Raw genomic sequence first — 56,835 nt, forward strand, 5'->3', positions numbered from 1 at the left:
CCCGGTGCGCTACGCGCACCGGGCCACCGGCTTTTACGGGCTCGCGGACCTAGCAGCCGAGCAGGCGGCTGCCGAGGTAGCTCTGGATCTGGTCCAGGGAGACGCGCTCCTGCTTCATCGTGTCGCGCTCGCGCACGGTCACCGCGTTGTCGTCCAGGGTGTCGAAGTCGACGGTCACGCAGAACGGCGTGCCGATCTCGTCCTGGCGGCGGTAGCGGCGGCCGATGGCGCCCGCGTCGTCGAACTCGATGTTCCAGAACTTGCGCAGGTCGGCGGCGAGGCCCTTGGCCTTCGGCGACAGCTGGGCGTTGCGGGACAGCGGCAGGACGGCGACCTTGACCGGGGCCAGGCGCGGGTCGAGGCGCATCACGGTGCGCTTCTCCATGACGCCCTTGGCGTTGGGGGCCTCGTCCTCGTTGTACGCGTCGAGCATGAAGGCGAGCATGGCGCGGTTGACACCGGCCGCCGGCTCGATGACGTACGGGGTGTAGCGCTCCTTCGACTCCTGGTCGAAGAACACGAGGTCCTGGCCGGAGGCGGCGGAGTGCGCCTTGAGGTCATAGTCGGTCCGGTTGGCCACGCCCTCCAGCTCGGAGAACTCGTTGCCGCCGAAGTTGAAGCGGTACTCGATGTCGGCGGTGCGCTTCGAGTAGTGGGACAGCTTCTCCTTCGGGTGCTCGAACCAGCGGATGTTCTCCTCGCGGATGCCGAGGCCGCGGTACCAGTTCCAGCGCTCGGCCATCCAGTACTCCTGCCACTGCTCGTCCTCGCCCGGCTTGACGAAGAACTCCATCTCCATCTGCTCGAACTCGCGCGTGCGGAAGATGAAGTTGCCCGGAGTGATCTCGTTCCGGAAGGACTTGCCCATCTGCGCGATGCCGAACGGCGGCTTCTTGCGCGAAACGGTCTGCACCTGGGCGTAGTTGGTGAAGATGCCCTGGGCGGTCTCGGGACGCAGGTACGCCTTGGAGTCCTGGGTCGGGCCGAGGTGCGTCTCCAGCATGCCGGAGAACTGCTTGGGCTCGGTGAACTGGCCCTTCACGCCGCAGTGGGGGCAGTTGACATCGGCGAGGCCGTTGACGGGCGGGCGGCCGTGCTTGGCCTCGTACGCCTCTTCAAGGTGGTCCGCGCGGTGGCGCTTGTGACAGGCGGTGCACTCGGTCAGCGGGTCCGAGAAGGTCGCGACGTGACCGGAGGCCACCCAGACCTCCGGGGCCAGGATCACGGACGAGTCGAGGCCGACGATGTCCTCACGCCCGGTGACCATCGCCTTCCACCACTGGCGCTTGATGTTCTCCTTGAGCTCGACACCCAGCGGGCCGTAATCCCAGGCGGCCTTGGAGCCGCCGTAGATCTCACTGCAAGGGAAAACGAAGCCACGGCGCTTGCTCAGGCTGACGATGGTGTCGATCTTGTCGGCGGCCACGGTGCTCTCTTCATTAACGAGGACGAACGGCGAAGCCTTTAGGTTACCGGCGCCCGCACCCTCCCCTTCAAATCGGTTCCCCTCCACGGCCCGGGGGCCGCCCTCCCACCCAGCTTGTTGACAACGGTTTCCATTTTTGATGAAAATGGATGTCATGAACGTACGACGCCTCATACCCACAGCCGCCCTCGCCGCAGCCGTCGCCCTCGGCGCCACGGCTCTCACCGCCTGCTCCGGCGCCAACGCCGCCGGCGACAGCGGCGACGGCAAGCTCGACGTGACGGCGTCGTTCTACCCGATGCAGTTCCTGGCCGAGAAGATCGGCAAGGACCACGTGAAGGTCTCCACCCTGACCAAGCCGGGTGTCGAGCCGCACGACCTGGAGATCACCCCCAAGCAGACCGGGCAGCTCGCCGAGTCCGACGTGATCCTCTACCTCAAGAGCCTGCAGCCCGCCGTCGACAAGGCCGTCGAGCAGTCCGGCGCGAAGAACGTCGTCGACGCCGCCACCCTCACCACGCTGGAGACCCACGGCGCCTCCGGCCACGACGGCCACGACCACGCCGCCGAGGGCGGGGGCGCGGACGGGGGCCACGACCACGGTGACGGCGAGGCCGGCGCGGACCCGCACGTCTGGCTCGACCCCGCCAAGTACGCGGAGATCGCCCAGGGCGTCGGCGCGGCCCTGGAGAAGGCCGACCCCGGCCACGCGGCGGACTACAAGAAGAACACCGCGGACCTGGTCACCGAACTGGGCGCATTGGACACGGAGTTCAAGGAGGGCCTGAAGAACACGGCCACCCGGACCTTCATCACCACCCACTCCGCCTTCGGCTACCTCGCCGAACGCTACGGCCTCGACCAGGAGGGCATCTCCGGCGTCGACCCCGAGTCCGAGCCGAGCCCGGCCCGCATGAAGGACCTCCAGGCCGTGGCGGCCAAGGACAAGGTCAGCACGGTGTTCTTCGAGACCCTGGCCAGCGACAAGACGGCCAAGACCCTCGCGAAGGACACGGGGCTGAAGACCGACGTACTCGACCCGCTCGAGGGAATCACCGACAGCTCCCAGGGCGCTGACTACCTCGAGGTCATGCGGTCGAACCTGAAGAACCTCCAGAAGGCGCTCGGAGCCAAGTAATGACAGCAGCAACGGAGGCGCGAGCCATGCAGTCCACGCCGGGGCAGGCAGCGGACCAGCCCGTCATATCCCTGCGCGGGGCCACGGCCTCGCTCGGCTCGCGCCCCGTGCTGCGCGGCGTCGACCTCACCGTCCACCGCGGCGAGGTCGTCGCCCTGCTCGGCGCCAACGGCTCCGGCAAGTCCACGGCCGTCCGCGCCGTGGTCGGCCAGGTCCCGCTGGCCGGCGGGGAGCTGTCCCTCTTCGGCACGGACTTCAAGCGCTTCCGCGCGTGGTCGCGCATCGGGTACGTCCCGCAGCGCACCACCGCCGCCGGCGGCGTCCCCGCCACCGTCCGGGAGGTCGTCTCCGCCGGACGCCTCGCCCGCTCCCGCTTCGGCCTCCTGCGCAGGGCCGACAAGGACGCCGTCAGCCGTGCCCTGTCCCTCGTCGACATGGACGCGTACGCCGACGCCTCGGTCAACGCCCTCTCCGGCGGCCAGCACCAGCGCGTCCTCATCGCCCGGGCCCTCGCCGTCGAACCCGAACTCCTGATCATGGACGAGCCGATGGCGGGCGTGGACCTCGCCAACCAGGCGGTCCTCGCGAACGCCCTGCGCACCCAGGTCGCCGCCGGTGTGACCGTGCTCCTCGTCCTGCACGAGCTGGGCCCGCTGGAGCCGCTGATCGACCGGGCCGTCGTCCTGCGCGACGGCTGCGTCGTCCACGACGGCCCGCCCCCGGAGGCCGTGGGCCAGCACGCCCTGCCCGGCCACGACCACGTACACCCCCACGCGGCGCACGACGCCGAGCCCCTGCGGACGGGACTCCTGAGCTGATGGACCTCTTCGACTACCCCTTCATGGTGCGGGCGCTGATCGCGGCCGCGCTGGTCGGCATCACCGCGCCCGCGATCGGCACGTACCTCGTCCAGCGCCGTCAGGCCGTCATGGGCGACGGCCTGGGCCACGTGGCCATGACCGGCGTCGCGCTCGGCTTCGTCCTGAACACCAGCCCGGTCTGGATGGCGACCCTGGTGGCCGTCGTCGGCGCCATCGGCATGGAGCTGATCCGCTCCCGCGGCAAGACCAGCGGTGACGTGGCGCTCGCCATGCTGTTCTACGGCGGCCTCGCCGGCGGAGTCATGATCATCAGCGTGGGCGGGGGCTCCACGGCCAAACTGCTCAGCGCGATGTTCGGCTCGATCACCACGGTCGCGACCGAGGACGTCACCGCCGTGGCGATCCTCTCGGCGTTCGTCCTCGCCGTCACCATCGGTCTGCGCCGGCAGCTGTTCGCCGTCTGCCAGGACGAGGAGTTCGCGCGGGTCACCGGCCTGCCGGTGCGCCTGCTGAACCTGCTGATCATCGTGACCGCCGCGGTCACCGTGACCGTCGCGATGCGCATCGTCGGCCTGCTGCTGGTCAGCGCCATGATGGTGATCCCGGTGGCGGCCGCCCAGCGGGTCACCCGCGGGTTCACCGCGACGCTCTCGCTGGCCATGGCGATCGGCCTGGTGGTCTCCCTGACCGGCACGGTCACCACGTACTACGTCGAGGCGCCCTCGGGCGCGGCCATCGTGCTGCTCGCCATCGGCGTCTTCATGGCGATGACCGCCCTGTCGACGCCGCTGGCCAGGCGGCGGGCCAGGGCCGCGCGCGCGGCCGAAGAGGTGTGCACCCGGGACGACGTAAAGGTCTAGGAGGGCCGACCGCCTGGCACAATGGGCCCGAGCCGAACGCCCGAGGCCGATACGAGGAGGAACCGGTGGCGACTGCGCCTGGCGAGATGAACACCGCGCCAGTACGAGGACGGTCCACCCGGCAGCGGGCCGCCGTGGCGGCGGCGCTGGACGGAGTGGACGAGTTCCGCAGCGCCCAGGAACTCCACGACATGCTCAAGCACCGTGGCGACTCCGTGGGCCTGACCACCGTCTACCGCACCCTCCAGTCCCTCGCGGACGCCGGCGAGGTCGACGTCCTGCGCACCAGCGACGGCGAGTCGGTCTACCGGCGCTGCTCCACCGGGGACCACCACCACCACCTGGTCTGCCGCACGTGCGGCAAGGCGGTCGAGGTGGAGGGTCCGGCCGTGGAGAAGTGGGCGGAGTCGATCGCGGCCGAGCACGGCTACGTGAACGTCGCCCACACGGTGGAGATCTTCGGCACCTGCGCGGACTGCGCGGCCGCTCCCGCCTAGAGCCGGCGCAGGTTCCGGTCCAGGACCGCCCGGATCCGGTCGATGTCCTCGGGGACCGCGGCCGCCCGCTTCGGGAGCCAGCCCAGGGTTCCGTTGGCGAAGACGAAGACGAACAGGTTCCGGGTCTCCGTCCAGCCCCGGTGCCTGTCCCATCCGTACGCGGCCACCGTGCCGTCCGGCCGGTGGTTGGACATGCCCCGTTCGGTGACCACGCAGCGGTACTCCGGATGCTCCGCCGCCCAGCGGTACATCCGGCGTGCGAGCCGGTACAGGTCCAGACCGAGACAGAGGGCGCCCAGCGCCGACCCCACCCCGGCCGCGAAGGCCAGGCCGGCCGGGCTCGTCTCCCGCCCGTGCTGGACCACGATCAGTACGAGCGCCACCAGGGGAACCAGTACCAGCCACAGCAGCGCCTGCCCGCGTCCGGCCGGCGCCCGGACCGCGCGCCAGCGCAGCACCTCCCGCACGTCGCGGCGGGCCGGGCCGTAGTGCAGCTCCACCGCCCATTCAGTCATGTCCATGACGGTGGAGCCTAGACGGTCCAGCGGGCGCTTCAGCCCGCGGAGCCCTCCGCCTGGTTCGGGAGCGCGCCGCCGAAGCGGCGGTCGCGCTGGGCGTACTCCAGGCACGCCGCCCAGAGGTTGCGGCGGTCGAAGTCGGGCCACAGCACGTCCTGGAAGACCATCTCGGCGTACGCGCTCTGCCAGAGCAGGTAGTTGGAGGTGCGCTGCTCGCCGCTCGGCCGCAGGAACAGGTCCACGTCCGGCATGTCCGGGTAGTACATGTACTTCGCGAAGGTCTTCTCGTTCACCTTCGACGGGTCGAGCCGTCCCGCCGCCACGTCGCGGGCAATCGCCTGCGCCGCGTCCGCGATCTCCGCGCGGCCGCCGTAGTTGACGCAGAAGTACAGGGTCATCGCGTCGTTGTCGACGGTCTGCTCCTGGGCGACCTGGAGCTCCTGGACGACCGACTTCCACATCTTCGGCATGCGGCCGACCCAGCGGATCCGGATGCCCAGCTCGTTCATCTCGTCGCGGCGGCGGCGGATGACGTCACGGTTGAAGTTCATCAGGAAGCGGACCTCGTCGGGCGAGCGCTTCCAGTTCTCCGTCGAGAAGGCGTACAGGGAGAGGTTCTTGACGCCCATCTCCAGGCAGCCCTTGAGCACGTCGAGCACGACGCCCTCACCGACCTTGTGGCCCTCGGTGCGCGGCAGACCGCGCTCCTTGGCCCAGCGGCCGTTGCCGTCCATGACGACCGCGACGTGGTTCGGGACCAGCTCGCCGGGGATCTTCGGCGGACGCGCACCGGACGGGTGCGGCTCGGGAACCTTGTACTCGCGGCGAGAGCGTCCCAGAATCCCGCGTCGTGCCATGTGCCCAGCTCCTATTTCTCGACGTATCGAAGGGAGCGTAGCCCGCGCTCCAGATGCCAGTGCAAATAGGCCGAGACCAGCCCGCTGCCCTCCCGCACATGACGTGGCTCGCACGCGTCAGCGTGCTTCCAGTCGCCCGTCAGCAGCGCGCTGAGCAGGGCGATGGCCTCCGACGAGGGTACGACGCTGCCGGGCACGCGGCAGTCGCCGCATATCACCCCGCCCGCGGCGACGGAGAAGTGCCGGTTGGGGCCGTGGATGCCGCACTTGGCGCAGTCCTCGAAGCTGGGCGCGTAGCCGTTGACGGCGAGGGAGCGCAGCAGGAAGGCGTCGAGGATCAGGTGCGGCTCGTGCTCGCCGCGGGAGAGGGTGCGCAGGGCTCCGACGAGGAGCAGGTACTGCTGTACGGAGGGCTCGCCCTCGTTCTCCGTGAACCGCTCGGCGGTTTCCAGCATGGCGGTGCCGGAGGTGTAGCGGGCGTAGTCGGTGACGATGCCGTTGCCGTACGGGGCGATGATCTCGCTTTGGGTGCAGAGCGGCAGGCTGCGGCCGATCAGCTCGCCGCCGCGGGCGAAGAACTGCACGTCGGCGTGGGAGAAAGGTTCCAGCCGGGACCCGAACTTGGACTTCGTACGCCGGACTCCGCGGGCGACGGCCCGGACCCGGCCGTGGCCCCGGGTGAGCAGCGTGATGATGCGGTCCGCCTCACCCAGCTTCTGGGTGCGCAGCACGATGCCGTCGTCGCGGAACAGACTCATGCGCCCATTGTCCCCCGCGGTCCCCCCGCACGGGAACGCGCGCACGGACGGGGCCGGACGACGCCGGCCCCCCGCCGCGGACCGGAGTCCGGGCAGGGGGCCGGCACCCCTGGGGAGGGGTCAGGTGGCGGGGGTGCCCGCGTCCCCCGGTGGGGCGGCCCCGGCGTCCGCCTTCTCGGTCCCGGCACCTGCCGGGCCGGCCGGGGCCGGGACCGGGGCCGCCGCCTGGGCGGGCAGCTCTACCCGGGGGACGGACCGCGCGTCGCCCTTGGCCAGGCCGTTGAAGATCAGGTTGAGAACGATGGCGGCGGTGGCTCCGAGGGTGACGCCGCTGTTGAGGAGCGAGGACAGGTCCGCGTCCATGTGCCGGGTGAAGAACACCGGGACGGTCGCGGGGAGCAGGGCGAAGGCGAGGGAGACGCCGACGATCAGCGCGTTCTTCTCCTCCTTGAGGTCCACCTTGCCCAGGGTCTGGATGCCGGCCAGCGCGACCATGCCGAACATGACGGTCGCGGCCCCGCCGAGGACCCCGTGGGGCACGGCGGCGACGATCGCGGCGGCCTTGGGGAGCAGCCCCAGGACGATCATGAAGACACCGGCGGCGACGACCACGAACCGGCTCTTGACCTTCGTCATCCGCACCAGGCCGACGTTCTCGGCGAAGGCCACGTACGGGAAGGAGTTGAGGACGCCGCCGAGCGCGGTCGCGGCGCCGTCGGCGCGCAAGGCCCGGGCCACGGTCTCACTGTCGATGTCCTTCTCGACGATCTCGCCGACGGCGTACGTGTCACCGGTCGTCTCGACCATGGTGATCAGCATGACGATGAGCATCAGCACGATCGGGAACCACTCGAACTTCGGGACGCCGAAGTGGAAGGGGGTCGTGACGCCGATCCAGCCGGAGTCGCCGACGGCGCCGAACTTCGCGTCCCCGAGGAGGAACGCGACCGCGGTGCCGCCGACCAGGCCGAGGAGGATGGAGATGCTGGAGAGGAACGGCTTGCCGATCTTCATCAGGACGAGGATGAAGAGCATCGTGCCGCCCGCGTAGGCGAAGTGCTTCGGGTCGCCGAAGTCGGGGCTGCCGACACCGCCCGCCGCGTCACCCAGGCCCACCGGGATCAGGACGATGCCCAGTACGGTGATCACCGTGCCGGTGACGACCGGCGGGAAGAGCCGCATGACCGAACGGAACGCCTTGGCGGGCAGCCAGGCGAAGGCGAAGGTCGCGATGCCGGCGGTGATGACCGCGCCGTAGATGACCAGGAGCGCGGCGGTGCCGCCTCCCGCCCCGAGGCCGATCGCGATCATCGGGGAGACGGCGGTGAAGGTGACGCCCTGGATCAGGGGCAGCCGCGCACCGACCCGGCCTATGCCCCAGGCCTGGATGATCGAGGCGATGCCGCAGGTGAACAGGTCCGCGTTGATCAGGTAGACGAGCTGCTCGGGGCTCAGCTTCAGCGCGTTGCCGACGATGATCGGGACGATCACCGCGCCAGCGTAGAACGCGAGTACGTGCTGGAAGCCGTACAGCGCGAGCTTGGGGAGGGGGAGCACCTCGTCGACCGGGTGCGTGCTCTGCTGTCCGTTGGCGGAAAGCCGGGCGGCGACACGTGCCATCTCTGCCTTGCCCTTCAAGAGGTGAGGTGAGGGGGAGGAGTTCTGGTGATCCCTGGCCGGAGTGGGTCGCTAACCCGTTGATCCGTCAGGGCTGTCAGGTGAGTTCACGTGCATCGAAGCCCCGCGGTGTTACCGGTGGCGTCTCGTCGTGTGACCGGAATTGAACGCCTGTGGGGGTCCTCACACCTATCGTCGACTTCTACAGACTGTTGACTCTCCGGGGCGCCCGATTCATAGGTTCCCCCGATGGCCAAGGGCCGGGGCGCAGGAGTAAGGGCGGGTGTCCGGGCGGCAGCCGGCCCCGCTGCGCGACTGCGAAGTGACCTGCGCCACACCATGCCGCTACGCGCGTCCACCGCGTTCCGCACAGCAAACCCGCGGCACGCTCCCTCGGGCCCCGGGGGCACCGCCGCCGGGCCCGGAGTGATCTCCTCCACGGGTCGTACGGACAGCGGGCCGGGCCGGTGCGGTGCCGCGAGGCCGGATCGTTACGTCAGAAGAGGCCGTTTCGACCCGCTGTGGGGCCCGCAGAGCGGCCGGAACCGAAAAGATCAAGCCGGGGCGGCCGCCTCGCACCCAGCCCGGGCCCGGCTCTCAGACCCCGCGCCCGGACCCCGCGCCCGGACCCCGCCGGGTGCCCCCGGCGCGGGCCGTCAGGGCGCCCGTACCGCCGACAGCAGCCGGGCCACCTCGTCCGCGTCGATCCGCAGCGCCGCGCCCACCGTGGCGAGCACCTCGCGCTCGGCCGGGATGTACGGGCCGTCCGCGAGCGCGATCCGCGCGCCCTGCAACAGGATCGATTCGCGGCCCGGGCCGGCGAGGTGCGGAGCCAGGGGTTCCAGCGCCTCGTGGAGCTCTATCGACAGCGCGGCCCCGCAGCACTCGGGCACGTCGTACAGTCCGAGCCGGCCCTCGTCGCTGCACAGGGCCTCCACGAGGGACTCCAGCTGCTCTTCCCCGCAGTCCTGGAACCCCGCGGCCCGTACGGCGCACACGGCGGCCTCCAGCACGCTGCGGGAGCCCGTCCCGCCCGCGGCCAGCACGGCCAGCGCCACGGTGTGCACCGCGTCGCGCAGCAGGGCCGTGAAGCGGGTGGTGGTCAGGTGGTCCAGTACGTCGGTGTCGAAGCGCTCGCGGCAGGCGTGGCACTCGACCACGGGCCCGGCGAGCCCGCGGGGCAGCAGCGGCACGCCGAGGACGGCGAAGCGGCGGCGCCCGGTTCGCTTGCGGTAATTGCGGTCCCCACCGCAGGCGGGGCAGAAGAACTCCCCGTCACCCACGGTGCTCCAGGCGGTACGGGTGCCCCAGACCCTCAGCTTCCGGCCGTCCCCACCCCGAACTGGCAGCACGTCGCACCTCCGTAACCTTCCGGCAACATCGCCGGGTGGGCGTGATGCTAGCCACATCGGTGAGGATGCGTCAGTCGTGTGACAAGACAACATGGCGCGGGACGGGGACTTGGCCGGTCTGCGCCCCCGCGCACGCCCCCGTATCCCGGCCGCTCCGGGCCCCTGGAAAGGCGGAAACCCCGCCCCTCCCCCGTGGGGAGGCGGCGGGGTCGTGTCGCGGGAGTGTCAGCGGCCCGCGCGGTTGACGGCGGAGATGACCGCCTTCAGGGAGGCGCGGGTGGTGTTGGCGTCGATGCCGATGCCCCACAGGACGCGGCCGTCGATCGCGCACTCGATGTACGAGGCGGCCACGGCGGAGGCGCCCTCGCTCATGGTGTGCTCGGTGTAGTCCAGCAGGCGGGCGTCGATGCCGATGCCGGCCAGCGCGTCGAAGAAGGCCGAGATCGGTCCGTTGCCGGTGCCGTCCAGCACGGTGTCGACGCCGTCGACGACCGCCTCGACGGTCAGCGTGTCCGTGCCGTCCTTGTCGGTGGTGGTCTGGCCGGAGCGCAGCTGGACGCGCCCCCACGGGTTTCCGGGGTTGGGCAGGTACTCGTCCTGGAAGACGGACCAGATCGCCTTCGGCGTGACCTCGCCGCCCTCGGAGTCGGTCTTGGCCTGGATGATCCGGGAGAACTCGATCTGCATGCGGCGCGGCAGGTCCAGCTTGTGGTCGTTCTTCAGGACGTAGGCGATGCCGCCCTTGCCGGACTGCGAGTTGACGCGGATGACGGCCTCGTAGGAGCGGCCGACGTCCTTCGGGTCGATGGGCAGGTACGGGACCGCCCACTCGATGTCATCCATGGTCTTGCCCGCGGCGGCCGCGTCGGCCTCCATCGCGTCGAAGCCCTTCTTGATGGCGTCCTGGTGGGAGCCGGAGAAGGCGGTGTAGACCAGGTCGCCCGCGTAGGGATGGCGCGGGTGGACCTCCATCTGGTTGCAGTACTCGCTGGTGCGGCGGATCTCGTCGATCTGCGAGAAGTCGATCTGCGGGTCGATGCCCTGGGAGAACAGGTTCATGCCCAGGGTGATCAGGTCGACGTTGCCGGTGCGCTCGCCCTGTCCGAACAGGCAGCCCTCGATGCGGTCGGCGCCGGCCATCAGCGCCAGTTCGGCGGCGGCGACGGCGGTGCCGCGGTCGTTGTGCGGGTGCACGGAGATGCAGATGTGCTCGCGGCGGGTCAGGTTGCGGGCCATCCACTCGAAGCGGTCGGCGTGCGTGGACGGCGTGGAGCGCTCGACCGTGGCGGGCAGGTTCAGGATGATCTCGCGGCCCTCGCCCGGCTGCCAGACGTCACAGACGGCCTCGCAGACCTCCAGGGCGAAGTCCAGCTCGGTGTCGGTGAAGATCTCCGGGCTGTACTGGTAGCCGAAGGTCGTCTCCGGGCCCAGCAGCTTCTCGGCGTACTCCATGACCAGGCGGGTGCCGTCGACGGCGATCTGCTTGATCTGCTCCTTGGAGCCGCGGAAGACGACCCGGCGGAAGGTCGGGGCGGTCGCGTTGTACAGGTGCACGGTGGCACGGTGGGCGCCGACCAGGGACTCCACGGTCCGCTCGATCAGGTCCTCGCGGGCCTGGGTCAGTACGGAGATGGTGACGTCGTCCGGGATCGCGCCCTCTTCGATGATGGAGCGCACGAAGGCGAAGTCCGTCTCGCCGGAGGAGGGGAAGCCGACCTCGATCTCCTTGTAGCCCATGCGCACCAGCAGGTCGAACATCTCGCGCTTGCGGGCGGGGGTCATCGGGTCGATCAGCGACTGGTTGCCGTCGCGCAGGTCGGTCGACAGCCAGCGGGGGGCCCGGGTGACGCGGACGTTCGGCCAGGTGCGGTCCGGGATCTCGACCTGGTCGTAGAAGCCGTACTTGTGGATCGGCATCCCGGAGGGCCGCTGGGTGTGGGTCGCGTTCGTGATGGGCGTGGGGCGACCGACAAAAGGCTGCTGGCTCATGGCGTTGGGCTCCTCGCGTGTCCGCGTGTAGTTCGCTGGGACGGCCGACGGGCGGTCGCAAAACCGCAACACCAAACTCCGCGGGGAGGGGGCCGGCCTACGACTACAGACCCTCGCCGCGGCAGCTAAGGAGAAGCAGCCCGAAACGCATGATGGGCCGAGCCTAGCCGAGCCGCGCGGTACGCGGGGGTCCTGTTTCAGTATGCAAGACCCACCAGTCCGATTTATACCAAATGTGAGCTACGCCGCTTAAGGTGCGGCTCAAGTCCGTGGGGTCCGTCAATCCGGTGCGCCCGCGTTCAGACGTGCGAATGAATCATGGTTGCAGGTAGTGACAGAAGCGTGACCCACTGCCACATTGCCGAGCATGGACGCCTCCTCCACCCACCGCCACCCCGTCTTCTGCACGGTCGTGCCGCCGCACCTGCTCGACCGCATCGCCCGGTCCCGCAACCCCCGGTTCGCCGATCTCGCGCAGGCCACCCTCGAACGCGACTCCCTCCTGCGCACCCGCCGCCGGGTCACCACCGTCCGGGGCGCTGCGGCCCCCGCCCCGGCCGCGCCCGCCCCCGACCGGCCCGACCGGACCGTGTACGACGCCCAGCACCGCACCCGGCTGCCCGGGCGGAAGGTCCGGGAGGAGGGCGGACCCGTCAGCGGGGACGTCACCGTCAATCGCGCGTACGCCGGGCTCGGCGCGACGTACGAGCTGTTCCTGACCGCCTTCGGGCGCCGCTCGATCGACGGCGCCGGGCTCCCGCTCGACGCGACCGTCCACTACGGCGAGGACTACAACAACGCCTTCTGGGACGGCACGCAGATGGTCTTCGGCGACGGCGACGGAGAGCTCTTCGTCGACTTCACCGTGTCGGTGGACGTCATCGGCCACGAACTCGCGCACGGGGTCACCCAGTACACGGCGAACCTGGAGTACCACGGCCAGTCGGGCGCGCTCAACGAATCCGTGTCGGACGTCTTCGGCTCCCTCATCAAGCAGTACTCGCTGGACCAGACGGCCGACCGCGCGGACTGGCTGATCGGCGCCGGGCTGCTGGGGCCCGCCGTCGACCGCGGCCAGGCCCTGCGGTCCATGAAGGCCCCCGGGACGGCGTACGAGGACGACGAGCTCGGCAAGGACCCGCAGCCGGCCACGATGGACGACTACGTCGACACCGTCCGCGACAACGGCGGGGTGCACATCAACTCCGGCATCCCGAACCACGCCTTCTACATCGTGGCGAGCGAGCTGGGCGGCAAGGCTTGGGAGCGGGCCGGGCAGATCTGGTACGACGCCCTGACCGGCGGGGAACTCGCCACGGACGCCGACTTCCGGGACTTCGCCCGGGTGACGGCCGCGGCCGCCGTCGCCCGGTACGGAGAGGGCGGCGCGGAGCACCAGGCGCTCCAGAAGGCGTGGTCCGCCGTCGGGCTGGGGTAGGAGACGGGACATGCGGATCTCAGTGGTGCGGACGGGCGGCTTCGCGGGCATCGAGCGGCGGGGCGAGGTGGACACCTCCGGACGGCCGGACGAGGACGAGTGGCGGGCCCTGGCCCTGCGGGCGCTGCGGCCCGGGCCGCCCTGCGATCCGGCGGACCCGGCGGGCGGCGTGCGGGACGGGTTCTCGTACACGGTCACCGTGGACGGGCGGACGATGTCGTTCCGCGACCCGCACCTCTCCGACGCGCAGCGGGCGCTGGTCTCGCGCGTCCTGAAAGAAGGTGCCTGAGCACGGCCGCTTTGCTTGGATGACCGGATGAGCAACCGGGTGATCGACGACACGACGCTGTCCGAGCTGGAGCGGTACTACGACACGGTGCCCCGCGAAGGCGGGGCCCGGGCCGAGGACTTCGGACCGCTGACCCTGTTCGTACAGGAGGGCGCGGGCTGGCCGTACTACGCGCGGCCCGCGCTCGGCGGCCCCGACGCGACCGCCGCCGACGTACGGCGGGTGGTGGCCCGGCAGCGCGAGCTGGGGGTCCCCGAGGCCCTGGAGTGGGTGGCCGAGACCACCCCCTCGCTCCGCGCGGCGGTGGAGGGGGCGGGGCTGCACGTCCACGCGCACCCGCTGATGGTGCTGGACCCGGACGCGGTACGGACGCCCGCGCACCCGGAGGTACGGCTGCTCGGCGCGGACGACCCGCTGCTGGCGGCGGCCGTGGCCGTCCCGTCCCTGGCCTTCGCGGCTCCGGGCACGGCGGTGGGCGCGGCCGGTCCCGCCGAACTGGCCGCCGCGCTGGCCGATCCGGCGGCGGACGCCGGCCGGGAGCGCGTCGCGGGCATGATCGCCTCGGGCCGTACGGCGCTGGCGGCGGCCGTCCGGGACGGCGTCGTCCTGTGCGCGGGGCAGTACAACCCGGTGGGCGAGGTGGCCGAGGTGGTCGGCGTGGGCACGCTGCCGTCGGCCCGCCGCCAGGGCCTGGCCCTCGGGGTCACGGCGGCGCTCGTCGCGACGGCCCGCGAGCGGGGGGCCCGTACGGTCTTCCTCTCGGCGGGCGACGAGGACGTGGCCCGCATGTACGGCCGCATCGGCTTCCGCAGGGTGGCGACGGCGCTGATCGCGGAGCCGCAGGACGGATAGTTTGCCGGAACGGCAACGGGGTTTGCCCGCGTGGGCGGGGCGGGCGGAGCATCGGAGGTGTCCGCACAGCCACCGGTCGAGGAGTGATCCCGTGTCCGCACAGCACCAGCACCAGCAGCCGCAGCCGCCCGCCGAACACGCACGGCACGAGCAGCACCAGCAGCACGAGCAGGTCGACGAGGGCGGGGAGCGGTACTGGGACGGCCGGTACAGCGAGAGCGACCGGATCTGGAGCGGCGAGGCCAACGCCGCCCTGGTCCGGGAGACGTCACAGCTGCCCCCCGGCCGGGCCCTGGACCTCGGCTCCGGCGAGGGCGGCGACGCCATCTGGCTGGCCCGGCGCGGCTGGCGGGTCACCGGCACGGACATCTCCGGCGTGGCGCTGGAGCGCGCGGCCGGGCATGCCGCCGAGGCGGGGGTCGGCGACCTCGTGGAGTGGCAGCGGCACGACCTGGCCGAGTCGTTCCCGGCCGGGGAGTTCGACCTGGTGTCGGCGTGCTTCCTGCACACGTACGGGGAGTTCCCGCGCGAGCGGATCCTGCGCACCGCGGCGGCCGCGGTGGCCCCCGGCGGGACCCTGCTGATCGTCGGCCACGGCGGCTGGGCCCCCTGGCAGGAGAACCCGCACCCGGAGGTGCACTTCCCGACGCCCGGCGAGGTCGTGGAGCAGCTGGAGCTGCCCGGGGGGGACTGGGAGGTGCTGGTGGCCGAGGACCACGAGCGGATCCAGGTCCAGCCCGACGGCACGACCGGGACCCGCACGGACAACGCGGTCAAGGTCCGCCGGCTGCGCTGACGCCGACCGGGGCGCCTCCCCGCCGGTCCCCTCCGGCAGCCCGACAACGCCGACAACGCCGACAGCCCCTGCCCGGCCGGGCAGGGGCTGTCTGGGTCCGTCAGCCGGGGTCCGTCAGCCGGGGTCCGTCAGAAACCGAGCTTGCGGAGCTGCTTGGGGTCGCGCTGCCAGTCCTTGGCGACCTTCACGTGCAGGTCGAGGAAGACCGGGGTGCCGAGCAGCGCCTCGATGTGCTTGCGCGACTTCATCCCGACCTCCTTCAGGCGGGCGCCCTTCGGGCCGATGATGATGCCCTTCTGGCTCGGCCGCTCGATGTAGACGTTCGCGTGGATGTCGAGCAGCGGCCGGTCGGCGGGGCGGTTCTCGCGCGGGATCATCTCCTCTACGACCACGGCGATGGAGTGCGGGAGCTCGTCGCGCACACCCTCCAGCGCGGCCTCGCGGATCAGCTCGGCGACCATCACCATCTCGGGCTCGTCGGTGAGGTCGCCCTCCGGGTACAGCGGCGGGCTCACGGGCAGCAGCGGCGCGATCAGGTCGGCCAGCAGCTGGACCTGGGTGCCGTCGACCGCGGAGACGGGCACGATCTCGGCCCACTCGAAGCCCAGCTCGGCGCCGAGCTGGTGGATGGCGAGGAGCTGCTCGGCGAGCTGCTTGGACTCGACCAGGTCGGTCTTGGTCACGATGGCGATCTTGGGGGTCTTCTTGATCCCCGCGAGCTCCTTCGCGATGAACTTGTCGCCGGGGCCGAGCTTCTGGTCGGCCGGCAGGCAGAAGCCGATGACGTCGACCTCGGACCAGGTGGCGCGGACGACGTCGTTGAGGCGCTCGCCGAGCAGGGTGCGCGGCTTGTGCAGCCCCGGGGTGTCGACGAGGACGAGCTGCGCGTCGGGGCGGTGCACGATGCCGCGGACGGTGTGGCGGGTGGTCTGCGGCCGGTTGGAGGTGATCGCGACCTTGGTGCCCACGAGTGCGTTGGTGAGGGTCGACTTGCCCGCGTTGGGGCGTCCGACGAAGCAGGCGAAGCCCGCACGGTGCGGGCTGGTGGACTCGGGGGAACGATCGCTCATACGGGCCATTCTCCCCGATGCCGCTCCCAGCGCCGACCAGGCCGCGGCCGCGAGGGTGCTCACGCCCGCGAGCAGGGGCGCGAGAAGGGGGTGCGCGGCGTGGTCGGCACGGCCCTGAGCTGTGGTTCCGTCGGCCGCGGCCCGTACGGTCACCGCGGCCCATTCCGCGCCGGGCGGGTCCGCCCAAGGGGCGCGAAGCCGGACTTCCTGACCCGGCAGCAGCTCGGCCGGCACCCCGGCGGGCCCGCGCGCGAGCAGGGTGCGGCCGAGCGCGCCGGTGGCGGTGAGGGTGACGCTCGGGCGCAGCGTGACGTTGCCGGTGTTGCGGAGCGTGTACGCGACCTCCGCGCGGGAGCCCCGGCCGCTGACGGTGACCCCCTGGACGGCGAGGGCGGGGGCGGTCGGGCCGGTCACCCGCAGGTAGAGCCGCGCGGCGACGGCCTGCCGTACGCCGATCCCCCGGTCGGTGACGGCGTCGGGCCGCTCCTCCAGGGCCACGATGGCGCCGGGGTGGTCCCCCGGTTCGGCCCGGTCGGGGACGGTCACGGTGAAGCCGACGCTCACGGCCGAGCGGGCGGGCACGGTGACCCGCTCCCGGTCGAGCCTGGCCCAGGCGGCGGTGGCCCGGCGCGGTTCGTCGGGGCCGCGCAGGGCGAAGCCGCCGTCGCGGGCGGTGTTGTAGGCGTCGGCGGCGTAGAGGCGCAAGGTGCGGGGGCGGTCGGTGCGGTTGGCGATGGTGACGGAGTCCGCGGCGGCGCCGCCGGGTGCGGCGGCGAGGTAGAAGTACGGGCGCTGGCCGACGGCGGTGGCGGCGGGGAGCACGGACCACTGCCCGTTGTCTGCGGCCGCGGCCGTCCCGGGGGTCCCCAGCAGGAAGGCGGCCAGGGCGAGGACGCCGAGCAGCAGCGCCCGCACGGCGGGGCCGCGCGAGGGCGGCGGCGAAGGTGCCGCCGACGGCGCTGACGGCAGCGACGGCCCGGCGGTCACGACAGGGTGAGGGTGAGGACCGCCGTGTACGCGCCCGGCGGGGTGTACGGGGGCACCTGGAGGGTGACGGCGGCGTCCACCGTGAAGTCACCGCCCACCGCGGCCGCGTCCGGGGTCGAGGCCAGCACCGCCCCGTCGGGGCCGACCGGGCCCGCGCTGCCCGGCGTACAGGGGCTGGGGCTGCCGGGCGCGGCGGTGCAGGACGGGGTCCAGGAGAGGGAGGCGCCCGGGATGCGGACGCCGCCCGGGCCGGTGAAGTCGGTGACCTTGCCGGTCAGGGACCAGCCGGCCGGGCCGCCGCGGGCGTCCTTGACGGTGACCGTGCCGATCCGGCCGGGGGCGGCGCCGCCGTCGCCGTACGGCACCGCGCCCAGGACGATGTCCCCACCGGCCTGGGTCATGCCGAGCGCGCCGGGCTCGACGGTGGCCGTGACCTTCCGGGCGCCCGGGGGCGGCGGGGCCGCGTCGATGACGGCGTACGCGGCCGGCCCCGACCCGAGCCCCGCCGACCAGGCCGGCCCCTCGTACGCGACGACGCCGGTGGTGGCCCGGTCGGTGACGGGCAGCCGGGCCACCACCATGCCCCGGTCGTCGGCGGTGGCGGTGACCCGGTCGGCGGTATCGGCGGCTCCCGCACGGCCGGCCACCGTCACGGACGTGCCCGGCGGGAATCCGGCGGCGGTGACCTCGACGGCGGCGCCCGGCCTCCCGTGGGCGGCGCCGAGGAAGACGCTGCGCAGGTTGGCCGTGGGCAGCGCGGTCGAGGCGAGGCGCGCGGAGACGGGGGTACCGGTGGCCGTGCACACGGTGTCGAGATCCATGAGGTGGCTGGTGTGCAGGGTGTAGCCGCCCGGGGCGAGGGTGATCTCGCCGGGGGCGGTGACGGTGAAGGTGCCGGTCATGGCGACGGGCGGGAGCGGCTCGCCCGCCCCGACGGGGTCGTTGCGCTCGGCCCCCACGACGGTGACCTCCCCGCTCTGCGCGCCGGCCAGCAGGATCCGCCCGGTCGGGGTCACCACGTCGGCGGGGAGCCCGGCGCCCACCGGGCTCGCGGCGGGGGTCCGGGTCACCTGGTAGGTCACGGTGACGGTGTCGCCGACCCGCGGCGCCGGGTCGTCGACGGTGATCCGGGCGGTGGTGGGGCCTTCGGCGGGCGGGAGTCCGGCCTCCTGCGGCGGCGCGCACCGGGTCGGGAAGTCCACCTGGCCCGGCACCCGGTCCGCGGGGGGCTCCCCCTCGGCGGCGGCGGGCGCGCCGAGCGCTCCCCCGGTCGCCGCGGCGAGCACGGCCATGCCGACGGCCGCCGGCCATCTCCGGTTCCGCGCCCCTGTTCGCACTGCCCGCCCCCTGGGTTCCGTCCCGCCGACAGGGGGCCATTGACGAGCGGGGGGCGGCAGAAGTCAATGCGCGGGCCCGGCATCAACTGATGGCCCATCAGGAGATGTCAGGATGCCCGTACGACGGCCCCGGCCCCGCCGCCTTCGCGGAAGGTGCGCCGGTACGCCGTCGGGCTCACCCCCAGCACCGCCTGCACGTGCTTGCGCAGCGACTGGGCCGTCCCGAAGCCCGTCTCCCGCGCCACCTGCTCCACCGGCAGGTCCGTCCGCTCCAGCAGCAGCCGGGCCCGCTCCACCCGCTGCCCGGTGATCCACTGCCCGGGGCTGATCCCCGACTCCTCACGGAAGCGGCGCGTGAAGGTCCGTACCGACATGGCCTCCTGCCGGGCCAGGTCGCTCAGGCGCAGCGGCTCGTGCAGCCGGTCCAGCACCCACGCCCGCGCCGCGGTGGTGCTCGCGAGCTGCGGCTCGGGCACCGGGCGCTCGATGAACTGGGCCTGGCCGCCCTCCCGGTGGGGCGGTACGACGGTGCGCCGCGCCACCTCGTTCGCGACGGCCGCCCCGTGGTCGCGGCGCACGATGTGCACGCACAGGTCGATCCCGGCGGCGACCCCGGCCGAGGTCAGCACGTCCCCGTCGTCGGTGTAGAGCACCCCGGGGTCCACCCGTACGGCCGGGAAGAGCCGCTGGAAGTGCTCGGCGGAGGCCCAGTGGGTGGTGGCCGGGCGGCCGTCGAGGTAGCCGGCGGCGGCCAGCACGTACCCGCCGGTGCAGATGGAGACGAGCCGGGTGCCGGGGCGGATGTGCGCGAGGGCGGCGGCCAGCTCCGGGCTCAGCCGGCCCTGGTCGTAGACCGGCCCCAGCTCGTACGAGGCGGGCACCACCACTGTGTCGGCCGTGGCCAGCAGTCCGGGGCCGTGCTCGACGTGGACGGCGAAGTCGGCGTCGGTGCGCACCGGCCCCGGGGTGAGCCCGCAGGTGAGGATCTCGTAGAGCGGCCGCCCGGCGGGGTCCTTCGCCCGCCCGAAGATCCGGTGCGGGATGCCGAGTTCGAAGGGCAGCAGTCCGGCGAGGGCGAGTACGACGACCCGGTGCGGCTGCGGCAGCGGCAGCGACTCCGGCAGCGGCAGCGGCAGCGACGAGGACTGCTGCGACGACTGAGGCTGCACCTGCGACTCCATGGCGGTCATGGCCCGATCGTAGCGAAGCATGACAGTCAGGCCACTGTCGGCCGGATGCCCGCGGGCCGGATGCTGGCCCCGTGACACAGACAGCCCCCGCCTCCACGGCCACCCCGCCCGCCCCGCGCCCGGCCGGACGGGTCCACCGCGCGTGGTTCGTCGCGGCCGTCGCCTTCGTGACGATCATCGGGGCCGCCGGGTTCGCCTCCCTGCCCGGACTGCTCATCGAGCCGCTGCACGGCGAGTTCGACTGGTCCCGCGGCACCATCGCCTTCGCCGTCTCGGTGAACCTCGCCCTGTACGGGCTCACCGCGCCCTTCGCCGCCGCCCTGATGGACCGCTTCGGCATCCGCCGGGTCGTCGCGGTGGCCCTGCTCGTCATATCCGGCGGCTCGCTCGCCACCGTGTGGATGACCGCGTCCTGGCAACTGGTGCTGTTCTGGGGCGTTCTGGTGGGGCTGGGCAGCGGCTCGATGGCGCTGGCCTTCGCCGCGACGGTGACGAACCGCTGGTTCACGGCCCGGCGCGGGCTGGTCACCGGCGTCCTGACCGCCGCAGGCGCCTCCGGCCAGCTGATCTTCCTGCCGCTGCTGGCCTGGCTGGTGGAGCACCACGGGTGGCGCCCGGCCGCGGTGACCGTCTCGCTGGCGGCCACGGCCACCGTCCCGTTCGTATGGCTTCTGCTGCGCGACCATCCGGCGGACGTGGGCCTCGCCCCGTACGGGGGCGCGTACACCGCCAAGCCCGCCCCCGTCCCGGGGGCCGCGCGCCGGGCGGTGACGGTGCTGTTCAAGGCCGCGCGCACGGGCCCCTTCTGGCTGCTGGCCGGTACCTTCGCCATCTGCGGGGCCTCGACGAACGGCCTGGTGCGCACCCACTTCGTACCGGCCGCCCACGACCACGGCATGCCGGTGACGGCCGCGGCGGGGCTGCTGGCGGTGATCGGCGTGTTCGACGTCGTCGGCACGATCGCCTCGGGCTGGTTCACGGACCGCTTCGAGGCCCGGCGCCTGCTGGCCGTCTACTACGCCCTGCGCGGGGTGTCGCTGCTGTTCCTGCCGATGCTGCTGGCCCCGTCGGTCCAGCCCCCGCTGCTCTTCTTCATCGTGTTCTACGGCCTGGACTGGGTCGCGACCGTCCCGCCGACCATCGCGCTGTGCCGCGAGCACTACGGCGACGACAGCGCGATCGTCTTCGGCTGGGTACTGGCCTCGCACCAGGTGGGAGCGGCCGTGGTGGCCTTCCTGGGCGGCCTGGCGCGGGACGCCTTCGGCTCGTACGACGTCGTCTGGTACGCGTCGGGGGCGCTGTGCGCCATGGCCGCGCTGATGGCGATGGTCATCCGCCGGTCACCCGCGCGGCCCGCGCCGCCGCTGCCCGCCCCGGCCTGAGCCGGGGGCCTGAGCCGGGGCGGCCGCCGACGGGCGTACGGGTGTCAGCCGGCCGGGGTGCTGGACTTCAGGGTGCCGTCCGGGGCGGCCAGCAGGACCGGGGTGTCCGGCCCGCCCAGGTCACGGACGGCCGCGCGGTCGGCGTCGGCGGGGGCGTCGGCCGCGCTGACCACGGCGGCGGCCTCCAGGGACCGCGCCCCGCTGGCCACGGCCATCGCGACGGCCGTCTGCAGGGCGCTGAGCTTCAGGGAGTCCAGCTCCACCGTCCCGGCGACGTAGGTGCGGCCCGTCTCGTCGCGCACCGCCGCCCCCTCGGGCACGCCGTTGCGGGCCCGGGCGCTGCGCGCCAGCGTGATGATCTTGCTGTCCTCGGGGTCGATCCCGGTGCTGTCGGTCATGGGCGGAAGCATAGGGAGCCCGCGGACCGGGCGCCCGGGCGGGGCCGCGCCACGCACCGCCGCGGCGCGGCGCCCCACCCCGCCCGGCGACCGGGTCAGGGGCGGTCGAGCCGCAGCCGCTCCGCCTTCGGCAGGCCCGCGACCACGAGGTCGTACGAGTCCTCGACCAGCTCCCGCACCAGGGCGTCCGGCAGCCCGCCCGGCCCGCCCACCGTCACGGTGTTCCAGTGCCGCTTGTTCATGTGGTAGCCGGGCACGATCGCCTCGTGCTCCTCGCGCAGCCGCACCGCGAGCTCGGGCTCGCACTTGAGGTTGACCTTCAGCGGCTCGCCGTCCAGCGCGGAGAGCGCGAACACCTTGCCCAGCACCTTGAACACCGAGGTTTCCGGGGTGAAGGGGAACTCCTCCACCGCCGCGTTGAAACCGAGGCAGAGGGCACGCAGCCGTTCCGGGGTCATTCGCCCTCCTCGCCCTCGGCCGCCGCCGGGGCGACCGGTTCGACCAGCACGGTCACGATCTTGTTCCGGCGGCCGGCCGGGGACTCGGCCGTCAGCCGCAGCGGACGCCCGTCCGGCAGCTCCACCAGCGCCGAGGCGCCCGCGATCGGCACCCGGCCGAGCGCCTTGGCGAGCAGCCCGCCGACCGTCTCCACGTCCTCGTCGTCGAAGGCCTCGACCTTGAACAGCTCGCCGAGGTCGGTGATGTCCAGACGCGCCGTGACGCGGTAGCTGTCCTCGCCCAGGTCCTCGACCGGCGGGATCTCGCGGTCGTACTCGTCGGTGATCTCGCCGACGATCTCCTCGAGGATGTCCTCGATGGTGACGATGCCGGCGGTGCCGCCGTACTCGTCGATGACGACGGCCACGTGGTTGCGCACCGACTGCATCTCGCGGAGCAGGTCGCCCGCGTTCTTCGTGTCGGGCACGAAGAGGGCGGGCCGCATCACCGTGGACACGAGGTCGGACTCCGCCTCCCGGCTGACGTGCGTCTTGCGGACGAGGTCCTTCAGGTACACGATCCCGACGATGTCGTCCTCGTTCTCCCCGGTGACCGGTATGCGCGAGAAGCCCGACCGCAGCGCGAGCGTGGTCGCCTGACGGATCGTCTTGTACCGCTCGATGCAGATCAGGTCGGTGCGCGGCACCATCACCTCGCGCACCAGGGTGTCGCCGAGCTCGAAGACCTGGTGCACCATCCGGCGCTCGTCGTCCTCGATCAGCGACTCCTTCTCCGCCAGGTCCACCATCGCCCGCAGCTCGGCCTCGGAGGCGAACGGCCCCTTGCGGAAGCCCTTCCCGGGCGTGAGCGCGTTGCCGATGAGGATGAGCAGCTGCGGGATCGGACCCATGATCCGCGCGAGCGGCACGAGCACGTACGCCGCCGCCGTCGCGGTGTTCAGCGGGTGCTGGCGGCCGATCGTACGGGGCGAGACGCCGACGGCGACGTACGAGACCAGCACCATCACGGCGATGGCCACGAACAGCGCGGTCCAGTTCTCCCCGAACTCGTCGAGGCAGACGTACGTGACGAGCACGCCCGCAGCCATCTCGCAGGTGACGCGGACCAGCAGCGCCACGTTGACGTAGCGGGTGGGGTCGGCGGAGACCTGGGCGAGCTTCGCGCTGCCGCGTCGGCCCTCGCGTACGGCCTGGTCGGCTCGGAAGCTGGAGATCCGGGCGATCCCGGACTCGGCGCACGCCGCGAACCAGGCCACGACCACCAGGAGGACCGCGCCGGTGATGAGCTGGGCGGCGTTCACGAGACGGTCGGGGCCGGCGACGGACCGGTCACTCCGCGCTCACCGCGCCAGCCGTCGACGATGGCCGCCTGGAGGCCGAACATCTCGGCCTTCTCGTCCGGCTCCTCGTGGTCGTACCCGAGCAGGTGCAGCACCCCGTGGACGGTCAGGAGCTGGAGCTCCTCGTCCATGGAGTGCTGCGTCGGGGCGTCCTCGCCCTGCTTCTTGGCGACCTCGGGGCAGAGCACGATGTCACCGAGGAGCCCCTGCGGGGGCTCCTCGTCGTCCTTCGTCGGCGGACGGAGCTCGTCCATCGGGAAGGACATGACGTCGGTGGGTCCGGGCAGGTCCATCCACTGGATGTGGAGCTGCTCCATCGCCCCCTCGTCGATCACGATGACGGAGAGCTCGGAGAGCGGGTGGATCCGCATCCGGGTGAGCGCGTAGCGGGCGATGTCGAGGATCGCCCGCTCGTCGACCTCGGTTCCGGACTCGTTGTTGACGTCGATCGACATGGTGCGCTGGGTTCTACTTCCGCTGATGGCCGTCCGGGGCCGGCCGGGTCTCGTCGTACTGCTCGTACGCGTCGACGATACGGCCGACCAGCTTGTGCCGGACGACATCCTCGGAGGTGAGCCTCGAGAAGTGGATGTCGGGCACGCCCTCCAGGATGTCCTGCACCTGCCGCAGCCCGCTCTTGGCCCCGCCGGGGAGGTCGACCTGCGTCACGTCACCGGTGACGACGATCTTCGATTCGAAGCCGAGGCGGGTCAGGAACATCTTCATCTGCTCGGTGGTGGTGTTCTGTGCCTCGTCGAGGACGACGAACGCCTCATTGAGGGTGTTGTGCGTCAGCAGGTAGTCCTGCGTGACGTAGAGCGAGTCCTCAGCCGCCACTTGGATGCACACGGCCTCCTCGCGACCCGCGGGCTCGATGGAGTCGATGAACCGCATCGGGCGCCCGCCACCTCCGGCCGCGTGGTACGCATCGCGCTTGCGGGTGAGGCGGAAGGGCTCGATGCCCTCGGGGAGCCGGATGTCGACGACGTGCGCGTCGTATCGATGGGGGGCGAGAGCAGTGCCCTGAACCCGGCCCTCCGCCCTGCGACGCCGGGTGTACGCCACACCGCCGAGTGACTGCACGAGGGCGATCACGTCGTCGCGCAGGACGATCGACGCCGTGGAGTACTGGATCCGGCAGGAACGGTCCCGCCGGGTGACGGGTCCACCGTCGGAGTCGAGCAGGCCCTGAAGTACGGCGAGACGGATCTCGGCCGCGTTGAACATGTACTCGTCCGGCACGAACCTGGAGTGCGACCGGCTGCCGAGGAGGTCCGGCTCGCGCATGACCCGCGTGACCGGATTCGCCAGGGTGACCCTGTCACCGGGCGCTTTCACAGGGTTCAGGACGTAGTCGGGACCGCCCCTGTGCCGCGCGGCACCACCGGGAAGCGCCGCCACCAGGGCGCTGACGAGTTCCTCGTCCTCGGTGGAGAACGACGGCGTCGTGGAGCCGGTGATGCACCCGTCGCCCAGAAGGAGCCCCAGCGCGTAGGGGTCCATGGGAACCTCGCGCTCCGGAAGCGCGACCGGTGCGGTCAGCAGCGGCAGCTCGTATCTCCGGGCGTGCGCCGCCCTCAGCTTGCCGATCATCTCCTGGGTCTCCAGGACCCGCCACGGCTTGTCCCGACGCTGGTCGTCCCGCGTCCTGACCGTCCACAGGTGCTCGCCGCAGCACAGGGTCCAGGAGCCGTCCTGGGCCGTGACGCGGTAGATGTCCCGCTCGCCCTGCGGGTAGACGCCGAGGACCGGGGTCGGTTCACCGTTCGAACCAACCACGAGGTCGCCCACCTCGAGATCACCGATCGGGCGCCAGCCGTCCGGCGTCAGCACCTTCGTGAAGACCGGCTGGGCGCGACCCCTCATATAGGCCAGGGGCGCCACCTCGATCGTGCCCGCGGCCATCAGGCGCGGGATCGAGTCGGGGTCGATCATGTCGTGCAGCGCGTCGTAGAGCGGGCGCAGGTACGGGTCGATCTTGTCGAAGAGGGTGCCCGGCAGGAAGCCGAGCCGCTCCCCGGCCTCGACGGCGGGCCGGGTCAGGATGATCCGGCTGACCTGCTTGGACTGGAGCGCCTGGACGGCCTTGGCCATCGCGAGGTAGGTCTTTCCGGTACCGGCGGGGCCGATGCCGAAGACGATCGTGTTCTTGTCGATCGCGTCGACGTACCGCTTCTGGTTGAGGGTCTTGGGGCGGATGGTGCGGCCGCGACTGGAGAGGATGTTCTGGGTGAGGACCTCGGCGGGCGTCTCCTCGGAGCCGCCCTTGCCGTTGGTGCTCGCCTTGAGCATGCCGATCGAGCGTTCCACTGCGTCCTCCGTCATCGGCTGCCCGGTGCGGAGCACCAGCATCATCTCGTCGAACAGGCGCTGGATCAGGGCGACTTCCGCCGCGTCGCCGATCGCGCTGACCTGGTTGCCCCGCACGTGGATGTCGGCCTTCGGGAAGGCCCTCTCGATCACGCGCAACAGGACGTCTCCCGAACCGAGCACCGTGACCATCGGGTGCGTCGCGGGAACGGTGAAGTGGGCGCGCGCCTGGCCCGGCGCCGGGGTGTGGGATGTCGGTGTCTGAGTCATGGGCCGGCACTGTGGCCTGCACATACCTCCCGCTGGGGGGCCGCGCCGATCGACGGCCTCGGACTACCAAGCCTACGTCTCCGGCCCGCCTTCCCCGAGGGGTTTTACGCCCGCCGGGGCCGCCGGAACCGGGCGCACCCCCGCGGTCCCGGCTCCGGGGCCGGGAGCGGCGGCCGGCCGGGCCTCCCGCGGGCGAGCCCCGCCGGCCGGAGGGGACCTCGGCGGCACGGCCTACGCGGAGTGCCGGAAGCCGATCGTCGGCACCGCGCGGCGCCGCGCCGCCGGGGTCGAGCCCGGCGGCATCAGCTCGTCCAGGAACGCGTACCGGCCGCGCAGCCCGTCCGGCGCGGCGTGCCACCAGTGGGCGACCTCCGGCCAGCCGGGGGCCGACAGGGAGCCGCCGAACTCCTGGACCGACAGCGCCGCCGTCAGCCCGGCGAAGGCCAGCCGGTCCGCCAGCGGCCAGCCCGCCAGGGTCCCGGTGACGAAGCCCGCCACGTACACGTCCCCGGCTCCCGTCGGGTCCAGCGCCTCGACCGCGATCCCCGGGACCTGGGCGGTCTCCCCGGTGCGGCCGTCCACGGCGTACGAGCCCTCCGCGCCCATCGTCACCACCGCGATCGGCACCTTCTCGGCGAGCGCCCGGGCCGCCGCCCGCGGGCAGTCGGTCCGCGTGTAGCGCATCGCCTCGCCCGCGTTCGGCAGGAAGGCTTCGCAGTGCTCCAGGTCGGCCAGTGCCCCCAGGTCCCAGCGGCCGCTCTCGTCCCAGCCCACGTCCGCGAAGACCCGCGAGCCGCGCCGCGCGGCCTCGCCGATCCATCCCTCGCCGTGGCCCGGTCCCAGCGAGGCCACGGCCGCGCGGGCCCTCGGCGGGCACTGGGGGAAGGGGCCGGGGCCGGCCGGCGGCGGGGCCTCGTGGCCGTGCGAGACCATCGTGCGCTCGCCCTCGTAGGCCATCGAGACCGTGACCGGGCTGTGCCAGCCGGGGACGGTCCGGGACATCGACAGGTCGATGGCCTCGCCCTGTTCGAGCGCGTCCCAGCAGTACTCGCCGTAGTGGTCGTCCCCGAACGCCGCGGCCAGCGAGGTGCGCAGGCCGAGCCGGGCGAGGGCGGTCGCCATGTTGGCGACGCCGCCGGGGCTGGAACCCATGCCGCGCGCCCAGGACTCCGTACCGCGCACCGGGGCCGAGTCGAGGCCGGTGAAGATGATGTCGAGGAAGACGGTTCCGGTCAGGAAGACGTCGCAGCCGGGTTCCTCGGGGTCGCGCACCGGACCGAGCGGATCCACGGCGGCTGAGAGGCTGTCGAAGCTGTCCCGACTGGTCACGGTGTGCTCCCCGTTGTTCTGGAAGGGTCGTTTCTGCGTGCGGGCGTTCAGTGGAAAGCTGCCAGCCCTGCCCGTGCCGGACAGCAGCAAAACCCAGTGTGGCGCAGATCACCACAGGAAGGCTCTTCTCCTCAACTCCGGCCCCTTGATAGACAGGGGCCCCGCTCACTCTGCGGCGCCTCCCACGCACCTCCCGGCACACCCGTGCAGCACCGCGCCTCCGCGCCCTCCGCCGTCTGGCCCCTCGTGGCCCACGGGCCGCGCCCGGCCGCCCGGACCGGGCTGCTGCTCGCGGTGGCCGGCAGGCCGGGCTGTCGGAGGTCACCCTCGGCGTGGCCTTCGCCGTGGCGCTGGGCGCGGGCCCGCTCGGGCTGACGGCGGCGGTCCTGGCGGCCGGTGTGGGTGCTCCGTCGGGCGCGGCGGCGCGGGTGGGCGCCGCGGAGCTGGGGGCCGGGGCGTGGAGCGCGACGCTTCGCCAGGGCTAAGGCGCCCGCTTGGGGACCGGTACGCGGATCAGGTCCGCCGCCACCGTCAGCTCCCCCTCGAACCCCGCGGCCCGGGCCTGCCGTTCGAACTCCGAGGGGTCCGGGTACCGCTGCGAGAAGTGCGTCAGCACCAGGTGCCGTACGCCCGCCTCACGCGCCACACCGGCCGCCTGGCCCGCGGTGAGGTGGCCGTGGTCGACCGCCAGCCGGACGTCCTCGTCGAGGAAGGTCGACTCGATCACCAGCATGTCGCAGCCGTCGGCGAGCTCCGTCACCCCGTCGCACAGCCTGGTGTCCATGACGAAGGCGAACCGCTGCCCGGGCCTGGCCTCGCTGACCTCGTCCAGGGTGACCTCGCCGAGGCGCCCGTCCCGCTGGATCCGGCCCACGTCGGGCCCCTTGACGCCGTGCCGCGCGAGCAGCTCCGGCACCATGCGGCGCCCGTCCGGCTCGGTCAGCCGGTACCCGAAGGACTCCACCGGGTGCGAGAGCAGCCGTGCCTCCAGGGTGTACGGGGCCTCACCCGTCAGGACCCCGTCCCGTGCCACCGGCTCCTCGCGCAGGTCCACCGTCTCCCGGTAGGCCGTCGCGTACCGCAGCCGGTCGAAGAACTTCTGCCCCGAGGCCGGGTAGTGCGCGGTGACCGGGTGCGGGACCCGGTCCAGGTTGATGCGCTGGATCACCCCGGCCAGCCCGAGGCTGTGGTCGCCGTGGAAGTGCGTGACGCAGATCCGGTGGATGTCGTGCGCGGCGACCCCGGCGCGGAGCATCTGGCGCTGGGTGCCCTCGCCCGGGTCGAAGAGGATGCCCTCGCCGTCCCAGCGCAGCAGGTAGCCGTTGTGGTTGCGGTGGCGGGTGGGCACCTGGCTGGCGGTGCCCAGCACCACGAACTCTCGTGCGGACACGGTCTATCCGGGGGGCCACTCGAGGCCGCGCCCGCCGAGGACGTGCGCGTGCGCGTGGAAGACGGTCTGGCCGGCGCCGGCGCCGGTGTTGAAGACGATCCGGTAGCCCTGGCCGTCGACCTTCTCGTCCGCCGCCACCTGCCCGGCCTCGCGCAGCAGGTCGGCGGCGATGCCCGGCTCGGCGGCGGCGAGCGAGGCGGCGTCCGGGTAGTGGACCTTGGGAATGACGAGCACGTGCGTGGGCGCCTTCGGGCTGATGTCCCGGAAGGCGATGGTCGTCTCGGTCTCCCGGACGACGGTCGCCGGGATGTCCCCCGTGGCGATCTTGCAGAACAGGCAGTCGGCCTGCGGTTCCCCGGCCATTGGTACGCCTTCCGTGACGGTGATCGGTCCGGGCATCGTATCCAGCCCGGCCCCGGTCACGCCGGGCGCCCGTTCAGGGCCGGCGCCCCGGCGCCACCGGCCCGTTCAGGACCAGCGCCCCGTCCGCGCCAGCAGCACCGCGGTCGCGGCGGTGCCCGCCGTGGAGGTGCGCAGGACCGAGCGGCCCAGCCGGTACGGGTGGGCTCCGACGGCGGCGAACGCCGCCAGCTCGTCCGGGGAGACCCCGCCCTCCGGGCCGACCACCAGGACGACGGAGCCCGCCGCGGGCAGGGCCGCCGAGGCCAGGGCCTGCGAGGGGGTGTCGCGGTCCTCGTGGAGGACCATCGCCAGGTCGGCGCCGGCCAGCAGGGCGGCGACCTGCTTGGTGGACAGGGCCTCGGCCACCTCCGGGAAGCGGACGCGGCGGGACTGCTTGCCCGCCTCCCGCGCCGTGGACCGCCACTTGGCCAGGGACTTGGCGCCGCGGTCGCCGCGCCACTGGGTGACGCAGCGCGAGGACTGCCACGGCACGATCGCGTCGACGCCGGTCTCGGTCATGGTCTCGACGGCCAGCTCGCCCCGGTCCCCCTTGGGGAGCGCCTGGACCACGGTGATCCGTACGGCCGGTTCGGGTTCCTCGAAGACCCCGGAGACCGCCACGACGAGCCGGTCCTTGCCCTCCGCGGCCTTGACCGCGCCCTGCGCCCAGCGGCCGCGGCCGTCCGTGAGGACCACCTCCTCGCCCGGGTTGAGCCGCTTCACGGACACCGCGTGCCGGCCCTCGGGGCCGTCCAGGACGAACTCCGTCCCCGCGGGGACCTCTTCGACCACGAACACCGGGGCCGTCATGACACGCTCCTCATCTGCCTTGCCTTCAACGTGTTCTGTGCTTCGGCCAGTTCGGCGGCGAGCACCTCCACCAGCTGCCCGGCCGGCAGCGTCCGCGCCAGCCGGTGCCCCTGGCCGGCCCACAGGGCCATGCCCTGCGGATCGCCGGCCGCGGCGGCCGCCTTGCGCAGCCCCGAGGTCAGGTGGTGGACCTGCGGGTAGGCGGCCGGGGCATACGGTCCGTGCTCGCGCATGAAGCGGTTGACCAACCCCCTCGCCGGCCGCCCGGAGAAGGCGCGGGTCAGTTCGGTCCGTACGAAGAGCGGGTCCGTCAGCGCCTTCTTGTGCAGCGGATGCGCCCCCGACTCGGGGCAGGCGAGGAAGGCCGTCCCGAGCTGGGCCGACTCGGCTCCCGCCGCGAGCAGCGCCGCGACCTGCGAGCCCCGCATCAGGCCGCCCGACGCGATGATCGGGAGGGCCACGGATTCCCGTACCTGCGCCACCAGCGCGAGCAGTCCGACGGCCGCGGTGCCGTCGGCCTGCGGGTCGTCGCGGTGGGTGCCCTGGTGGCCGCCGGCTTCCACGCCCTGGACGCAGACCGCGTCGGCGCCCACCTCCTGAGCGCCGCGGGCCTCCTCGACCGAGGTCACGGTGACGACGGTGTACGTGCCGGCCTTGCGCAGCGCGGTGAGCGCCGCGCCGGAGGGCCGGCCGAAGGTGAAGGAGACGACGGGGACCGGGTCCTCCAGGAGGATGGCGAGCTTGGCGTCGTAGCCGTCGTCGGAGGTGCCCATGATGTCCTCGGCGGCGAGGGAGATGCCGTACCAGTTGGCCTCGCCGGCCAGCTGGCCCCGGTACGCCTCGACGGCGGCCGGGTCCACGTGGCCGGTCTGCGGCAGGAAGAGGTTGACGCCGAACGGGCGCCGGGTGAGGGCGCGCAGCTGCTTGATCTCCTGGTACATGCCGTCGGCGGTCTTGTACCCGCCGGCCAGAAAGCCCAGTCCGCCCGCTTCGCACACGGCTGCGGCGAGCGGAGGGCACGAGGCGCCGCCCGCCATGGGAGCCTGCACGATCGGGTACGGAGAAAGACCGTTCGGTGCGGTGGACATGGACTGCATCGTGCCATGTCCCGCTCATCGCACCGAATCACGGCTTTCGCCTGGCATAGTCCGCATCCGGCCCGGGAGCGCCCTGTACGGGCAGGATGCGCGGAGCCCGGCCGGGGTGTTCCCGGGCCGGGCTCGTACGCGTGCCCGCGGGCCGTTCAGCGGCCGTTGAAGGCGTCCTTCAGGCGGCTGAACAGGCCCTGCTGACCCGGCGCGAACTGGCCCGTGGGCCGCTCCTCGCCGCGCAGCTTCGCCAGCTGGCGCAGCAGTTCCTCCTGCTGGGCGTCCAGCTTGTTCGGAGTGGTGACCTCGACGTGCACGATGAGGTCGCCGCGCCCGCCGCCGCGCAGGTGCGTGACGCCGCGCCCGTGCAGCGGGATCGCCTGCCCGGACTGGGTGCCGGGCCGGATGTCGATCTCCTCCAGGCCGTCCAGCGTCTCCAGCGGGCACTTCGTGCCCAGGGAGGCCGCCGTCATCGGGATGGTGACCGTGCAGTGCAGGTCGTCCCCGCGGCGCTGGAACGTCGAGTGCGGCAGTTCGTGGATCTCCACGTACAGGTCGCCGGCGGGGCCGCCGCCGGGGCCGACCTCGCCCTCGCCCGCGAGCTGGATGCGGGTGCCGTTCTCGACGCCCGCCGGGATCTTGACCGTGAGGCTGCGGCGGGACCGGACCCGGCCGTCGCCCGCGCACTCGGGGCACGGGGTCGGGACGACGGTGCCGAAGCCCTGGCACTGCGGGCAGGGGCGCGAGGTCATGACCTGGCCCAGGAAGGACCGGGTGACCTGCGAGACCTCACCGCGGCCGCGGCACATGTCACACGTCTGCGCCGAGGTGCCGGGGGCGGCGCCCTCACCGGAGCAGGTCGTGCAGACGACGGCCGTGTCGACCTGGATGTCCTTGGTGGTCCCGAAGGCCGCCTCGTCCAGTTCCAGGTCGAGACGGATCATGGCGTCCTGGCCGCGGCGGGTCCGCGAGCGCGGGCCGCGCTGCTGACTCTGGCCGAAGAAGGCGTCCATGATGTCGGAGAAGTTGCCGAAGCCACCCGCACCGAATCCGCCCGCGCCGCCGCCCGAGGAGGACAGCGGGTCACCGCCGAGGTCGTAGACCTGCTTCTTCTGCGGGTCCGAGAGCACCTCGTACGCCGCGTTGATCTCCTTGAAACGCTCTTGCGTCTTGGGATCGGGGTTCACATCCGGGTGCAGCTCGCGCGCAAGCCGCCGGAATGCCTTCTTGATCTCGTCCTGGGAAGCGTCGCGGCGCACGCCGAGAACGGCGTAGTAGTCCGTGGCCACTTACGACTCCGCCAGGATCTGTCCGACGTAACGTGCCACTGCGCGTACCGCTCCCATCGTTCCGGGGTAATCCATGCGGGTCGGTCCGACCACGCCGAGTTTGGCGACGGATTCGCCGCCCGAACCGTAACCGACCGAGACGACCGACGTGGAGTTCAGCCCCTCGTAGGCGTTCTCGTGCCCGATCCGTACGGCCATTCCCGACTCACTGGCCTCGCCCAGCAGCTTGAGGAGCACGACCTGCTCCTCCAGCGCTTCGAGCACCGGCCTGATCGTCAGGGGAAAATCGTGTCCGAAGCGGGTGAGATTGGCGGTTCCGCCGATCATCAGCCGTTCCTCGGCTTCCTCGACCAGGGTTTCGAGGAGCGTCGCGAGCACGGTGGAGACCGTGGCGCGGTCGTCGGCCTCGAACGACTCGGGGAGGTCCTGGACGAGCGGGGGCACATCGGTGAAGCGGCGGCCGACGACCCGGCTGTTGAGCCGGGCCCGCAGGTCCGCGAGCGAGGTCTCCCCGAAGGGGGTCTGGCAGTCGATGAGCCGCTGCTCGACGCGCCCGGTGTCCGTGATCAGTACGAGCATCAGCCGGGCCGGGGCCAGCGACAGCAGCTCGACGTGACGCACGGTGGAACGCGTCAGCGAGGGGTACTGGACGACGGCGACCTGCCGGGTGAGCTGCGCGAGCAGCCGCACCGTACGGCCGACGACGTCGTCGAGGTCCACCGCGCCGTCGAGGAAGTTCTGGATGGCCCGGCGCTCGGGCGTCGACAGGGGTTTGACCCCCGCCAGCCGGTCGACGAAGAGCCGGTAGCCCTTGTCGGTGGGGATGCGGCCGGCGCTGGTGTGGGGCTGGGCGATGTAGCCCTCGTCCTCCAGCACGGCCATGTCGTTGCGCACGGTGGCGGGTGAGACGCCGAGCCGGTGCCGCTCGGTCAGCGCCTTGGAGCCGACCGGCTCCTCGGTCCCGACGTAGTCCTGGACGATGGCGCGCAGCACTTCGAGCCTGCGTTCACTGAGCATCGCGCACACCTCCAGCTGTGGTCCGTCGCCGTGTTCCGCCGGCGTTCGTTGGCATTCCGTTTGGCACTCTGGTCGTTCGAGTGCCAGAGATCCCCCGCCCAGTGTACGGCCGGGTAGTAAGACCCTGGCAAGGGTGGCCCGTCAGGGTAGCGTCGCCGCATGGACGTGGGATGGGAAGAGGCGGGCTGGGAACGGCTGACCGGACGGGCCGGACGGCGGCGTCTTCCGGTGTGGGACTGCACCGTGGGACTGGTGGTGGGGGACGAGTCGGTGCTCCTGATCGACCCCGGTTCGTGCCTGCGGGAGGGCGCGGAGATCCGTGCCGGGGCCGAGCGGCTGACGGGCCGCCGCGTGACCCATATCGCATTCACGCACGGGCATTTCGATCACGTTCTGGGCGCGGCGGCGTTCTCCGGGGCCGAGGTGTACGCCGCGGTCGGGCTGGACTCCGTCCTGGACGCCGGGCGGGAGACGCTGCGGCGGTCCGCGGTGCGGCACGGGTTGGCCTCGCCGGAGGCGGCGCAGGCCGTCGAGCTGCTGGTGCTCCCCCGGCACACGGTGTCGGGCGAGTGGACGCTGGAGCTGGGCGGGGTGCGGGTGCTGCTGGCCAACGTGGGGCCGGGGCACACCGGGCACGACCTGGCGGTGTTCGTCCCGGGCGAGCGCGAGACGGTCTTCTGCGGGGACCTGGTGGAGGAGTCGGGCGAGCCGCAGGCGGGCGACGACGCGGTGCCGGCCCGCTGGCCGGACGCCCTGGACCGGCTGCTGGCCCTGGGCGGTGACGACGCGCTGTACGTGCCGGGTCACGGAGCGGTGGTCGACGCGGCCTTCGTCCGTGCGCAACGCGCCACACTGGCCGCGCGTTTCGGCGTGTCGGAGGCGTGATCGCCGCGCCTCTCCTAGTGTCGGCCGGATGCGCGAGTACTCCCCCGACCTGACCCCGCAGTGGAAGCGCCCCAAGGCCGTGCCCGAGGTGGCGGCGGAGCCCGACCTGGTGGTCGAGGCCGCCGGTACGGACTTCTGCGGCGCGGTGGTGGGCTGCGAGGCGGGCACGGTGACCCTGGAGGACCGGTTCGGCAAGCGGCGGGTGTTCCCGATGGAACCCGCCGCGTTCCTGCTGGACGGCGCGGTGGTCACCCTGGTCCGCCCGCCGCGCGGCCCGGTGGCGCCGTCCCGTACGGCGTCGGGGTCGATCGCCGTCCCGGGGGCGCGGGCGCGGGTGGCGCGGGCCGGCCGGATCTACGTCGAGGGCCGGCACGACGCGGAGCTGGTGGAGCGGGTCTGGGGCGACGACCTGCGGATCGAGGGCGTGGTGGTGGAGTACCTGGAGGGGATCGACGACCTCCCGGCGATCGTGGCGGAGTTCGGGCCGGGCCCGGACGCCCGGCTCGGCATCCTCGTGGACCACCTGGTGCCGGGGTCGAAGGAGTCCCGCATCGCGGCCGCGGTGACCTCGCCGGACGTGCTGATCGCGGGCCACCCGTACGTGGACGTCTGGCAGGCGGTGAAGCCATCCGCGCTGGGCATCGCCGCGTGGCCGGTGGTGCCGCGCGGGCAGGACTGGAAGACGGGCGTCTGCCGGGCCCTGGGCTGGCCGGAGAACACCGGGGCCGCCTGGCAGCACATCCTGTCGCGGGTGACCTCGTACAAGGACCTGGAGCCGACGCTGCTGGGCCGCGTCGAGGAGCTGATCGACTTCGTGACGGCCCCCTGAGGCCCAGCGCCGCCCGCTTCTCCCGCCGTCCGCCCGTCCTGCCGCCGTCTGCCCGTCACCCGTCACGGCGCCCCTCACCCCGTACGGCGGGCGTCAGTCCACCAGGTCCCGGACCACCGCGTCGGCCAGCAGCCGTCCCCGCAGGGTCAGCACGGCCCGCCCGGCCGCGTACGGGCCCGGTTCCAGGAGTCCGTCCGCGAGGGCCTTCCCGGCCGCCGCGAGCCCCGCCGGGGCCAGCAGCGTCAGCGGGCAGCCGTCCTGCAGCCGCAGCTCCAGCAGGATGCGCTCGACCCGCCGGTCCTCCGGCGACAGCAGCTCGCGCCCGGCGCCCGGGGACCTGCCGCCCGCCAGTGCGGCGGCGTAGGCGCCGGGGTGCTTCACGTTCCACCAGCGGACGCCGCCGACGTGCGAGTGCGCGCCGGGGCCCGCGCCCCACCAGTCGGCTCCGCGCCAGTACAGCTCATTGTGCAGACAGCGGCCGGCTTCGGTGGTGGCCCAGTTCGACACCTCGTACCAGTGGTACCCGGCCCGCGTCATGACCTCGTCGGCGATCAGGTAGCGGTCGGCGTGCACGTCGTCGTCCGTCATCGGAACCTCGCCGCGGCGGATGCGGCGGGCGAGCTGCGTGCCCTCCTCGACGATGAGGGCGTACGCGCTGATGTGGTCCGGCCCGGCGCCGAGCGCGGCGGCCAGGGTGGCCCGCCAGTCCTCGTCCGACTCCCCCGGCGTGCCGTAGATCAGGTCGAGGTTGACGTGCTCGAAGCCCGCCGCCCGCGCCTCCGCGACGCACGCCTCGGGCCGCCCGGGCGTGTGGGTGCGGTCGAGGACCTTCAGGACGTGCTGCCGGGCGCTCTGCATGCCGAAGGAGACCCGGTTGAAGCCGCCGGCGCGCAGCTCGGCCAGGTACTCCGGGTTCACGGAGTCCGGATTGGCCTCGGTGGTGACCTCGGCGTCCTCGGCCAGGCCGAACTCGTCCCGGATCGCCGCGAGCATCCGTACGAGGTCCCGGGCCGGGAGCAGCGTGGGCGTGCCGCCGCCGACGAAGACGGTGCGGACGGCGCGGGGGTCGTCGCCGAGCACCTTGCGGGCGAGGCGGACCTCGTCGATCAGGGTGTCGGCGTAGTACTCCCGGGAGGCGAGGACGCCGCCGGTGCCGCGCAGCTCGGTGGCCGTGTAGGTGTTGAAGTCGCAGTACCCGCAGCGCGTGGCGCAGTACGGGACGTGCAGGTAGAAGCCGAGCGGCCGCTCGCCGGCGCCCGCCAGGGCGTGCGACGGCAGCGAGCCGTCTTCGGGCATGGGTTCACCGTCGGGCAGTGCGGAAGGCATGCGCCCATTGTCCCGCACCCGGCGCGCCTCCCGGGAACGGCGGGCGCGGCGGGGCGGGCCGATGCCCCGCCCCGCCGGTCCCGCGGCGGGTGCTACGCCTCGCGGGAGCCCTCGTACATCTCCTCGATCAGGTGCTTGAACTCACGCTCGACCACGGGCCGCTTCAGCTTCAGGCTCGGCGTGAGGTCGCCGTGCTCGACGTCCAGGTCCCGGGGCAGCAGCCGGAACTTCTTGACCGTCTGCCAGCGCTGGAGCCCCTCGTTGAGGGTCTGTACGTACGTCTCGATCAGCCGCGTCGTCTCCGGGGCGGCCACGACCTGCGCGTACGTCTTGCCTTCCAGCCCGTTCTCGGCGGCCCAGCCCAGGATGGCGGGTCCGTCGAGCGCGATGAGCGCCGAGCAGAAGTTCCGGTCCGCGCCGTGCACCACGATGCTCGACACGTACGGGCAGATCGCCTTGAACTGGCCCTCGACCTCGGCCGGGGCGACGTACTTGCCGCCCGAGGTCTTGATCAGGTCCTTCTTGCGGTCGGTGATCCGCAGGTAGCCGTCGGCCGACAGCTCGCCGATGTCCCCGGTGTGCAGCCAGCCGTCCGCCTCCAGCACCTCGGCGGTCTTCTCCGGGAGCCCGTGGTAGCCCTCCATGATGCCGGGGCCGCGCAGCAGGATCTCGCCGTCGTCGGCGATGCGGACCTCGGTGCCGGGGAGCGGCTTGCCGACGGTGCCGGTGCGGTATGCCTCGCCCGGGTTCACGAAGGAGGCGGCGCTGGACTCCGTGAGGCCGTAGCCCTCCAGGATGTGGATGCCCGCGCCGGCGAAGAAGTAGCCGATGTCGGGCGCCAGGGCCGCGGACCCGGAGACGGCGGCGCGCAGGTTGCCGCCGAAGGCTTCGCGGAGCTTGGAGTAGACGAGCGCGTCGGCGATCTTGTGTTTGGTGGTGAGGCCGAAGGGCGCGGTGGCGTTGCCGGTGCGCCGGAAGTTGTCCTGCGTGACCTTCGCGTACTCGCGGGCGACGCCGACCGCCCACTGGAAGATCTTGTACTTGGCCCCGCCGGCCGCCCGCGCCTTGGCGGCGACCCCGTTGTAGACCTTCTCGAAGATGCGCGGGACGGCCGCCATGTAGGTCGGCTGCACGATCGGCAGGTTCTCGATGATCTTGTCGATGCGTCCGTCGACGGCGGTGACGTGCCCGACCTCGATCTGGCCGGAGGTCAGGACCTTGCCGAAGACGTGGGCCAGCGGCAGCCACAGGTACTGGACGTCGTCCTTGGTGATCAGCCCGGTGGCCACGGTCGCCTTGGCCATGTACGACCAATTGTCGTGCGGCAGCCGCACGCCCTTGGGCCGGCCGGTGGTGCCGGAGGTGTAGATGAGGGTGGCGAGCTGGTCGGCGGTGATCGCCGCGATCCGCTCCTTCACCGCCCCGGGGTTCTCGGCGAGGTGCGCAGCACCGCGCTTCTCGAGGTCCGCGAGGGAGAGCACCCAGCCGTCCGGGTCCCCGTCGGCCGGGACGGCGTCGGCGGCCTCCAGGACGACGACGTGCGCCAGCCCGGGCAGGTCCGCGCGGTGCTGTCGCGCCTTGGCCAGCTGCTTGGCGTCCTCGGCGATCAGGACCCGGCTGGCCGAGTCGGCGAGGATGTACGCCGACTCCTCGGCGTTGGTGCTCGGGTACACGGTGGTGGTCGCGGCGCCCGCGCACATCACGCCGAGGTCGGCGAGGATCCATTCGACCCTGGTGTTGGAGGCGAGGGCGACACGGTCTTCCGCTTCGAGGCCGAGGGTGATCAGGCCGGCGGCGATGGAGAAGACACGCTCGGCCGCCTGGCCCCAGCTGAGCGACTTCCAGTCGTCGGGAGCGCCCTCGCCGCCGGCCGCGGGGACCGGGAACCGGTACGCCTCCGCGTCGGGCGTGGCGGCGACGCGCTCAAGGAAGAGGGCCGCCACGGTGGGCGGACGGTTCTCGATCAAGGTCTGTGTGTCGCTCACGACATCCTCCGGACCGGTCCACGCGGCAGTGCGTGGGCGTGGGGCGCTTGGGGGGCGCTTGGGACTGGCGGGTTTGAGACGCGCCGGTTAGTGACTGGCGAGTAACCATCGAGCAGTGATCAGACTAGAGGCCGCCAGGCCGGTGCGTAAGAGCCCGCGAGCGGCCGGTTCATAACGAAAGAGGCCCTCGCGCCTGAGCGTGAGGGCCTCGTTCCGTACCGGTCGCTACTTCTTCTTGCCGGAGGATTCGTCGCTGGACAGGACGGCGATGAAGGCCTCCTGCGGGACCTCCACGGAGCCGACCATCTTCATCCGCTTCTTGCCCTCCTTCTGCTTCTCCAGCAGCTTCCGCTTACGGGAGATGTCACCGCCGTAGCACTTGGCGAGGACGTCCTTGCGGATGGCGCGGATGGTCTCGCGGGCGATGACGCGGGAGCCGACGGCCGCCTGGATCGGGATCTCGAAGGCCTGCCGCGGGATGAGCTCGCGCAGCTTGGCGACCAGGCGCACGCCGTAGGCGTAGGCGGCGTCCTTGTGGCAGACGGCGGAGAACGCGTCGACCTTGTCGCCGTGCAGCAGGATGTCGACCTTGACCAGGCTGCCGGACTGCTCGCCGGTGGGCTCGTAGTCCAGGGAGGCGTAGCCGCGCGTCTTGGACTTCAGCTGGTCGAAGAAGTCGAAGACGATCTCCGCGAGCGGGAGGGTGTAGCGGATCTCGACGCGGTCCTCGGAGAGGTAGTCCATCCCGAGGAGGGTGCCGCGGCGCTGCTGGCAGAGCTCCATGATCGCGCCGATGAACTCGGAGGGCGCGAGCAGCGTGGCCCGGACGACCGGCTCGAACACGTCCGAGATCTTGCCCTCGGGGAACTCGCTCGGGTTGGTGACGGAGACTTCCTTGCCGTCTTCCAGGACGACCCGGTAGACGACGTTCGGCGCGGTGGCGATCAGGTCGAGACCGAACTCGCGCTCCAGGCGCTCGCGCACCACGTCCAGGTGGAGCAGGCCGAGGAAGCCGACGCGGAAGCCGAAGCCGAGCGCCGCCGAGGTCTCCGGCTCGTAGACCAGCGCGGCGTCGTTGAGCTGCAGCTTGTCCAGGGCCTCGCGCAGGTCCGGGTAGTCCGAGCCGTCGAGCGGGTACAGGCCCGAGAAGACCATGGGCCGCGGGTCCTTGTAGCCGCCGAGGGCCTCGGTCGCGCCGTTGTGCAGGCTGGTGATCGTGTCACCGACCTTGGACTGACGGACGTCCTTCACGCCGGTGATGATGTAGCCCACCTCGCCGACGCCGATGCCGTCGGCCGGGGTCATCTCCGGGGAGGAGACACCGATCTCCAGCAGCTCGTGGGTGGCGCCGGTGGACATCATGCGGATGCGCTCGCGCTTGTTGAGCTGGCCGTCGACCACACGCACGTAGGTGACCACGCCGCGGTACGAGTCGTAGACCGAGTCGAAGATCATCGCGCGGGCCGGGGCGTCCTTGGGGCCGACCGGGGCCGGGACCGTGGCGACGATCTTGTCGAGCAGCACGTCCACGCCGAGACCGGTCTTCGCCGAGACGCGCAGCACGTCCTCCGGCTGGCAGCCGACCAGGTTCGCGAGTTCCTCGGCGAACTTCTCCGGCTGGGCGGCCGGCAGGTCGATCTTGTTCAGGACCGGGACGATCGCGAGGTCCTTCTCCATCGCCAGGTACAGGTTGGCGAGGGTCTGGGCCTCGATGCCCTGGGCGGCGTCCACGAGGAGGACGGTGCCCTCGCACGCGGCGAGGGAGCGCGAGACCTCGTAGGTGAAGTCGACGTGCCCGGGGGTGTCGATCATGTTGAGGATGTGGGTGGTGCCCAGACCCTCGCCCGTGGTGGGGGCCCAGGGCAGCCGGACCGCCTGGGACTTGATCGTGATGCCGCGCTCACGCTCGATGTCCATGCGGTCGAGGTACTGGGCACGCATCTGCCGCTGGTCGACCACACCGGTGAGCTGGAGCATCCGGTCGGCAAGGGTCGACTTGCCGTGGTCGATGTGCGCGATGATGCAGAAGTTGCGGATCAGCGCCGGGTCGGTACGGCTCGGCTCGGGCACGTGGCTGGGGATCGCGGGCACGCAGTGTCCTGATTCTCGGGTCGCAGTCGGAAGCGTTTGCGGAGCGTCGGTCGGAGCGTGGATCCGGCTCCCGTCGCCCTCGGCGGCGGGATCTCGGATCTGTACGCAGACTCCCATGGTCCCATGGACGGGGCAGTGCGCTCGGTTTGGGCCACCCGCGGAGTGCCTGGTAGCCTGGGTAGCTGTGTCTCGTATGGCCTCTCGGCTGTCGGGACACAATCCGAAGAACAAAACTCTGAACCTGAAAAGGCTCTTTCGTGGCGAACATCAAGTCCCAGATCAAGCGGAACAAGACGAACGAGAAGGCGCGCCTGCGCAACAAGGCCGTCAAGTCTTCGCTCAAGACCGCGATCCGCAAGGCCCGCGAGGCCGTCGTCGCCGGTGACGCCGAGAAGGCCACCGTGGCTTCTCGCGCCGCCGCGCGTGCGCTCGACAAGGCTGTCTCGAAGGGCGTCATCCACAAGAACGCCGCCGCCAACAAGAAGTCGGCGCTGGCTGTCAAGGTTGCCGCCCTGCAGGGCTGAGCTCTCGATGTGAATCGCCGGCAGGGACTCAGCGGACCCTCTCTTCCGCTCCCGACCGGCACACCGCGCCGCACGCGGCCTGCGTTCGCACGCCGCGGCAAGTGCGGCACACCTCGTGACTTCGTTTCTGGACACGGCACGCTGGCTAGTACGCCACGCTGACCAGCGTGGAAGCCCCCTGGTCCCCACTGGGGGGCTTCTTTGCGTCCGGATGCGGGCCGACCCCGTTTCCGGACGCCGGCCCGCGACACCGCGCAACGGGACCAACCGGCCGGGCCGGGTGATCGCCCGAGGGCGTACGCGCCGCGCTGTCGGGCCGGCCGGGCACGTCCGGCGCTCGGCCGCTCCTGCGCCTCGCGATGCACGGCACCGACGACGCGGACTCGGTCACGGCACCAGGGGTGTCGTCAAAGTCGTTCCCTACGCCCGCACGGCAGGAACGAGTGTGACGACACCCCCTAGCGGCGGGGCGGCCGGGCCGCGTGGGCGACCGCCACCACGGCCTTCTCCAACGCGTACTCGGGGTCGTCACCGCCGCCCTTGACGCCCGCGTCGGCGGCGGCCACCGCGCGCAGGGCGTCGGCGACACCGTCGGCCGACCAGCCCCGCATCTGCTGGCGGACCCGGTCGATCTTCCACGGCGGCATGCCCAGGTCCCGGGCGAGGTCACCCGGGCGGGCACCGCGCGGGGCGGAGGCCAGTTTGCCGATCGCGCGGACCGCCTGAGCCAGGGCGCTGGTGATCAGCACCGGGGCCACCCCGGTGGAGAGGGACCAGCGCAGCGCTTCGAGTGCCTCCGCCGCGCGCCCTTCGACGGCCCGGTCGGCCACCGTGAAGCTGGAGGCTTCGGCCCGGCCCGTGTAGTACCGGCCGACGACGGCCTCGTCGATCGTGCCCTCGACGTCGGCGCACAACTGCGCCGCCGCGCTCGCCAGTTCCCGCAGGTCGCTTCCGATCGCGTCCACCAGGGTCTGGCACGCCTCGGGCGTCGCCGACCTGCCCAGCGTGCGGAACTCGCCCCGTACGAAGGCCAGTCGGTCCGCCGCCTTCGTCATCTTCGGGCACGCGATCTCGCGGGCCCCCGCCTTCCGGGCCGCGTCGAGCAGTCCCTTGCCCTTGACTCCGCCCGCGTGGAGGAGCACGACGGTGATCTCCTCGAAGGGCGCGGCGAGGTACGCCTTGACCTCCTTGACCGTGTCCGCCGACAGGTCGTGCGCGTTGCGCACGATCAGCACCTTGCGCTCGGAGAAGAGCGACGGGCTGGTCAGCTCGGCCAGCGTGCCGGGCTGGAGCTGTTCCGGGGCGAGGTCGCGCACGTCCGTCTCGGAGTCGGCGGCCCGGGCGGCCGTCACGATCTCCCGGACGGCACGGTCGAGCAGCAGGTCCTCCTGCCCCACCGCGAGGGTGAGCGGGGCGAGCGGATCGTCGGTGGAGTTCTTCCTGGTGGCCATCGGATCCAGCATCCCACGCCGCACGGACAGCCCCCCGCGCCGCGTGCCCGAGAATGGTCGCGTGAACGTGCGACATGTACTCGTCCTGCCCGACCGCGACGCCGCCGAGGAGGTGGCCCGGGAGGCCGCGGACCGCTTCGGCCTCCCGGAGGAACCGCAGCTGGTCCGCGACGCCCTGGCCGGCGAGGACGACGCCGAGGACGCCCAGTGGCTGGTGGTGGTCGAGGACCCGCGGGAACGGCTCGACCCCGCCGCGCTCGACGCCCTCGCCGACGCCTACGAGGGCTGGCTCGAAGCTCCCTGACCCCGTCAGGCCTTGTGGACGATCTGGATGTCCAGCGTCACGTCGACGCTCGACCCGATCGCCGCGACCCCGTGCGCCAGCATCGACTGCCAGTTCAGGGTGAAATCCTCGCGGTGCAGCTCGGCCGTGGCCCGGCAGGCCGCCCTGGGTTCGCCCTCGAGGCCCGTGCCCAGGCCCAGGTACTGGGTGTCCAGGGTGACGGAGCGGCTGACCCCGTGCAGGGTCAGGGCGCCCGCGACCGCCCAGCGGCTGCCGCTGCGGTGGATGAACCGCTCGCTGTAGAACTCCACCGTGGGGTGCCGGACCGCGTCCAGGAAGTCCGCCGACCGCAGGTGGTCGTCCCGCATCCGCAGACCCGTGTCGATGCTCGCCGCGTCGATGATCACGTGCATGGAGGAGTCCTCCATGCGCTCCGCGATCCGCACCGCGCCGGCGAACGTGTTGAAACGGCCGCGGACACGCGCGAACCCTATGTGGCGGGCCGAGAAACCGATCGACGAATGCGTCGGGTCGAGCTCCCAGTGGCCGGGCTGCGGCAGCAGCGGCGGCTCCACCGCGTCGAGGATGATCTCGGCGGTGCCGGGCTGCGCCGGATCCCCCACGATCGTCGCCCCGTGGAACGGCGCGTACCCCTCGGCCGTGACCGAGAGCCGGTACTCCCCTTCCGGAACGGCCGCCGTGAACCCGCCGTACGGGTCGGTCTCCCCGCTGACGATCCGGCGGCCGATCGGGTCGGTCACCTCGAACGCGGCCAGCCGGACCGGCTGGTGGACCGTGTCGAGAACCCGGCAGCTGAGCAGCCGCGCCGTCGGTGGGAGCGTCAGTGTGGCGGATGTGTGCGGGCTGGAACTTCCGGCCGTCTCCATCCCCCGTCGTCGCCCGAACAAGGTCTATGCACCCCCGTGCTGTGTGGACTCGTACCGCTCTGGCGAAAACGAATTCGATCATGCTGTCGGGTTGCGGGCAAACAGAACGGTCGTGCCCGGTATGCCCGCGTCGGCTCCGACGGCGGTTGGCCGGAAACGCTCGCATCCCAGGACCGGCCCCGGTGACGGCGATCGAGCCGTCGGTATCGGTGCGCAGCACGGTCGTACCCATCGCCCGCAGTCGCGTGAGCGTACCTGGTGCGGGGTGTCCGTAGCGGTTCCCCGCACCGACCGGCACGATGGCGAACCTCGGCCTGACGCGGGCGAGCAGTTCGTGGTCCTGGTGCGCCGAGCCGTGGTGGGCGACTTTGAGGACGTCCACCGGCCCCAGCTCCGGATGGTGCCTCAAAAGGGCCTGTTGTGCCGGGGGTTCGAGATCACCCAGCAAGAGCAGGGTCAGCCCCGCACCACGTACCAGCAGGGCGATGCTCGCGTCGTTGGGTCCCTCGGGCGGCGGTCCGGCAGGCGGCCAGAGCACCTCCCAGTCCAGCGGCCCGGCCCGCCGCCGCTCCCCCGCAGCCGCCGGTACAACGGGCACGCCCGCGGCGGCCGCGGCCCGGCGGACGAACTGCGCCTGCCCCGGCGGATCTTCCAGCGTGGTGGCCTGAATCACACCTACGGACCGCCCGCGCAGCACCCCGTGCAGCCCTCCCACGTGGTCCGCGTGAAAGTGCGTCAGCACGAGCAGCGGCACCGCGCGTACGCCCAGGGCCCGTAGGCAGGCGTCCACCGGGCCGGGCTCCGGGCCGGCGTCGACCACCATGGCCGTGCCCGGGCCGAGGGCGAGCACGGCCGCGTCCCCCTGCCCCACGGCGCACTGGACGAGCCGCCAGTCGGGCGGCGGCCAGTGCGCGAGCGTACGGACGAGCAGAGGCGGCCGCAGGACCGCGAGGAGCAGCAGCACGGCCAAGGCGGCGCAGACCCACCGCCGCGGGCCGAACCGGGCGCAGAGCCCCACGACGGCCAGGGTCGCGGCGGCCAGCAGCAGCCCCCCGCCGACCCCGCCGGGCCAGGGCAGCTCGGCTCCCGGCAGCCGGGCACCGCCCCGGGCCACGGCGGCGATCCACCCGGCCGGCACACCGGCGCACCGGGCCAGCAGCTCCGCGGCGGGCATCCACAGCGGGGCCGCGGCGAGCGCCGCGAAGCCGAGGACGGTCGCCGGGCCCGCCGCGAGCTCGGCCAGCAGGTTGCACGGCACCGCCACCAGGCTGACCCGGGCCGCGAGCACGGCGACCACGGGGGCGCACACCGCCTGGGCGGCCGCGGCGGCTCCCAGCGCCTCGGCGAGCCGGGGCCGCATCCCTCGCCCGCGCAGGGCTCCGCTCCACCGGGGGGCGAGGGTCAGGAGAGCTCCGGTGGCCAGGACGGAGAGCAGGAAGCCCTGGCTGCGGGCCAGCCACGGGTCGTACAGCACGAGCAGCAGCACGGCGGCGGCCAGGGCCGGGATCAGGGACCGGCGCCGCCCGGTGGCGATGGCGGCCAGGGTGACCGTGCCGCAGGCCGCGGCCCGCAGCACGCTCGGATCCGGCCGGCAGACCACCACGAAGGCGAGGGTCAGCGCGGCCCCGCACAGGGCGGTCGCCCGGAGCGAGAGCCCGAGGAGCGGGGCCAGCCCGCGCCGCTCCACCTGCTGCGCGCGGGCCGGCGGCCCGATGAGCAGGAACAGCACCACGGTGAGGTTGGACCCGGACACGGCCAGGAGGTGCAGCAGGTCGGTGGCCCGGAACGCCTCGTCCAGATCGGGCGGCACCCTGGAGGTGTCCCCGACGACGAGCCCCGGCAGCAGGGCCCTCGCGTCCGGCGCGAGCCCCTCGGTGGCCTCGCGCAGCCCGGCCCGCAACCGCCCGGCGGCCCTCTGGGCGGTGCTCGGTCCGCCGGTGACCACCGGCGGGGTGTCACCGCCCGGCCGCAGCAGCGCCACCGCCCGCTCCCCGCCCCGGGCCGGGGCCAGCCGGGCGACGACCTCCACCCGGGTGGAGGGCAGCAGCCGGGCCCAGCCCGGGTGTCCGGCGAGCACCCGCACCGGGGTCTCGACCCGGGTACGCGCCCCGTCGGGCCCGGTCACGCGGGTGACCACGGCGTCCAGGAGCACCAGCGGCGGCCCGTTACCGCCGCGGAGCATCCGGGGGTCGGAGCCGACGGTGAGGTCGGCGAGGACCCGGGCGTGCTCCCGGGCCAGCCCGGGGACCGGTCCGGCCCGCGCCTCTGCCCGCTCCAGCCCCGCCACCCCGGCCCCGGCCGCCGCGCACAACAGGGCGGCGCCCGCGGCGGCGGCGATCCCCCACCGCGCTCCCGGAAGCCGCCAGGCGGCCAGTACCAGCAGTCCGGCGCCGGCCCCGCCCAGCCCGGCCCCGGCGGCCGTCCACGCGGCGGGCACGCCCAGGGCCAGGGCGGCGGCCGCCCAGGCGGCCAGGGCCGGCACGGCCAGGCGCAGATCCACCGGACCCGGCCCGTCGGGGCGGTTCACGGCCGCACCAGACGGCGCAGATCGGCGAAGCGCCGCTCGCCGATGCCGTTCACCTGGCGGAGCTCCTCCACCGAGCGGAAGCCGCCTCGGGCCGTGCGGAAGTCCACGATGTGCTGCGCCAGCACCGGCCCGACCCCCGGCAGCCCGTCCAACTGCTCCACCGTGGCCGAGCCGAGGCTGAGCGGACCGGCACCCGGCCCCCCGCCCCCGCCCCCACCCGGCAGAGCAGGCGACAGCGGTTGCGGCTGCGGCTGTGCCGGTACGCCGACCAGCACCTGCTCGCCGTCCACCAGCACCCGGGCCCGGTTGAGCCCGGTGGTGTCCGTGCCCGGCCGCACTCCGCCGGCGGCGGCCAACGCGTCCTCCACCCGCGAACCGGCGGGCAGCCGCCGCACACCCGGCTCCCGTACCTTGCCGCCGACATCGACCACGATCCGCGCACCGCCGGGCGGTGCCGGGCCCCCGGGAGACGTGGCGACCGGCGCCAGGGCCGAAGCCGGCACCGGGGGCGGAGCCGGGGTGATCACCGCCGGGGCCGTCACCGGCTGGGGCCGGGCGGACCAGTACTGCTGCCCCGCGAAGCCGACCGCCACCACGAGCACGATCGCGACGGCCCCCACCGTGCGCGGCTCCACCCCACAGCGGGCCTGGAACCACACCGGCAGCCGCTCCCGCACGGCCAGCCTCCGAGCCTCCCCGGCGGAGAGCCCCACCGCCTCGCCGGGCAAAGCCCCGGACGACGACCCCGACCCCGGCCCGGACCCCGGCCCGGACGAGGGCCCGGCGAGCGACCCGGGCGAGGGCCCGGCGAACGGCCCGGCGGAGGACGCCGACGGCGCCCCGGACGCAACGGCCGACAGCGCCTCGGCCCGTACGCGCGGGCGAGCCACGGGCACGTCACCCGCGATCGGCGGCGCCCCTGGCAGCTCCCCGGGCGGCGAAGCCCCGGGAGGGCCCCCGGAGGGCCGCTCGGGCGGGCCACTGCCGCCCAGCAGCGCTTCGGCCCGTCGGCGCACCGCTCCCTCCTCGGCGAGCGCGTGACGGGGCCGGTCCCCCCTGAACCGCAGGCGGACGTCGGAGGAGCGGGAGCGGCCGGGACCGCTGGTGGCACGGGACTGAAGCGGAGTACGCGTTCGCGTTCGAAGAGTCATGCGACGACCGTACGAGCCGAACCCGACCACCGTTCGGAACACTCAATTCCGGTGGACAACAGCCCCGTTGTGGATAACCGCGTCACTCGTTCCGGTGTTCACCGCGAACCATCGAGCCCCGCCACGAGGCCCCGCAACGAGGCCCCTGAGGCCCCTGAGGCCCCTGAGGCCCCCAGCCTCGCTGCCCCTGAGGCCCCTCATCGCCTCACCGGGGCGAGACGACGGCCGCCAGCAGCCCGGGTCCGGTATGCGCGCCGATCACCGCGCCCACCTCGCTGACGTGCAGCTCCACCAGGCCCGGGATGCGCTCACGCAGCCGCTGCGCCAGCTTTTCGGCGCGTTCCGGCGCCGCCAGGTGGTGCACCGCCACGTCGACGCTGGCCGAACCGGCACGCTCCACGGCCAGCTCCTCCAGCCGGGCGATGGCCTTCGAAGCGGTGCGCACCTTCTCCAGCATCTCGATCCGCCCGCCGTCCAGCGTCAGCAGCGGCTTCACCGCCAGGGCCGAACCGAGCAGGGCCTGCGCGGCCCCGATCCGGCCGCCGCGCCGGAGGTAGTCGAGGGTGTCGACGTAGAAGTACGCGGACATGTCCGCCGCTCGCTTCTCCGCGGCCGCCACGGCCTCGTCCAGGGAGCCTCCGGCCTCGGACACCTCGGCGGCGGCCAGGGCGCAGAACCCGAGGGCCATCGCGACCATGCCCGTGTCCACGACACGGACGGGTACGGGCGCGGTCCTGGAGGCGACCACCGCGGAATCGTAGGTACCGGAGAACTCGGAAGACAGGTGCAGGCTCACGATGCCGGTCGCGCCGGCGTCCGCCGCGGCCTGGTAGGCCCGGACGAACTCCTCCGGGCCGGGACGCGAGGTGGTGACCGAGCGGCGCTTCTGCAAGGCCAGCGCGAGACTGCGCGCCGAGATCTCGGTGCCCTCCTCCAGCGCCTCGTCGCCGAGCACCACGGTGAGCGGTACGGAGGTGATTCCGTGCCGCGCCATGGCCTGTGGAGGCAGGTAGGCCGTGGAATCGGTGACGATGGCGACATGGCGGGACATGAGCCGGAGGTTACCGCCCGTTGGCGTTCCGCGGCAGCCTGGGCCCCGACTCGGTGTGCTCAGCGGCTCCCCACCACCGCCCCGGACTCCCCCGACTCCGCGTACTCACCCGCTCCCCCGGCACCCCCCGGGACTCCCCCGGCACCGCCCGGGCTCCCCCGACACTCGTCGCCCGGCACCGCCGCGCCGGGCACCCCGGTCTCCGCCCCGCAGGTCCACCAGCGCGCCCCACTCGGGTCCGCCCGAGTACTCCCCGGCCGGCCTCAGTCCGGCCTCAGGTCGTGCTTTCCGGCCGGCGCGTCTTCTGCCACGGGTAGGGCGCCGCCGGAGGCGCCTGGTTCAGCGCCGCCTGATCGGCTGCCGCAGCCCGGCCGCCCGCACCCCGACTGCCCGCACCCCGGCCGCCCGCGGCCGGAGCCTGCGCAGCCGGAGCCGGAGCCGGAGCCTGCGCCGGCCCGGCCTGCTGCGCGTCCCACGCCGCGGCGGCCGCCGCGAGCTCGTCCACCGACTCGGGCGACCAGTCCCGCAGCGCGCCCGACTCCATCTCGATCTGGTCCGACAGGACGCTCAGCTCGTCCTCGGCGAACCGGCGGGCCCGGTCGCGCGCCGCCCAACGCAGCGAATCCGCCGCCTTCGTGATCTTGGCTGTTCGTTCCCGCAGGTCCGGGAGGCCGGCTGCGATCCGCTGCCGGTCCGGCTCCTGCTCCAGCCGCTTGAGCTCGTCGTCCAGCTCGTAGCCGTGCGCGCTCAGCCGCTCGAACAGGCCGATCGACTCCCGCAGCGAGGCGTCCGCCTGGACGCCCTGGTACAGCGCCTGCTGCGTGGACCGCATCGACGTCCGCAGGTCGAGCCGCAGCTGCGCCAGCGAGCCGCTCACCCCGACCTGCCCGAAGCTCTTCGCCCGCAGCGTCGTGTCCTCGACCGTCCGCCGGGCCTGCGTGATCGTCCGGTCCACACCGCGCTTCGCGGCCCCCACCACCTTGACGGTCACGTACGCGCCCAGGCCCAGGAAGGCGAAAAGTACCAGCAGCGCGAAGATGATCAACGCCTCCTCCATGAGGTTCCTCTCCCCTGCCTAGTCCGTCTTCTCCACCGTAAACGCCACGGGCAGGCCAGGGGTTCCAATCGAACCCCCAACCTGCCCGTACGGGAATACCCCTAGACCGGGGCGCGAACGCGTCAGATGACGATGTTGACCAGCTTCGGCGCGCGCACGATCACCTTGCGGATCTCCGCCCCGCCCAGCGCCGCGACCACTGCGGCGTCGGTGACGGCCAGCTTCTCCAGGTCCGCGTCCGAGATCGTCGGCGGTACCTCCAGTCGCGCCTTGACCTTGCCCTTGACCTGGACCACGCAGGTCACGGTCTCGTCGACGACGTACGCCGGGTCCGCGACCGGGAAGTCCTGGTGGACCACCGAATCACCGTGCCCCAGCCGGTGCCACAGCTCCTCCGCGATGTGCGGGGCCAGCGGGGCGACCAGCAGCACCAGCCGCTCGGCGACCGTGCGCTCCAGCGGGCGGCCCGCCTTCGTCAGCGCGTTGTTCAGCTCGGTGATCTTGGCGATGGCGGTGTTGAAGCGCAGCGCGGCCAGGTCGGTGCCGGCCCCGTCGATCGCCTTGTGCAGCACGCGCAGGGTGTCCTCGGCGGGCTCGGCGTCGACGACCGTCACCGCACCCGTCTCCTCGTCCACGATGTTGCGCCACAGGCGCTGCAGCAGGCGGTACTGGCCGACGACGGCGCGGGTGTCCCACGGACGCGAGACGTCCAGCGGGCCCATCGCCATCTCGTACAGGCGCAGCGTGTCCGCGCCGTACTCCTCACAGATCTCGTCCGGCGTGACGGCGTTCTTCAGGGACTTGCCCATCTTGCCCAGCTCGCGCTTGACGGGCTCGCCCTCGAAGTAGAACTTTCCGTCCCGCTCCTCGACGTCGGTGGCCGAGACCGGGAATCCGCGCTCGTCGCGGTAGACGAACGCCTGGATCATGCCCTGGTTGTACAGCTTGTGGAACGGCTCCACCGAGGAGACGTGTCCCAGGTCGAACAGCACCTTCGACCAGAAGCGCGCGTACAGCAGGTGCAGCACCGCGTGCTCGGCGCCGCCCACGTACAGGTCGACGCCGCCGTGCGGCTGGCCCTCGCGCGGGCCCATCCAGTACCGCTCGATCTCCGGATCCACCAGCGCGGACGCGTTGTGCGGGTCCAGGTAGCGCAGCTCGTACCAGCAGGAGCCGGCCCAGTTCGGCATGGTGTTGGTCTCACGCCGGTAGCGCCTGACGCCCTCGCCGCGGCCCAGGTCCAGCTCGACGTCGACCCAGTCGGCCTTGCGCGACAGCGGGGTCTCGGGCTGCGACAGCGCGTCGCCCGGCTCGAAGGTGCGCGGCGAGTAGTCCTCGACCTCGGGCAGTTCCAGCGGCAGCATCGACTCGGGCAGCGGGTGCGCGACGCCGTCCTCGTCGTAGACGATCGGGAAGGGCTCGCCCCAGTACCGCTGGCGGCTGAACAGCCAGTCGCGCAGGCGGAAGTTGACCGTGCCCTCGCCGATGCCGCGCTCGGCCAGCCAGTCGGTGATCAGGGCCTTCGCCTCGACCACGCCCAGCCCGTCCAGCGACAGGCCGGAGCCCGTGGAGTTGACCAGCTTCGCGTCGTACGAGGCGAACGCGTCGTCCCACTCCGCCGGGTCGGTGCCGCGGCCGTCGGACGGCTGCACGACACAGCGCATCGGCAGCTCGAAGGCGCGGGCGAAGGCGAAGTCGCGGCTGTCGTGCGCCGGGACGGCCATGATCGCGCCGGTGCCGTAGCCCATCAGCACGTAGTCGGCGATGAAGACCGGGACCTGCTCGCCGCTGACCGGGTTGGTCGCGTACGCGCCGGTGAAGACGCCCGTCTTCTCCTTGGCGTCCGCCTGCCGTTCGACGTCCGACTTCGACGCGGCCTGCTTGCGGTACGCGTTCACGGCCTCGGCCGGGGTGGCGTGGCCGCCGGTCCACACGGGGTGGGTGCCCTCGGGCCAGACGGCGGGGACGATGGTGGAGATCAGCTCGTGCTCGGGCGCCAGCACCATGTAGGTGGCGCCGAACAGCGTGTCCTGGCGGGTGGTGAAGACGGTGATAGCGCCGGCGCCGCCGACGGCGAAGTCCACGCGCGCGCCTTCGCTGCGGCCGATCCAGTTCCGCTGCTGCAGCTTGATGGCCTCGGGCCAGTCCAGCGCGTCCAGGTCGTCCAGCAGCCGGTCGGCGTACGCGGTGATCCGCATGTTCCACTGGCTCAGCTTGGCCTTGAAGACCGGGAAGTTGCCGCGCTCGGACCGGCCGTCCGCGGTGACCTCCTCGTTGGCCAGTACGGTGCCCAGCCCCGGGCACCAGTTCACGGGCGCGTCCGAGGCGTACGCCAGCCGGAAGTCGTTCAGTACGTCGGCCCGCTCGCCCGCGGTCAGTCCGGCCCACGCGCGGCCGCCCGGAACCTCACGGGAGCCGTCCTCGAAGGCGGCGACCAGCTCGGCGATCGGCCGGGCCCTGGCGGCGTCGACGTCATACCAGGAGTTGTAGATCTGCAGGAAGATCCACTGGGTCCACTTGTAGTAGTCGGGGTCGATCGTCGCGAACGACCGGCGCTTGTCGTGGCCCAGGCCCAGCCGGCGCAGCTGGGCCTTCATGTTCTCGATGTTCGCCTCGGTCGACACCCGCGGGTGCGTGCCCGTCTGGACGGCGTACTGCTCGGCCGGCAGGCCGAAGGCGTCGAAGCCCAGGGTGTGCAGGACGTTGTGGCCGGTCATCCGCTGGTGGCGGGCGAAGACATCGGTGGCGATGTACCCGAGCGGGTGGCCGACGTGCAGCCCCGCGCCGGACGGGTACGGGAACATGTCCATGATGAACTTCTTGGGCTTGGCGACGACCGCGGGGTCCCCGGCCAGGTCACCGGTCGGGTTGGGCGCCTCGTAGGTGCCCTGCTCGTCCCAGGCGTCCTGCCAGCGTGCCTCGATGTCGGCGGCCATGGCAGCCGTGTAGCGGTGCGCCTCGGCCGCCTCGGGGGCCGGGGTGTTCGTCTCGCTCATGATTTCTGAAGCTCCATCGATCGTCTCTGCCGTCTCTGCCTGCCCAAACGAAAAAACCCCTCGCACAGGAGGGGCCGCCGCGCCGATACCGACCACCGGAGGGTCGGCGTTGATCAGCGCGGCTCGGTAAGCAGAAGGCGTACGGCACGCATGGCGCCAGGGTACCGCAGCGCCCCCGACACCCGCTCGGAGCGCCCGCGTCGTGGACGGGCCCGACGGCGTCACGAACAGCGACGGCGGGCCCGGCCGACCGGCGACAGCGACAGCGACAGCGACAGCGACAGCGACAGCGACACAACGAGAAGCGCGGCACAACGAGAAGCGGGCCACCCGATCCGGGTGGCCCGCTACTTCACTGTGGAGCTATGGAGAATTGAACTCCAGACCTCCTGCATGCCATGCAGGCGCTCTACCAACTGAGCTATAGCCCCTCGTACTGCCTGTCGCTCGGTGTTCCTTGCCGGTTCCCCTCGGCGACGTCTCAAACATTACACGGTCATGGCCCTGGTCCAAAAATCGTTTTCCACCGACCACGGGCCATGTCCGTTTTGGCCTGCTTACGTCACGCTCGGGCGAACTGGTAGAACCGCTTCAGCGTGCAGTGTTCGTCGAGCAGCCGGCCATAGATCGGCTCCCCTTCCAGCTCACGGTACGTCTCGATCGGGTCGCCTTTTATGATCAGCGCCCGCGCGCATTCCTCGCACCAGTACTGATAGTCGGAGTTGACCGGGTCCATGTCCCGCACGATCGGCGTGCCGTTGTTGCACCAATCGCACCGCCGCCGGTGTGCACCCATCCGTCAGCGACTCCCTCCCGCGTCGGGCCGTCGTGTCCCCCTCCGGCGGTCCGATTCTGCCATGCCGGTACAGGCCCGGCCAGCAAGCACAAAGGGGGCAAAAGCAAGAATCCCGCCCCCACTTGGGGACGGGATTCCGATTGTGGAGCTATGGAGAATTGAACTCCAGACCTCCTGCATGCCATGCAGGCGCTCTACCAACTGAGCTATAGCCCCGCTCTCCGCCGCGCTTCCCCGTCTCCGGTGTTCCGCGCTGCGAACAAGAAGAACTCTAGCCTGCGACCAGCCGGAAAGTGAAATCCGGGCGGCCGCCCCGGCCGGAGGGCCGCGGGGAGCCGATCAGTCGTCGTCGCCGAGCACCGGTTCGGGCAGCGTTCCGGCGTTGTGCTCCATCAGACGCCAGCCGCGCGCGCCCTCGCCGAGGACGGACCAGCAGCAGTTGGAGAGCCCGCCGAGGCCCTCCCAGTAGAACGACTCCAGGCCCAGCAGACGGCCGATGGTCGTACGGATCGTGCCGCCGTGGCTGACGACGACGAGCGTGCCGCCCTGCGGCAGCCGGCCGGCGTGCTCCAGCACCACGGGCGCGGCCCGGTCGGCGACCTCGGTCTCCAGCTCGCCACCGCCCCTGCGGACCGGTTCGCCGCGCTTCCACGCCGCGTACTGCTCGCCGTACTTCCCGAGGATCTCGTCGTGCGTGAGGCCCTGCCACTCCCCCGCGTACGTCTCGCGCAGCGCCGGGGTGTGCTCGACCGTCAGGCCGGTGACGGCCGCCAGCTCGGCGGCCGTGGCCGAGGCCCGGCTGAGATCGGAGGCCACGATGGCGTCCGGCTTCAGCGAGGCGAGGAGCCGGGCGGCGCGGCGCGCCTGCGCCACACCCGCTTCGGTCAGCCCGATGTCCGTGGAGCCCTGGAACCGGCGCTCCAGGTTCCACGCGGTCTGGCCGTGCCGCCAGAGGACGATCTTCCTGGTGGTCTTGCCCGAGGTGGTCCCGCTCAGAACAGATCACCGTCCAGTTCGTCGTCGCCCGCCGCCTCGCGCAGCTTGGCGTGCTCCTCGGCCTTGCCGAGCGTGAGCTTGGCGTCCTCGGGCAGGTCGATCTCGGGGCAGTCCTTCCACAGGCGCTCCAGCGCGTAGAACACGCGCTCCTCGCTGTGCTGGACGTGGACGACGATGTCGACGTAGTCGAGCAGGATCCAGCGGGCGTCGCGGTCCCCCTCGCGGCGCACCGGCTTGGCGCCGAGCTCCTTGAGGAGGCGCTCCTCGATCTCGTCGACGATCGACTTGACCTGGCGGTCGTTGGGCGCCGATGCGAGCAGGAAGGCATCGGTGATCGACAGCACGTCGCTGACGTCGTACGCGATGATGTCGTGCGCGAGCCGGTCGGCCGCGGCCTGGGCGGCGGCGGTGATGAGCTCGATGGAGCGGTCCGTGGCGGTCACTGGCCATGCTTTCGGGTTGGCGGGCAGATCCTTACAAGGGTCTCATGTACCGCCGACACCGCCCGCGCGGAACGTCCCGCGCGGGCGGTGACCGCCCTCCGAGCCCGCTCGGGGCCCGGTCAGGACGGTTTGTAGTCCTTCCCGAGGATCACCACGACGTCCGCGTTCACGGCGTTCTCGGCCTTCTTCACGACCGTCTCCGGCAGGCCCAGGGTCTTGGCGACCTCGACGGCCCGGTCCCGCTGGGCGTCGTCCTGGTAGGTGATCTGCGACGCGGCCGCCGTCTTGTCGGCCTTGCCGCCGTCCACGAAGGCGTAGCCGCCGTTCAGCAGCGCGGCCCTCGCCGCCGCCTGTGTCCTGTCGTCACCGGTGGCGTCCTTCAGGCCCACCCTGGGGGTGGCACCGGGCTGCGCGGCCGAGGCCGAGCCGCCGAGGACTTCCTTGACCACCTTCTTGTTGGTCTCGTCCGTGAGGGTGCCGTCCTGCTTCACCGTGAGGACGTCCGTCCGGTAGGCGCCGACCTTGGCGTGCGCGCCGAGCCGGGACAGCAGGGCTCCGAGCGTCTGCGCGTTCAGCGCCGGGTCGAGGATCTGGCCGATGCTCTCGACCGTCACCGCCGCCGCCTTCGCATCGGCCGGCACCTTGCGCAGAACCCCCTGGAGCACCTTGCCCATGCGTTCCTGCTGCTTGGCCTCCGGCTCGCCCTGGGCGCGGTACGTGGCGTACGCGACGGCCATCGGGCCGCTCAGGCTCTGCTTCTCGCCCTTCCCGACGGCGGGGGTCTTCGCGGCGTCGTCGGCCGGGACCGCGGTGTCGGTGTCGGCCTCGATGCCGCCGACCAGCTCGACCAGGTTCTCCAGGAACGGCGTGTCCAGCCGCCAGGTGCCGCCGATGCCGGTGCCGAGCACCGAGTCCAGGGACTCGCGGGTGCCGAGGCCGCCGTCCTCGACCGACTTGCCGAGGGTGGTGGCGGTGCCGTCGGCGGCGGGGATGCCGAGGGCGTTCGGGAGGAGGACCGTGGCGCCCTGCCGGGCGGTGACGTTGTCGACGAGCAGCGCCGAGGAGGTGCCGCCCTTCTTGGTGTTGTGCAGGTGGACGACGATCATGTCCCGCTTCTGCGCGCCGGTGTCGGCGGTCGCCGAGGTCCTGTCCTTCCCCGGGCCGTCGAGGAACGGCAGTTTGCCCTGGTACCAGAGGTAGCCGAGACCCGCGACGACGAACAGGGCGAGGACGACGATCAGCGCCACCACCCGGTTGCGGCCGCGGCGGCGGATCTCCTCGCGGCGCTCGGTCCGGCTCTCGGTGAACTTGAGCCAGTCGATGACGTCCTCGGAGTCCTCGTCCGGCTGGTCGATGAAGGAGAACTGCTCGGTGCGGTAGTCGGGAGCGGCGTCCGCGTCTGCGTCCGCGTCGGAGCGGCGCGGCTCGGGAACCTGCGGCGCGGGCGGCCCGGCGGCGGGCTCGGGCCGGAGGGCGGGCTCCGGCGGTGCCTGGGGGGCGGCCTGCTGCGGGATCCACTGCCGGCCCTGCTGCGTGTCGTACCCGTAGGCGGGTGCCTGGGGGTACTCCTGCTGTGCGTACTCCTGCGCGTACTCCTGGGCGGGCGGCTGCTGGGCGTAGTACTCCTGCTGCGGCTGCCGCCCGTATCCCTGCTGGTCGTAGCCGTACGACTGGTCCTCGTACGACTGCCCGTACTGCTGTTGCCCGGACTGCTGCTCGGACTGCTGTGGGTCGTACCGCTGCGGCTCGTGGCGCTGCTCTTCGTACCGGGGAGGGGGCGGCGCGGGCTGGGCGGCTTGCGCGGGCACCTGGCCGTACACCGGCCGTCCGTACGCGTCGTAGCCGATGAGCTGCTGCTCCTGGGCCGCGTACGGGTCGTACGGGTCGTACGCGTCCTGTCGGTCGTTCACCGCGGGGCCCCTCTCTCCGGAAGCTCAGACTCCCCGGTACAGCTCACGCTTGTCGATGTAACGCACGACACCGTCCGGCACCAGATACCAGACCGGGTCCGCCTTGGCGACCCGCGCCCGGCAGTCCGTGGACGAGATGGCCAGCGCGGGCACCTCGACCAGGGAGACGCCGCCCTCGGGCAGCCCGTCGTCGGTGAGCACGTGGCCGGGCCGGGTGACCCCGATGAAATGCGCGAGGGAGAAGAGCTCGTCGGCGTTCCGCCAGGTCAGGATCTGTGCGAGCGCGTCGGCACCGGTGATGAAGAACAGGTCGGCGTCGTCGTTCAGCGCCTTGAGGTCGCGCAGGGTGTCGATCGTGTACGTCGGGCCGCC

Annotated in this window: 50 protein-coding genes, 2 tRNA genes and 1 pseudogene (1 of these 53 only partly in view); 14 read left to right on the plus strand and 39 right to left on the minus strand. The window is 72.4% G+C overall.

Annotation, left to right across the window (positions count from 1 at the left end):
• Window positions 1-49 precede the first annotated feature (49 nt).
• Window positions 50-1,426, minus strand: a complete 1,377-nt coding sequence (locus ABT106_RS05970) for a glycine--tRNA ligase (RefSeq protein WP_267718515.1) — start codon at window positions 1,424-1,426, stop codon at window positions 50-52.
• A gap of 154 nt (window positions 1,427-1,580) precedes the next feature.
• On the opposite strand from ABT106_RS05970, the gene ABT106_RS05975 reads away from it, so the two are divergent.
• From ABT106_RS05975 to ABT106_RS05990, 4 genes are all read left to right on the plus strand, one after another.
• Window positions 1,581-2,564, plus strand: coding sequence for a metal ABC transporter substrate-binding protein (locus tag ABT106_RS05975; RefSeq protein ID WP_351272926.1), 984 nt, complete (start codon window positions 1,581-1,583; stop codon window positions 2,562-2,564).
• Complete coding sequence (locus ABT106_RS05980) at window positions 2,564-3,382, plus strand: metal ABC transporter ATP-binding protein (RefSeq protein WP_502979232.1); 819 nt, start codon at window positions 2,564-2,566, stop codon at window positions 3,380-3,382. Before ABT106_RS05975 ends, ABT106_RS05980 begins: the two co-directional genes overlap by 1 nt.
• A complete protein-coding gene (locus ABT106_RS05985) occupies window positions 3,382-4,245 on the plus strand; it encodes a metal ABC transporter permease (RefSeq protein WP_351272928.1) in 864 nt (287 codons plus the stop codon). Before ABT106_RS05980 ends, ABT106_RS05985 begins: the two co-directional genes overlap by 1 nt.
• A 65-nt stretch (window positions 4,246-4,310) precedes the next feature.
• Window positions 4,311-4,742 carry a Fur family transcriptional regulator gene (locus tag ABT106_RS05990; protein ID WP_351272930.1) on the plus strand — a complete coding sequence of 144 codons (432 nt, stop codon included), beginning with the start codon at window positions 4,311-4,313 and terminating at the stop codon, window positions 4,740-4,742.
• Here ABT106_RS05990 and ABT106_RS05995 read toward each other — a convergent pair.
• From ABT106_RS05995 to leuA, 6 genes are all read right to left on the minus strand, one after another.
• Window positions 4,739-5,263, minus strand: a complete 525-nt coding sequence (locus tag ABT106_RS05995) for a YcxB family protein (protein ID WP_351272932.1) — start codon at window positions 5,261-5,263, stop codon at window positions 4,739-4,741. The two genes, ABT106_RS05990 and ABT106_RS05995, sit on opposite strands and share 4 nt — an antisense overlap.
• A 32-nt stretch (window positions 5,264-5,295) precedes the next feature.
• A complete protein-coding gene (locus ABT106_RS06000) occupies window positions 5,296-6,117 on the minus strand; it encodes an isoprenyl transferase (protein WP_267718520.1) in 822 nt (273 codons plus the stop codon).
• An 11-nt stretch (window positions 6,118-6,128) separates the two neighbouring features.
• Window positions 6,129-6,875 carry a DNA repair protein RecO gene (recO, locus tag ABT106_RS06005; protein WP_351272934.1) on the minus strand — a complete coding sequence of 249 codons (747 nt, stop codon included), beginning with the start codon at window positions 6,873-6,875 and terminating at the stop codon, window positions 6,129-6,131.
• 120 nt (window positions 6,876-6,995) lie between these two features.
• Entirely contained in the window at window positions 6,996-8,495 is a 1,500-nt protein-coding gene (locus ABT106_RS06010) for a nucleobase:cation symporter-2 family protein (protein ID WP_351272936.1), read from the minus strand.
• 653 nt (window positions 8,496-9,148) lie between these two features.
• Window positions 9,149-9,844 carry a TerB family tellurite resistance protein gene (locus ABT106_RS06015; protein WP_351272938.1) on the minus strand — a complete coding sequence of 232 codons (696 nt, stop codon included), beginning with the start codon at window positions 9,842-9,844 and terminating at the stop codon, window positions 9,149-9,151.
• 225 nt (window positions 9,845-10,069) lie between these two features.
• Window positions 10,070-11,833, minus strand: coding sequence for a 2-isopropylmalate synthase (leuA, locus tag ABT106_RS06020; RefSeq protein WP_351272940.1), 1,764 nt, complete (start codon window positions 11,831-11,833; stop codon window positions 10,070-10,072).
• A 367-nt stretch (window positions 11,834-12,200) separates the two neighbouring features.
• Between leuA and ABT106_RS06025 the strand changes: the two genes are divergently transcribed.
• From ABT106_RS06025 to ABT106_RS06040, 4 genes are all read left to right on the plus strand, one after another.
• Window positions 12,201-13,271, plus strand: coding sequence for a M4 family metallopeptidase (locus ABT106_RS06025; RefSeq protein ID WP_351272943.1), 1,071 nt, complete (start codon window positions 12,201-12,203; stop codon window positions 13,269-13,271).
• 10 nt (window positions 13,272-13,281) lie between these two features.
• Window positions 13,282-13,560 carry a protealysin inhibitor emfourin gene (locus ABT106_RS06030; protein ID WP_351272945.1) on the plus strand — a complete coding sequence of 93 codons (279 nt, stop codon included), beginning with the start codon at window positions 13,282-13,284 and terminating at the stop codon, window positions 13,558-13,560.
• Window positions 13,561-13,587: 27 nt separating this feature from the next.
• Complete coding sequence (locus ABT106_RS06035; protein ID WP_351272947.1) at window positions 13,588-14,412, plus strand: GNAT family N-acetyltransferase; 825 nt, start codon at window positions 13,588-13,590, stop codon at window positions 14,410-14,412.
• Between the two features lie 91 nt (window positions 14,413-14,503).
• A complete protein-coding gene (locus ABT106_RS06040) occupies window positions 14,504-15,208 on the plus strand; it encodes an SAM-dependent methyltransferase (protein WP_351272949.1) in 705 nt (234 codons plus the stop codon).
• Window positions 15,209-15,336: 128 nt separating this feature from the next.
• Here ABT106_RS06040 and era read toward each other — a convergent pair whose 3' ends face one another.
• The 3 genes from era to ABT106_RS06060 form a co-directional block, all read right to left on the minus strand.
• Entirely contained in the window at window positions 15,337-16,287 is a 951-nt protein-coding gene (gene era / locus ABT106_RS06045; protein ID WP_351273066.1) for a GTPase Era, read from the minus strand.
• A gap of 974 nt (window positions 16,288-17,261) precedes the next feature.
• Window positions 17,262-18,557 carry a beta-xylosidase gene (locus ABT106_RS06055; protein WP_351272951.1) on the minus strand — a complete coding sequence of 432 codons (1,296 nt, stop codon included), beginning with the start codon at window positions 18,555-18,557 and terminating at the stop codon, window positions 17,262-17,264.
• A gap of 152 nt (window positions 18,558-18,709) precedes the next feature.
• A complete protein-coding gene (locus ABT106_RS06060) occupies window positions 18,710-19,792 on the minus strand; it encodes a GlxA family transcriptional regulator (RefSeq protein ID WP_502979233.1) in 1,083 nt (360 codons plus the stop codon).
• Window positions 19,793-19,863: 71 nt separating this feature from the next.
• Between ABT106_RS06060 and ABT106_RS06065 the strand changes: the two genes are divergently transcribed.
• Window positions 19,864-21,174, plus strand: coding sequence for an MFS transporter (locus ABT106_RS06065; protein WP_351272954.1), 1,311 nt, complete (start codon window positions 19,864-19,866; stop codon window positions 21,172-21,174).
• A 44-nt stretch (window positions 21,175-21,218) separates the two neighbouring features.
• Here the strand turns inward: ABT106_RS06065 and ABT106_RS06070 are convergent, their stop codons facing one another.
• From ABT106_RS06070 to ABT106_RS06095, 6 genes are all read right to left on the minus strand, one after another.
• On the minus strand, window positions 21,219-21,572 hold the full coding sequence (locus tag ABT106_RS06070; protein WP_351272957.1) for a cytidine deaminase-like protein: 354 nt from the start codon (window positions 21,570-21,572) through the stop codon (window positions 21,219-21,221).
• 95 nt (window positions 21,573-21,667) lie between these two features.
• Window positions 21,668-22,030 (minus strand): MmcQ/YjbR family DNA-binding protein, encoded by a 363-nt coding sequence (locus ABT106_RS06075; RefSeq protein ID WP_351272959.1) that lies wholly within the window; start codon window positions 22,028-22,030, stop codon window positions 21,668-21,670.
• Window positions 22,027-23,331, minus strand: coding sequence for a hemolysin family protein (locus tag ABT106_RS06080; RefSeq protein ID WP_351272962.1), 1,305 nt, complete (start codon window positions 23,329-23,331; stop codon window positions 22,027-22,029). The genes ABT106_RS06075 and ABT106_RS06080 overlap by 4 nt, the downstream gene beginning before the upstream one ends.
• Window positions 23,328-23,825 carry an rRNA maturation RNase YbeY gene (ybeY, locus tag ABT106_RS06085; RefSeq protein ID WP_351272964.1) on the minus strand — a complete coding sequence of 166 codons (498 nt, stop codon included), beginning with the start codon at window positions 23,823-23,825 and terminating at the stop codon, window positions 23,328-23,330. Before ybeY ends, ABT106_RS06080 begins: the two co-directional genes overlap by 4 nt.
• Window positions 23,826-23,838: 13 nt before the next feature.
• A complete protein-coding gene (locus tag ABT106_RS06090) occupies window positions 23,839-25,950 on the minus strand; it encodes a PhoH family protein (protein ID WP_351272967.1) in 2,112 nt (703 codons plus the stop codon).
• A 231-nt stretch (window positions 25,951-26,181) separates the two neighbouring features.
• On the minus strand, window positions 26,182-27,279 hold the full coding sequence (locus ABT106_RS06095) for a carbohydrate kinase family protein (protein WP_351272970.1): 1,098 nt from the start codon (window positions 27,277-27,279) through the stop codon (window positions 26,182-26,184).
• A 332-nt stretch (window positions 27,280-27,611) separates the two neighbouring features.
• Between ABT106_RS06095 and ABT106_RS06100 the strand changes: the two genes are divergently transcribed.
• Window positions 27,612-27,764 carry a hypothetical protein gene (locus ABT106_RS06100; RefSeq protein ID WP_351272973.1) on the plus strand — a complete coding sequence of 51 codons (153 nt, stop codon included), beginning with the start codon at window positions 27,612-27,614 and terminating at the stop codon, window positions 27,762-27,764.
• On the opposite strand, the gene ABT106_RS06105 is transcribed toward ABT106_RS06100, so the two are convergent.
• From ABT106_RS06105 to hrcA, 6 genes are all read right to left on the minus strand, one after another.
• Window positions 27,761-28,669, minus strand: coding sequence for a ribonuclease Z (locus tag ABT106_RS06105; RefSeq protein ID WP_351272976.1), 909 nt, complete (start codon window positions 28,667-28,669; stop codon window positions 27,761-27,763). The two genes, ABT106_RS06100 and ABT106_RS06105, sit on opposite strands and share 4 nt — an antisense overlap.
• 3 nt (window positions 28,670-28,672) lie before the next feature.
• On the minus strand, window positions 28,673-29,032 hold the full coding sequence (locus ABT106_RS06110; RefSeq protein WP_351272979.1) for a histidine triad nucleotide-binding protein: 360 nt from the start codon (window positions 29,030-29,032) through the stop codon (window positions 28,673-28,675).
• Window positions 29,033-29,137: 105 nt separating this feature from the next.
• Window positions 29,138-29,881: a 16S rRNA (uracil(1498)-N(3))-methyltransferase gene (locus ABT106_RS06115; RefSeq protein WP_351272982.1), complete on the minus strand. Its 744-nt coding sequence runs from the start codon at window positions 29,879-29,881 to the stop codon at window positions 29,138-29,140.
• Window positions 29,878-30,969, minus strand: a complete 1,092-nt coding sequence (locus tag ABT106_RS06120) for a nitronate monooxygenase (RefSeq protein WP_351272985.1) — start codon at window positions 30,967-30,969, stop codon at window positions 29,878-29,880. Before ABT106_RS06120 ends, ABT106_RS06115 begins: the two co-directional genes overlap by 4 nt.
• Before the next feature lie 155 nt (window positions 30,970-31,124).
• A complete protein-coding gene (dnaJ, locus tag ABT106_RS06125) occupies window positions 31,125-32,258 on the minus strand; it encodes a molecular chaperone DnaJ (protein WP_351272988.1) in 1,134 nt (377 codons plus the stop codon).
• Window positions 32,259-33,275: a heat-inducible transcriptional repressor HrcA gene (hrcA, locus tag ABT106_RS06130; protein WP_351272991.1), complete on the minus strand. Its 1,017-nt coding sequence runs from the start codon at window positions 33,273-33,275 to the stop codon at window positions 32,259-32,261.
• Between the two features lie 159 nt (window positions 33,276-33,434).
• Between hrcA and ABT106_RS06135 the strand changes: the two genes are divergently transcribed.
• Complete coding sequence (locus ABT106_RS06135; protein ID WP_351272994.1) at window positions 33,435-34,160, plus strand: MBL fold metallo-hydrolase; 726 nt, start codon at window positions 33,435-33,437, stop codon at window positions 34,158-34,160.
• A 28-nt stretch (window positions 34,161-34,188) separates the two neighbouring features.
• On the plus strand, window positions 34,189-34,989 hold the full coding sequence (locus tag ABT106_RS06140) for a DUF3097 domain-containing protein (RefSeq protein ID WP_351272997.1): 801 nt from the start codon (window positions 34,189-34,191) through the stop codon (window positions 34,987-34,989).
• Window positions 34,990-35,082: 93 nt separating this feature from the next.
• Here ABT106_RS06140 and hemW read toward each other — a convergent pair whose 3' ends face one another.
• From hemW to lepA, 3 genes are all read right to left on the minus strand, one after another.
• A complete protein-coding gene (gene hemW / locus ABT106_RS06145) occupies window positions 35,083-36,315 on the minus strand; it encodes a radical SAM family heme chaperone HemW (protein WP_351273000.1) in 1,233 nt (410 codons plus the stop codon).
• A 92-nt stretch (window positions 36,316-36,407) separates the two neighbouring features.
• Window positions 36,408-38,300 carry an AMP-dependent synthetase/ligase gene (locus ABT106_RS06150; RefSeq protein WP_351273003.1) on the minus strand — a complete coding sequence of 631 codons (1,893 nt, stop codon included), beginning with the start codon at window positions 38,298-38,300 and terminating at the stop codon, window positions 36,408-36,410.
• Window positions 38,301-38,525: 225 nt separating this feature from the next.
• A complete protein-coding gene (lepA, locus tag ABT106_RS06155; RefSeq protein WP_351273006.1) occupies window positions 38,526-40,391 on the minus strand; it encodes a translation elongation factor 4 in 1,866 nt (621 codons plus the stop codon).
• A gap of 257 nt (window positions 40,392-40,648) precedes the next feature.
• Here lepA and rpsT point away from each other — a divergent pair, with 257 nt between their 5' ends.
• Window positions 40,649-40,915 (plus strand): 30S ribosomal protein S20, encoded by a 267-nt coding sequence (gene rpsT, locus ABT106_RS06160; protein ID WP_267841598.1) that lies wholly within the window; start codon window positions 40,649-40,651, stop codon window positions 40,913-40,915.
• A 458-nt stretch (window positions 40,916-41,373) separates the two neighbouring features.
• Here the strand turns inward: rpsT and holA are convergent, their stop codons facing one another.
• On the minus strand, window positions 41,374-42,366 hold the full coding sequence (gene holA, locus ABT106_RS06165) for a DNA polymerase III subunit delta (protein WP_351273009.1): 993 nt from the start codon (window positions 42,364-42,366) through the stop codon (window positions 41,374-41,376).
• Window positions 42,367-42,427: 61 nt separating this feature from the next.
• Between holA and ABT106_RS06170 the strand changes: the two genes are divergently transcribed.
• On the plus strand, window positions 42,428-42,670 hold the full coding sequence (locus ABT106_RS06170; protein WP_351273010.1) for a hypothetical protein: 243 nt from the start codon (window positions 42,428-42,430) through the stop codon (window positions 42,668-42,670).
• Between the two features lie 5 nt (window positions 42,671-42,675).
• Here the strand turns inward: ABT106_RS06170 and ABT106_RS06175 are convergent, their stop codons facing one another.
• From ABT106_RS06175 to nadD, 13 genes and pseudogenes are all read right to left on the minus strand, one after another.
• Window positions 42,676-43,536 carry a YceI family protein gene (locus ABT106_RS06175; RefSeq protein ID WP_351273012.1) on the minus strand — a complete coding sequence of 287 codons (861 nt, stop codon included), beginning with the start codon at window positions 43,534-43,536 and terminating at the stop codon, window positions 42,676-42,678.
• A 157-nt stretch (window positions 43,537-43,693) separates the two neighbouring features.
• Window positions 43,694-46,063: pseudogene (locus ABT106_RS06180) on the minus strand (ComEC/Rec2 family competence protein); the annotation flags it as partial.
• Window positions 46,060-46,740, minus strand: coding sequence for a ComEA family DNA-binding protein (locus tag ABT106_RS06185; protein WP_351273015.1), 681 nt, complete (start codon window positions 46,738-46,740; stop codon window positions 46,060-46,062). The pseudogene ABT106_RS06180 and the gene ABT106_RS06185, both read right to left, overlap by 4 nt.
• A gap of 679 nt (window positions 46,741-47,419) precedes the next feature.
• Window positions 47,420-48,265 carry a DegV family protein gene (locus ABT106_RS06190; protein WP_351273017.1) on the minus strand — a complete coding sequence of 282 codons (846 nt, stop codon included), beginning with the start codon at window positions 48,263-48,265 and terminating at the stop codon, window positions 47,420-47,422.
• Window positions 48,266-48,539: 274 nt separating this feature from the next.
• The gene (locus ABT106_RS06195) at window positions 48,540-49,322 is read right to left on the minus strand and encodes a hypothetical protein (RefSeq protein WP_351273020.1); all 783 of its coding nucleotides are present in this window, start codon (window positions 49,320-49,322) and stop codon (window positions 48,540-48,542) included.
• A gap of 122 nt (window positions 49,323-49,444) precedes the next feature.
• Window positions 49,445-52,318 (minus strand): leucine--tRNA ligase, encoded by a 2,874-nt coding sequence (gene leuS / locus ABT106_RS06200; protein WP_351273022.1) that lies wholly within the window; start codon window positions 52,316-52,318, stop codon window positions 49,445-49,447.
• Between the two features lie 358 nt (window positions 52,319-52,676).
• Window positions 52,677-52,749, minus strand: a tRNA-Ala gene (locus tag ABT106_RS06205).
• 131 nt (window positions 52,750-52,880) lie between these two features.
• Window positions 52,881-53,114 (minus strand): hypothetical protein, encoded by a 234-nt coding sequence (locus tag ABT106_RS06210; RefSeq protein ID WP_267718557.1) that lies wholly within the window; start codon window positions 53,112-53,114, stop codon window positions 52,881-52,883.
• A 143-nt stretch (window positions 53,115-53,257) separates the two neighbouring features.
• A tRNA-Ala gene (locus ABT106_RS06215) sits at window positions 53,258-53,330 on the minus strand.
• A 123-nt stretch (window positions 53,331-53,453) separates the two neighbouring features.
• Window positions 53,454-54,110, minus strand: a complete 657-nt coding sequence (locus ABT106_RS06220) for a histidine phosphatase family protein (protein WP_351273072.1) — start codon at window positions 54,108-54,110, stop codon at window positions 53,454-53,456.
• Complete coding sequence (gene rsfS, locus ABT106_RS06225) at window positions 54,107-54,553, minus strand: ribosome silencing factor (protein ID WP_351273024.1); 447 nt, start codon at window positions 54,551-54,553, stop codon at window positions 54,107-54,109. The genes ABT106_RS06220 and rsfS overlap by 4 nt, the downstream gene beginning before the upstream one ends.
• A gap of 119 nt (window positions 54,554-54,672) precedes the next feature.
• The gene (locus ABT106_RS06230; protein ID WP_351273026.1) at window positions 54,673-56,463 is read right to left on the minus strand and encodes an LCP family protein; all 1,791 of its coding nucleotides are present in this window, start codon (window positions 56,461-56,463) and stop codon (window positions 54,673-54,675) included.
• A gap of 24 nt (window positions 56,464-56,487) precedes the next feature.
• Window positions 56,488-56,835: the 3' portion of a nicotinate-nucleotide adenylyltransferase gene (gene nadD / locus ABT106_RS06235; RefSeq protein WP_351273029.1), read on the minus strand. 270 nt of this gene lie beyond the right edge of the window; only the last 348 of its 618 coding nucleotides appear in the window; its start codon lies beyond the right edge, outside the window — the gene reads right to left on this strand; the stop codon is at window positions 56,488-56,490.

Source organism: Streptomyces sp. NPDC002044, assembly GCF_040296725.1.
Taxonomy (GTDB): domain Bacteria; phylum Actinomycetota; class Actinomycetes; order Streptomycetales; family Streptomycetaceae; genus Streptomyces; species Streptomyces antarcticus.

Excerpts from the sequence above, each read along its gene's own strand:
- ABT106_RS05975 (WP_351272926.1), top strand. The coding sequence starts at position 1,581 with ATGAACGTACGACGCCTCATACCCACAGCCGCCCTCGCCGCAGCCGTC.
- ABT106_RS05980 (WP_502979232.1), top strand. The coding sequence starts at position 2,564 with ATGACAGCAGCAACGGAGGCGCGAGCCATGCAGTCCACGCCGGGGCAG.
- ABT106_RS05985 (WP_351272928.1), top strand. The coding sequence starts at position 3,382 with ATGGACCTCTTCGACTACCCCTTCATGGTGCGGGCGCTGATCGCGGCC.
- ABT106_RS05995 (WP_351272932.1), bottom strand. The coding sequence starts at position 5,263 with ATGGACATGACTGAATGGGCGGTGGAGCTGCACTACGGCCCGGCCCGC.
- ABT106_RS06000 (WP_267718520.1), bottom strand. The coding sequence starts at position 6,117 with ATGGCACGACGCGGGATTCTGGGACGCTCTCGCCGCGAGTACAAGGTT.
- recO (WP_351272934.1), bottom strand. The coding sequence starts at position 6,875 with ATGAGTCTGTTCCGCGACGACGGCATCGTGCTGCGCACCCAGAAGCTG.
- ABT106_RS06010 (WP_351272936.1), bottom strand. The coding sequence starts at position 8,495 with ATGGCACGTGTCGCCGCCCGGCTTTCCGCCAACGGACAGCAGAGCACG.
- leuA (WP_351272940.1), bottom strand. The coding sequence starts at position 11,833 with ATGAGCCAGCAGCCTTTTGTCGGTCGCCCCACGCCCATCACGAACGCG.
- ABT106_RS06025 (WP_351272943.1), top strand. The coding sequence starts at position 12,201 with ATGGACGCCTCCTCCACCCACCGCCACCCCGTCTTCTGCACGGTCGTG.
- ABT106_RS06030 (WP_351272945.1), top strand. The coding sequence starts at position 13,282 with ATGCGGATCTCAGTGGTGCGGACGGGCGGCTTCGCGGGCATCGAGCGG.
- ABT106_RS06035 (WP_351272947.1), top strand. The coding sequence starts at position 13,588 with ATGAGCAACCGGGTGATCGACGACACGACGCTGTCCGAGCTGGAGCGG.
- era (WP_351273066.1), bottom strand. The coding sequence starts at position 16,287 with ATGGCCCGTATGAGCGATCGTTCCCCCGAGTCCACCAGCCCGCACCGT.
- ABT106_RS06055 (WP_351272951.1), bottom strand. The coding sequence starts at position 18,557 with ATGGCCGTGCTCGCCGCGGCGACCGGGGGAGCGCTCGGCGCGCCCGCC.
- ABT106_RS06060 (WP_502979233.1), bottom strand. The coding sequence starts at position 19,792 with ATGACCGCCATGGAGTCGCAGGTGCAGCCTCAGTCGTCGCAGCAGTCC.
- ABT106_RS06070 (WP_351272957.1), bottom strand. The coding sequence starts at position 21,572 with ATGACCGACAGCACCGGGATCGACCCCGAGGACAGCAAGATCATCACG.
- ABT106_RS06075 (WP_351272959.1), bottom strand. The coding sequence starts at position 22,030 with ATGACCCCGGAACGGCTGCGTGCCCTCTGCCTCGGTTTCAACGCGGCG.
- ybeY (WP_351272964.1), bottom strand. The coding sequence starts at position 23,825 with ATGTCGATCGACGTCAACAACGAGTCCGGAACCGAGGTCGACGAGCGG.
- ABT106_RS06090 (WP_351272967.1), bottom strand. The coding sequence starts at position 25,950 with ATGACTCAGACACCGACATCCCACACCCCGGCGCCGGGCCAGGCGCGC.
- ABT106_RS06110 (WP_351272979.1), bottom strand. The coding sequence starts at position 29,032 with ATGGCCGGGGAACCGCAGGCCGACTGCCTGTTCTGCAAGATCGCCACG.
- ABT106_RS06115 (WP_351272982.1), bottom strand. The coding sequence starts at position 29,881 with ATGACGGCCCCGGTGTTCGTGGTCGAAGAGGTCCCCGCGGGGACGGAG.
- ABT106_RS06120 (WP_351272985.1), bottom strand. The coding sequence starts at position 30,969 with ATGTCCACCGCACCGAACGGTCTTTCTCCGTACCCGATCGTGCAGGCT.
- hrcA (WP_351272991.1), bottom strand. The coding sequence starts at position 33,275 with ATGCTCAGTGAACGCAGGCTCGAAGTGCTGCGCGCCATCGTCCAGGAC.
- ABT106_RS06135 (WP_351272994.1), top strand. The coding sequence starts at position 33,435 with ATGGACGTGGGATGGGAAGAGGCGGGCTGGGAACGGCTGACCGGACGG.
- ABT106_RS06140 (WP_351272997.1), top strand. The coding sequence starts at position 34,189 with ATGCGCGAGTACTCCCCCGACCTGACCCCGCAGTGGAAGCGCCCCAAG.
- hemW (WP_351273000.1), bottom strand. The coding sequence starts at position 36,315 with ATGCCTTCCGCACTGCCCGACGGTGAACCCATGCCCGAAGACGGCTCG.
- holA (WP_351273009.1), bottom strand. The coding sequence starts at position 42,366 with ATGGCCACCAGGAAGAACTCCACCGACGATCCGCTCGCCCCGCTCACC.
- ABT106_RS06175 (WP_351273012.1), bottom strand. The coding sequence starts at position 43,536 with ATGGAGACGGCCGGAAGTTCCAGCCCGCACACATCCGCCACACTGACG.
- ABT106_RS06190 (WP_351273017.1), bottom strand. The coding sequence starts at position 48,265 with ATGTCCCGCCATGTCGCCATCGTCACCGATTCCACGGCCTACCTGCCT.
- ABT106_RS06195 (WP_351273020.1), bottom strand. The coding sequence starts at position 49,322 with ATGGAGGAGGCGTTGATCATCTTCGCGCTGCTGGTACTTTTCGCCTTC.
- leuS (WP_351273022.1), bottom strand. The coding sequence starts at position 52,318 with ATGAGCGAGACGAACACCCCGGCCCCCGAGGCGGCCGAGGCGCACCGC.
- ABT106_RS06210 (WP_267718557.1), bottom strand. The coding sequence starts at position 53,114 with ATGGGTGCACACCGGCGGCGGTGCGATTGGTGCAACAACGGCACGCCG.